The organism is Vibrio sp. Y20_XG_PY13, from assembly GCF_024181925.1.
Lineage (GTDB): Bacteria > Pseudomonadota > Gammaproteobacteria > Enterobacterales > Vibrionaceae > Vibrio > Vibrio parahaemolyticus.
In genome coordinates this window covers 287316-344155 of sequence record NZ_JAMZAL010000003.1, presented here as the reverse complement: position 1 = coordinate 344155, position 56840 = coordinate 287316, and the positions used below count along the sequence as shown (strand labels likewise).

General features: G+C 45.8%; 57 protein-coding genes, 1 pseudogene and 1 riboswitch (1 of these 59 only partly in view). Of the genes and pseudogenes, 39 read left to right on the top strand and 19 right to left on the bottom strand.

What is annotated here, in order from left to right; all coding sequences use genetic code 11:
• Positions 1-158: 158 nt before the first annotated feature.
• The 9 genes from fliD to NL646_RS10475 all read left to right on the top strand — a co-directional run bounded on the left by fliD (position 159) and on the right by NL646_RS10475 (position 6794).
• A complete protein-coding gene (gene fliD, locus NL646_RS10515) occupies positions 159-1496 on the top strand; it encodes a flagellar filament capping protein FliD (protein ID WP_029831020.1) in 1338 nt (445 codons plus the stop codon).
• Positions 1497-1515: 19 nt separating this feature from the next.
• Complete coding sequence (fliS, locus tag NL646_RS10510) at positions 1516-1902, top strand: flagellar export chaperone FliS (RefSeq protein WP_005462778.1); 387 nt, start codon at positions 1516-1518, stop codon at positions 1900-1902.
• Entirely contained in the window at positions 1886-2206 is a 321-nt protein-coding gene (locus tag NL646_RS10505; RefSeq protein WP_005478392.1) for a hypothetical protein, read from the top strand. The genes fliS and NL646_RS10505 overlap by 17 nt, the downstream gene beginning before the upstream one ends.
• Positions 2203-3285: a flagellar hook-length control protein FliK gene (locus tag NL646_RS10500; protein ID WP_025632141.1), complete on the top strand. Its 1083-nt coding sequence runs from the start codon at positions 2203-2205 to the stop codon at positions 3283-3285. The genes NL646_RS10505 and NL646_RS10500 overlap by 4 nt, the downstream gene beginning before the upstream one ends.
• Before the next feature lie 23 nt (positions 3286-3308).
• Complete coding sequence (gene fliL, locus NL646_RS10495) at positions 3309-3809, top strand: flagellar basal body-associated protein FliL (RefSeq protein ID WP_005462773.1); 501 nt, start codon at positions 3309-3311, stop codon at positions 3807-3809.
• 12 nt (positions 3810-3821) lie between these two features.
• Positions 3822-4550, top strand: a complete 729-nt coding sequence (lafS, locus tag NL646_RS10490; protein ID WP_005462772.1) for a lateral flagellar system RNA polymerase sigma factor LafS — start codon at positions 3822-3824, stop codon at positions 4548-4550.
• A gap of 10 nt (positions 4551-4560) precedes the next feature.
• Positions 4561-5418, top strand: coding sequence for a flagellar motor stator protein MotA (gene motA / locus NL646_RS10485; protein WP_005462768.1), 858 nt, complete (start codon positions 4561-4563; stop codon positions 5416-5418).
• Entirely contained in the window at positions 5418-6410 is a 993-nt protein-coding gene (locus NL646_RS10480; protein ID WP_005478256.1) for a flagellar motor protein MotB, read from the top strand. The genes motA and NL646_RS10480 overlap by 1 nt, the downstream gene beginning before the upstream one ends.
• Positions 6411-6506: 96 nt before the next feature.
• Positions 6507-6794, top strand: coding sequence for a hypothetical protein (locus NL646_RS10475; protein WP_005499880.1), 288 nt, complete (start codon positions 6507-6509; stop codon positions 6792-6794).
• Between the two features lie 28 nt (positions 6795-6822).
• Here NL646_RS10475 and NL646_RS10470 read toward each other — a convergent pair whose 3' ends face one another.
• The 3 genes from NL646_RS10470 to NL646_RS10460 all read right to left on the bottom strand — a co-directional run bounded on the left by NL646_RS10470 (position 6823) and on the right by NL646_RS10460 (position 8126).
• Positions 6823-7185 carry a PH domain-containing protein gene (locus NL646_RS10470; protein ID WP_253664197.1) on the bottom strand — a complete coding sequence of 121 codons (363 nt, stop codon included), beginning with the start codon at positions 7183-7185 and terminating at the stop codon, positions 6823-6825.
• Between the two features lie 112 nt (positions 7186-7297).
• On the bottom strand, positions 7298-7513 hold the full coding sequence (locus NL646_RS10465; protein ID WP_025621872.1) for a TIGR02450 family Trp-rich protein: 216 nt from the start codon (positions 7511-7513) through the stop codon (positions 7298-7300).
• A 139-nt stretch (positions 7514-7652) separates the two neighbouring features.
• Positions 7653-8126, bottom strand: coding sequence for an HPP family protein (locus tag NL646_RS10460; protein WP_005462762.1), 474 nt, complete (start codon positions 8124-8126; stop codon positions 7653-7655).
• 98 nt (positions 8127-8224) lie between these two features.
• Here NL646_RS10460 and NL646_RS10455 point away from each other — a divergent pair, with 98 nt between their 5' ends.
• The 4 genes and pseudogenes from NL646_RS10455 (at position 8225) to NL646_RS10435 (ending at position 11585) form a co-directional block, all read left to right on the top strand.
• The gene (locus tag NL646_RS10455) at positions 8225-8770 is read left to right on the top strand and encodes a TetR/AcrR family transcriptional regulator (protein WP_015313610.1); all 546 of its coding nucleotides are present in this window, start codon (positions 8225-8227) and stop codon (positions 8768-8770) included.
• Positions 8771-8868: 98 nt separating this feature from the next.
• Positions 8869-9333 carry a MerR family DNA-binding transcriptional regulator gene (locus tag NL646_RS10450; RefSeq protein WP_203494439.1) on the top strand — a complete coding sequence of 155 codons (465 nt, stop codon included), beginning with the start codon at positions 8869-8871 and terminating at the stop codon, positions 9331-9333.
• 223 nt (positions 9334-9556) lie between these two features.
• Positions 9557-10478: pseudogene (locus NL646_RS10445) on the top strand (SDR family oxidoreductase).
• A gap of 24 nt (positions 10479-10502) precedes the next feature.
• Positions 10503-11585 carry a trans-acting enoyl reductase family protein gene (locus tag NL646_RS10435; RefSeq protein WP_025508146.1) on the top strand — a complete coding sequence of 361 codons (1083 nt, stop codon included), beginning with the start codon at positions 10503-10505 and terminating at the stop codon, positions 11583-11585.
• Between the two features lie 49 nt (positions 11586-11634).
• Here the strand turns inward: NL646_RS10435 and NL646_RS10430 are convergent, their stop codons facing one another.
• Together NL646_RS10430 and NL646_RS10425 are read right to left on the bottom strand one after the other, a co-directional pair.
• Entirely contained in the window at positions 11635-14058 is a 2424-nt protein-coding gene (locus NL646_RS10430) for a formate C-acetyltransferase/glycerol dehydratase family glycyl radical enzyme (protein WP_253664194.1), read from the bottom strand.
• A gap of 2 nt (positions 14059-14060) precedes the next feature.
• Complete coding sequence (locus tag NL646_RS10425) at positions 14061-14990, bottom strand: glycyl-radical enzyme activating protein (RefSeq protein WP_029828658.1); 930 nt, start codon at positions 14988-14990, stop codon at positions 14061-14063.
• A gap of 214 nt (positions 14991-15204) precedes the next feature.
• Between NL646_RS10425 and NL646_RS10420 the strand changes: the two genes are divergently transcribed.
• Together NL646_RS10420 and NL646_RS10415 are read left to right on the top strand one after the other, a co-directional pair.
• Positions 15205-15879, top strand: coding sequence for a fructose-6-phosphate aldolase (locus NL646_RS10420; protein WP_253664193.1), 675 nt, complete (start codon positions 15205-15207; stop codon positions 15877-15879).
• A 343-nt stretch (positions 15880-16222) separates the two neighbouring features.
• Positions 16223-16735 carry a DUF2799 domain-containing protein gene (locus tag NL646_RS10415; protein WP_005484189.1) on the top strand — a complete coding sequence of 171 codons (513 nt, stop codon included), beginning with the start codon at positions 16223-16225 and terminating at the stop codon, positions 16733-16735.
• A 10-nt stretch (positions 16736-16745) separates the two neighbouring features.
• Here NL646_RS10415 and NL646_RS10410 read toward each other — a convergent pair whose 3' ends face one another.
• The 3 genes from NL646_RS10410 to NL646_RS10400 all read right to left on the bottom strand — a co-directional run bounded on the left by NL646_RS10410 (position 16746) and on the right by NL646_RS10400 (position 19058).
• Complete coding sequence (locus NL646_RS10410; protein ID WP_021450545.1) at positions 16746-17201, bottom strand: GNAT family N-acetyltransferase; 456 nt, start codon at positions 17199-17201, stop codon at positions 16746-16748.
• 185 nt (positions 17202-17386) lie between these two features.
• Complete coding sequence (locus NL646_RS10405) at positions 17387-18469, bottom strand: type I restriction endonuclease (protein ID WP_253664192.1); 1083 nt, start codon at positions 18467-18469, stop codon at positions 17387-17389.
• A gap of 118 nt (positions 18470-18587) precedes the next feature.
• Positions 18588-19058, bottom strand: a complete 471-nt coding sequence (locus NL646_RS10400; RefSeq protein WP_025515284.1) for a GNAT family N-acetyltransferase — start codon at positions 19056-19058, stop codon at positions 18588-18590.
• Between the two features lie 132 nt (positions 19059-19190).
• Between NL646_RS10400 and NL646_RS10395 the strand changes: the two genes are divergently transcribed.
• From NL646_RS10395 to NL646_RS10350, 10 genes are all read left to right on the top strand, one after another.
• Positions 19191-20381, top strand: a complete 1191-nt coding sequence (locus tag NL646_RS10395; RefSeq protein ID WP_005484197.1) for an MFS transporter — start codon at positions 19191-19193, stop codon at positions 20379-20381.
• Positions 20356-21324, top strand: a complete 969-nt coding sequence (gene yidZ / locus NL646_RS10390) for an HTH-type transcriptional regulator YidZ (protein WP_253664191.1) — start codon at positions 20356-20358, stop codon at positions 21322-21324. Before NL646_RS10395 ends, yidZ begins: the two co-directional genes overlap by 26 nt.
• A 141-nt stretch (positions 21325-21465) precedes the next feature.
• Positions 21466-22335, top strand: a complete 870-nt coding sequence (locus tag NL646_RS10385) for a DMT family transporter (RefSeq protein WP_253664190.1) — start codon at positions 21466-21468, stop codon at positions 22333-22335.
• Between the two features lie 388 nt (positions 22336-22723).
• Entirely contained in the window at positions 22724-24898 is a 2175-nt protein-coding gene (locus NL646_RS10380; protein ID WP_253664189.1) for an FUSC family protein, read from the top strand.
• Between the two features lie 10 nt (positions 24899-24908).
• Positions 24909-26552 carry a TolC family protein gene (locus tag NL646_RS10375; protein ID WP_253664188.1) on the top strand — a complete coding sequence of 548 codons (1644 nt, stop codon included), beginning with the start codon at positions 24909-24911 and terminating at the stop codon, positions 26550-26552.
• The gene (locus tag NL646_RS10370) at positions 26552-26755 is read left to right on the top strand and encodes a DUF1656 domain-containing protein (protein WP_005462724.1); all 204 of its coding nucleotides are present in this window, start codon (positions 26552-26554) and stop codon (positions 26753-26755) included. Before NL646_RS10375 ends, NL646_RS10370 begins: the two co-directional genes overlap by 1 nt.
• Before the next feature lie 12 nt (positions 26756-26767).
• A complete protein-coding gene (locus NL646_RS10365; protein WP_005480130.1) occupies positions 26768-27658 on the top strand; it encodes an HlyD family secretion protein in 891 nt (296 codons plus the stop codon).
• Between the two features lie 16 nt (positions 27659-27674).
• On the top strand, positions 27675-28361 hold the full coding sequence (locus NL646_RS10360; RefSeq protein WP_005462716.1) for a potassium channel family protein: 687 nt from the start codon (positions 27675-27677) through the stop codon (positions 28359-28361).
• The gene (locus NL646_RS10355) at positions 28354-29499 is read left to right on the top strand and encodes an AI-2E family transporter (RefSeq protein ID WP_005484213.1); all 1146 of its coding nucleotides are present in this window, start codon (positions 28354-28356) and stop codon (positions 29497-29499) included. Before NL646_RS10360 ends, NL646_RS10355 begins: the two co-directional genes overlap by 8 nt.
• Before the next feature lie 278 nt (positions 29500-29777).
• Entirely contained in the window at positions 29778-30449 is a 672-nt protein-coding gene (locus NL646_RS10350) for a DUF2057 domain-containing protein (RefSeq protein ID WP_029841644.1), read from the top strand.
• Between the two features lie 33 nt (positions 30450-30482).
• On the opposite strand, the gene NL646_RS10345 is transcribed toward NL646_RS10350, so the two are convergent.
• Both NL646_RS10345 and NL646_RS10340 read right to left on the bottom strand, forming a co-directional pair.
• Positions 30483-30971, bottom strand: coding sequence for an RDD family protein (locus tag NL646_RS10345; RefSeq protein WP_005462711.1), 489 nt, complete (start codon positions 30969-30971; stop codon positions 30483-30485).
• 151 nt (positions 30972-31122) lie between these two features.
• Positions 31123-31887, bottom strand: a complete 765-nt coding sequence (locus tag NL646_RS10340; RefSeq protein WP_029841643.1) for a ferredoxin--NADP reductase — start codon at positions 31885-31887, stop codon at positions 31123-31125.
• 210 nt (positions 31888-32097) lie between these two features.
• Here NL646_RS10340 and NL646_RS10335 point away from each other — a divergent pair, with 210 nt between their 5' ends.
• Entirely contained in the window at positions 32098-32550 is a 453-nt protein-coding gene (locus NL646_RS10335; protein ID WP_021452932.1) for a thioesterase family protein, read from the top strand.
• Positions 32551-32663: 113 nt separating this feature from the next.
• Here the strand turns inward: NL646_RS10335 and NL646_RS10330 are convergent, their stop codons facing one another.
• On the bottom strand, positions 32664-32882 hold the full coding sequence (locus tag NL646_RS10330; protein WP_005396617.1) for a VF530 family DNA-binding protein: 219 nt from the start codon (positions 32880-32882) through the stop codon (positions 32664-32666).
• Positions 32883-33032: 150 nt separating this feature from the next.
• Between NL646_RS10330 and NL646_RS10325 the strand changes: the two genes are divergently transcribed.
• Positions 33033-33956, top strand: a complete 924-nt coding sequence (locus NL646_RS10325; protein ID WP_020838235.1) for a LysR family transcriptional regulator — start codon at positions 33033-33035, stop codon at positions 33954-33956.
• On the opposite strand, the gene NL646_RS10320 is transcribed toward NL646_RS10325, so the two are convergent.
• Positions 33953-34243, bottom strand: coding sequence for a putative quinol monooxygenase (locus NL646_RS10320; RefSeq protein ID WP_005484222.1), 291 nt, complete (start codon positions 34241-34243; stop codon positions 33953-33955). The genes NL646_RS10325 and NL646_RS10320 overlap by 4 nt on opposite strands.
• Positions 34244-34312: 69 nt before the next feature.
• On the bottom strand, positions 34313-34966 hold the full coding sequence (locus NL646_RS10315; protein WP_005374924.1) for an oxygen-insensitive NAD(P)H-dependent nitroreductase NfsB: 654 nt from the start codon (positions 34964-34966) through the stop codon (positions 34313-34315).
• Between the two features lie 167 nt (positions 34967-35133).
• On the opposite strand from NL646_RS10315, the gene NL646_RS10310 reads away from it, so the two are divergent.
• Both NL646_RS10310 and NL646_RS10305 read left to right on the top strand, forming a co-directional pair.
• Entirely contained in the window at positions 35134-36597 is a 1464-nt protein-coding gene (locus tag NL646_RS10310) for an AraC family transcriptional regulator (RefSeq protein WP_253664187.1), read from the top strand.
• A 129-nt stretch (positions 36598-36726) separates the two neighbouring features.
• The gene (locus tag NL646_RS10305) at positions 36727-39384 is read left to right on the top strand and encodes an alpha-amylase family glycosyl hydrolase (protein ID WP_253664186.1); all 2658 of its coding nucleotides are present in this window, start codon (positions 36727-36729) and stop codon (positions 39382-39384) included.
• Positions 39385-39468: 84 nt separating this feature from the next.
• Here NL646_RS10305 and NL646_RS10300 read toward each other — a convergent pair whose 3' ends face one another.
• A complete protein-coding gene (locus NL646_RS10300) occupies positions 39469-40626 on the bottom strand; it encodes a D-alanyl-D-alanine carboxypeptidase family protein (protein WP_253664185.1) in 1158 nt (385 codons plus the stop codon).
• 210 nt (positions 40627-40836) lie between these two features.
• Here NL646_RS10300 and NL646_RS10295 point away from each other — a divergent pair, with 210 nt between their 5' ends.
• A complete protein-coding gene (locus tag NL646_RS10295) occupies positions 40837-42132 on the top strand; it encodes an alpha/beta fold hydrolase (protein ID WP_253664184.1) in 1296 nt (431 codons plus the stop codon).
• A 76-nt stretch (positions 42133-42208) separates the two neighbouring features.
• Here NL646_RS10295 and NL646_RS10290 read toward each other — a convergent pair whose 3' ends face one another.
• A complete protein-coding gene (locus tag NL646_RS10290) occupies positions 42209-42697 on the bottom strand; it encodes a GNAT family N-acetyltransferase (RefSeq protein WP_005462686.1) in 489 nt (162 codons plus the stop codon).
• A 325-nt stretch (positions 42698-43022) separates the two neighbouring features.
• Here NL646_RS10290 and NL646_RS10285 point away from each other — a divergent pair, with 325 nt between their 5' ends.
• Both NL646_RS10285 and gbpA read left to right on the top strand, forming a co-directional pair.
• The gene (locus tag NL646_RS10285; protein WP_005484186.1) at positions 43023-44003 is read left to right on the top strand and encodes a rhodanese-related sulfurtransferase; all 981 of its coding nucleotides are present in this window, start codon (positions 43023-43025) and stop codon (positions 44001-44003) included.
• 427 nt (positions 44004-44430) lie between these two features.
• Positions 44431-44535, top strand: a riboswitch (cyclic di-GMP riboswitch).
• Between the two features lie 100 nt (positions 44536-44635).
• The gene (gene gbpA / locus NL646_RS10280; RefSeq protein WP_253664183.1) at positions 44636-46099 is read left to right on the top strand and encodes an N-acetylglucosamine-binding protein GbpA; all 1464 of its coding nucleotides are present in this window, start codon (positions 44636-44638) and stop codon (positions 46097-46099) included.
• 70 nt (positions 46100-46169) lie between these two features.
• On the opposite strand, the gene NL646_RS10275 is transcribed toward gbpA, so the two are convergent.
• Both NL646_RS10275 and NL646_RS10270 read right to left on the bottom strand, forming a co-directional pair.
• Entirely contained in the window at positions 46170-47042 is an 873-nt protein-coding gene (locus NL646_RS10275) for a patatin family protein (RefSeq protein WP_065779255.1), read from the bottom strand.
• Between the two features lie 181 nt (positions 47043-47223).
• A complete protein-coding gene (locus NL646_RS10270; protein WP_017447202.1) occupies positions 47224-47865 on the bottom strand; it encodes a MarC family protein in 642 nt (213 codons plus the stop codon).
• 195 nt (positions 47866-48060) lie between these two features.
• On the opposite strand from NL646_RS10270, the gene nfsA reads away from it, so the two are divergent.
• The 4 genes from nfsA (at position 48061) to NL646_RS10250 (ending at position 53022) form a co-directional block, all read left to right on the top strand.
• Entirely contained in the window at positions 48061-48783 is a 723-nt protein-coding gene (gene nfsA / locus NL646_RS10265) for an oxygen-insensitive NADPH nitroreductase (protein WP_253664182.1), read from the top strand.
• 418 nt (positions 48784-49201) lie between these two features.
• Complete coding sequence (locus tag NL646_RS10260) at positions 49202-50323, top strand: polysaccharide export protein (RefSeq protein WP_005458384.1); 1122 nt, start codon at positions 49202-49204, stop codon at positions 50321-50323.
• A 69-nt stretch (positions 50324-50392) separates the two neighbouring features.
• The gene (locus tag NL646_RS10255) at positions 50393-50833 is read left to right on the top strand and encodes a low molecular weight protein-tyrosine-phosphatase (RefSeq protein WP_218768047.1); all 441 of its coding nucleotides are present in this window, start codon (positions 50393-50395) and stop codon (positions 50831-50833) included.
• 29 nt (positions 50834-50862) lie between these two features.
• Complete coding sequence (locus tag NL646_RS10250) at positions 50863-53022, top strand: polysaccharide biosynthesis tyrosine autokinase (protein ID WP_253664181.1); 2160 nt, start codon at positions 50863-50865, stop codon at positions 53020-53022.
• A gap of 64 nt (positions 53023-53086) precedes the next feature.
• On the opposite strand, the gene NL646_RS10245 is transcribed toward NL646_RS10250, so the two are convergent.
• Together NL646_RS10245 and NL646_RS10240 are read right to left on the bottom strand one after the other, a co-directional pair.
• Positions 53087-53458 carry a hypothetical protein gene (locus tag NL646_RS10245; protein WP_015313637.1) on the bottom strand — a complete coding sequence of 124 codons (372 nt, stop codon included), beginning with the start codon at positions 53456-53458 and terminating at the stop codon, positions 53087-53089.
• A 7-nt stretch (positions 53459-53465) separates the two neighbouring features.
• Positions 53466-53774, bottom strand: a complete 309-nt coding sequence (locus NL646_RS10240) for a monooxygenase (protein ID WP_140323836.1) — start codon at positions 53772-53774, stop codon at positions 53466-53468.
• 110 nt (positions 53775-53884) lie between these two features.
• Here NL646_RS10240 and NL646_RS10235 point away from each other — a divergent pair, with 110 nt between their 5' ends.
• The 3 genes from NL646_RS10235 to NL646_RS10225 form a co-directional block, all read left to right on the top strand.
• Positions 53885-54775 (top strand): LysR family transcriptional regulator, encoded by an 891-nt coding sequence (locus NL646_RS10235; RefSeq protein ID WP_053316133.1) that lies wholly within the window; start codon positions 53885-53887, stop codon positions 54773-54775.
• A 280-nt stretch (positions 54776-55055) separates the two neighbouring features.
• Positions 55056-56327 (top strand): DUF1835 domain-containing protein, encoded by a 1272-nt coding sequence (locus NL646_RS10230; RefSeq protein ID WP_140096188.1) that lies wholly within the window; start codon positions 55056-55058, stop codon positions 56325-56327.
• 401 nt (positions 56328-56728) lie between these two features.
• Positions 56729-56840, top strand: partial view of a dicarboxylate/amino acid:cation symporter gene (locus tag NL646_RS10225; RefSeq protein WP_005458380.1) — the 5' end (the start) only. 1193 nt of this gene lie beyond the right edge of the window; the window shows 112 of its 1305 coding nt (coding positions 1-112); it begins with the start codon at positions 56729-56731; its stop codon lies beyond the right edge, outside the window.

Here is a 56840-nt window from a genome sequence, read left to right as displayed (position 1 = left end):
GGAACACATAAGGTGGAAAATCTACTTCCTCTCAAATTTAAATAGTATCGCAAGTTAATGTTTTAAAAGCATATTTAAGTTAGGCACGTATCTTGCGATAAGACATACTTTCAAGGCATAGAGTTACGCCAATTACCAATGAGAGAGGGAGTAAGCTCGTGAGTTCAATAGATCCAGCAACCTTTGCAGCCCAGTTCGCGCAGATCGAAATTCAACCTTTTAAACAACGCTACCAACTGCAAACCAATACGTATCAATCTCAGCTATCTGCTCTGGGTAAAGTTGAGAGTGCCATGCGTGAGTTCCGCACTGCGCTCAACGAAATGAACAGCAGCACAAACAGCATCATTAAAAACTCCACCTCCATCTCTCAAGAAGGCTACTTTACTGCAAATGCAGACGCTAAGGCTCTATCGGGTAGTTATCAGATATTCGTCGAGCAAGTAGCAACGTCACACCAAGTTTCTACTGGAATGCCAGCAGATCTAGACGCAACCACTGAAATCCCAAAAACAGGAAATCTTGAGTTCACCGTCAACGGTAAAACAATGACGATTGATCTATCAACGGTCGATACCGACGGTGATGGTGTAACGACGGTGAGTGACCTAACAAAAGCGATCAATAACAACAGTGATAACCCAGGTGTAAACGCAACCTTGGTACGCTCAAATGGTCAGACTCACTTCATGCTTTCAAGCACTGAAACCGGCGTCGCTAACCAAATCAACGTGTCCGCAACGGGTACAGGCCAAGCGTGGTTTGAAGATGCATTCACAAACCTTAGTCAAATCAGTACCCCCCAAGATGCCGTGATCTGGTTGGGTGCAGAGAAAACTGGTCTAAAACTCACTAACTCGAGCAATACGTTTGAAGGTGTTATCGATGGCGTAGACATTACTGTAACCAAGGCTCAGACCTCTGGAGAAACCGCGATTGGTTTAGGTATCGGCGCTGATGACGAAGCAACCAAAGAGCAGCTTAACAAGTTCGTAGACGCCTACAACACATTGATATCTACAATTGATGAACACACACAAATCGGCAGTGAAGATAAAAAACGCGGTGTGCTAGCTAGCGACCCAACCATGCGCTCAATTGAAAGCCAACTATCAAGCCTTGTCCGAGGCGAGCACGGCGGCATGCGCTTAAGCGAAATAGGCGTAACGTTGGATCGCCATGGCAAATTGAAAGTGGACCAAGAAAAATTTGCAGAGGCACAAAAAAACAATAGCGCAGGCTTAGAAGCAATGTTCAATGGCGACGGTGCATTACTTGACTCAATGGATGCCATGGCCGAACCATTCCTTAAATTTTCTTCTGGTGCGTTCAAATCTCGTAAAGAAGCGCTGCAAGCAAACTTAGATCGCCTCTCAGACAAACAAACCACTTTAGAACGTAAGTACGACATGTCGTACAAGCGTTACCTAAAACAATTCACTCAAATGAATACATTAATGACCCAAATGAACCAAACCATGTCAATGTTTGGCTAAGGCTTTAGGAGAAGATCTCATGCTTATGGACTCCGGTTACGACTCATACCAACAAGTCGACCTCGATGCTCAAGCGGCAGCAGCAAACCCTCATCAACTTGTCATCATGCTTATTGATGGCTTACTCGATGAAATTGAACGCATTCGCGGCCATCTTGCTGCGAAGCGTTTGGCAGAGAAAGGCGCTGGCATCAATAAATGTATGAACATTTTAATTGGATTAACCAGTGCCCTTGATGACGAAAATGGTGGCGAAATTGCAGAGAACTTGCGCCAACTGTACGACTTCTGTCAAGTCGAACTGTACTACGCAAGCGTACAAAATGACGCTGACCGTTTAATGAACGTCGAACGTGTAATGGGTAATATTCGTGAAGGTTGGATGAATTTTGGACAACAAGCATAAAGTGTCGCCAGAGCGATTCCGTCACTTATCTCAGCTAATCCAATTCGCCACTAAGACGGCGGATTGGCACGCGCTAAAACGCCATGATTTGCAGCTTCGAGAGCTGCTTATCAGTCATAAGCCGTTTTTGAAAGATCCCAAATTAGCACCTGAGATTCAGCGTGCTAAATCCGTGCACGCGGATGCTTTTGCTGCATTAGAGAAAGCCACTGGTGAGCTCAAAAAAGAGATGAACATGGCGAACGATCAACAAGAGCGTGCCATGGCATATCAACTAGCGATGACAATGGAGATGACACAATGATGATTTCTTCTTCACTGCCATCGTCAAATGCCACTTCATCTTCAGAAGGCCGAATCACGCAAGCAAAAGACGTTCAAGGCTTTTCGCAGCGCAGTGCTTCAGGGCAAACACCTCTGAATCAATCCGCAGCATTATCAGAGCAAGCAGTACCAAGCTTTCGCCTTGCTGCACAAACTTTCTCAAGTGAAGAGCGCGAAGAGGCGACAACTGCAACAACGGAAGAAAATGCTACGGTTGATACCACAGGAATGAATGTTCTTCTGAGTGCAACAACACCAACTGAAACACCAGACCTTGCAGCGCAAGCGCAAACCTTGACGCAAGGCATGCTAAACATGGCTGAGAAATCGGTTGCGTCGTTCAACAAAGTCAATCCGTTGGAAGTAAAAGGTGAAGCAAAAACAACAAGCCCAGCGCAAGCTAATGCCTTGTTAAACACATCACCGCAACAACAAGATATTCAAACTAGCCAAACGACTTCTGCGAATGCACGCGTGAACACCTCTGCCGTAGACTTTCAAGCATTGTTGAACCAAACAGCACAAGGGCAAGCAACGACTGCACCACTGAACGTTCAAACTTCTGCTCCGTCCGCTCAAGCAGTGAGCACTGCGACAGTGGCTCATGCTCATACGCAAGGCTCAGAGTGGGCAGCAGTGAAAGTGGACACAAGTGCAGGCAAATGGGGCGAGCAGATGATGCAGGTGCTGCATGACCGAGTCACCTTGCAAGCACAGCAAAGTGTTCAGGAAGCGAAAATCCGTCTCGATCCGCCCGATCTAGGCAAACTGGATTTACTCGTTCGTGTTGAGGGCGATCGATTGAGCGTACAGATCAACGCAAACACGGCGGCAACACGTGAAGCCTTGATGCAAGTATCGGAACGCTTACGCACTGAACTACAAGAACAAAACTTCGTCCATGTTGATGTCAATGTAGGTGCCGACCAAGGTCAAGAGCGCCATCAGCAACAGATGAATGACGAAGACACCACAATTTTCGCTGCACGTGAGTCCAGCGCATTTCAATCCAATACAACAACAAACTATTCAGAACACTGGCTGAACACTCAAGCCTAAGTAAGTCATCGAGGAAAAAGGTTATGACCAAACAACAAATGATCGCCATGTTTATCGCCATGATCATCACCAGCGCCCTCGTTTCGGCCGCCACCATCATGGGTGGTATTTGGTATCTCAATAAACAGGCACAAGATTCAGGTGAAACCAGCTCACTGCTTGAGAACTCTCCTTTGTCTTTTCTTGTGACTGAACAACCAACCAGCAAAGGCCCAAGCTTTCACCCTCTAGACAAAGTGGTACTGAGCATTAAAGGCAAGAAACAGACGCACTTTGTCATGCTAGAGCTGGCTATTGAGACCCGTCGACCAGAACGTATTAAAGACATCGATAACTACATGCCAATGGTTCAAAACTCGCTTTTGAAGCTGTTTAGCGACAAAACTTTCGATGAACTGCAACAGACAGGCGCGATCGATATTCTGCAAAACGAAGTGAAGCAAACGCTGTTGGTAGCCTTTGCGAAGACTGACATCGTGCGTGATATCGATGATGTACTGCTGACGAAATACGTTGTGCAATAACGGAGCACAACCATGTTAGACATGAACCCTCAAGAAACGTACACCGCACCAGAGGAAGTGAACACACCATCACGCCCGATTGATGAAAACGCACTTTTGCAACGTCATCAAGTGATGGTGAAACGCGTAGTTAACCAGCTTCGCGTTCATGCCACTTCCCATTGCAGTATCGAAGATATGCAGCAAATTGGTCTTATCGCGCTGGTTGAAGCAGGACGTCGTTATGGAGACATTGACGATACTCACTTCCCGGCGTTTGCGGTTTGCCGTGTACGCGGCGCGATCTTAGATGAACTGCGCCGTTTAGACTGGCGCTCACGTAAGACACGTCAGCAAGCCCATGAGCTTAATGACGTCACACGTGACCTCACCCGCTCGTTAGGTCGCATGCCAACGGACTCAGAAATCATCAAAGCTCTCGGCACCGACGAGCAAGATTATTACAACCGTCAAAACGCGGCGCTTGCAGGTGAAATGCAAAGTCTCGATCAACTGATGGAAAACAGCACCGACAGCCACTTTGGTGGGCAATACGACGGCATGGAGCACGAGCACATTCGTCGTAGCTTAGACAGCGCACTAGGCCGACTGTCAAAACGAGATCAATTGCTACTGACGCTGTTTTATCAACACGAACTCAATTTACACGAAATAGCCCTCGTCTTGGATCTGACGCCACCTCGAATTTGTCAGCTTCATAAACAAGCGCTGAAACAACTCAACCAATTAATGTCCTCTTAGGAGTCACAAGATGCAAAAGTTTTTAGGAGTCCTCACTATCCTTGTGTGTGTCTTCGGCGGATACATGTGGGCTGGCGGTAAGCTAGGTGCAATTTGGCAACCAGCAGAATTTCTGATCATCATCGGCGCGGCAGCGGGTTCTCTCATTATTGGTAACCCACCACACGTTCTGAAAGAGATGCGCCAACAAGTGCCAGCAACCATCAAAGGTCCAACTGAAGAGTACGAGTACTACATGGAGCTGATGGCGCTATTAAACAACCTGCTAGAAACAGCGCGTAGCCGTGGTTTCAAGTTTTTGGATTCTCACATCGAAGCACCAGAACAAAGCTCTATCTTCCTGATGTACCCGCTAGTTTCTGAGGATCATCGTCTAATTTCGTTCATTACTGATAATTTACGTTTAATGGCGATGGGACAAATGTCGCCTCATGAATTAGAGGGACTGTTAGAACAAGAAATCGAAGCTATCCAGAACGAACTGCTGCTGCCTTCACGCTCATTACAGCGTACCGCAGAAGCACTACCTGGTTTCGGTATTCTTGCCGCAGTTGGTGGCATCATCATCACTATGCAAGCCATAGATGGTTCTATTGCGCTCATTGGCTATCACGTAGCCGCTGCCCTTGTAGGTACATTCATTGGTATTTTTGGTTGTTACTGTGGTCTAGATCCACTAAGTAACGCCATGGCTCAGCGAGTGAAACGTAATATGACCGCTTTTGAATGCGTACGCGCAACGCTCGTTGCTTACGTCGCTAAAAAGCCAACATTGCTCGCCATCGACGCTGGCCGTAAACACATTCAGCTAGACATCAAACCAACATTCAACCAAATGGAGAAGTGGTTAGCTGAACAGGAGGGATAATGCAAAAACAAGAGCATGTAGTGTTCAAACGTGCCAAAGCTCACGGCCATGACGAACCTCATGGCGGCGCGTGGAAAGTCGCGTTTGCTGACTTCATGATCGCCCTAATGGCGCTGTTTCTTGTGCTTTGGGTCATGCAAGTGGTGGATAAAGAAGAGCGTAAAGCGATTGTTGCCCACTTGCATAGCTCAAGCGTGTTCGACAAGAGTTACGGCAATCCATTTGATACCTCACAAAGTATCTCTCCTATCGACTTGGCACAGGACTCTTCTGTGCCAAGTAAACACAATTCCAATCACGTTGTGAGCTCTTATTTTCAAGGTGACGGTGATGGTCCAGAAATTAACTCTCTAGTTCCTGGCACCTTCGACACCCAAGAGCAACTTGCTGCTCTGGCAAAAGTTATCGAAGAGATGACCGCGCAGATCAACGCGCAAGGAAACGTCAACGTTACTGTGACACCACAAGGCTTGCGTATCGTGTTGCAAGACGATTACAAACAGCACATGTTCAGTCGTGGTGGAGCCGAGCTTACGCCATTTTTTGAAGATTTACTGTTGGCACTTGCCCCTCTTTTCGAGCAAGTAACCAACCCATTGATCATCAGTGGTCATACCGATGCGATTCCGTTTAAGAAACGTTTTGGTCGTCAGTCGAACTGGGCGCTGTCGGCATCGCGTGCTGATGTGGCGAGAAAAACGCTGGTTGAAGGCGGAATGCCTGATGATCGCGTCATGCAAGTTACTGGCATGTCAGATCGAGCGTTGCTGAACCCAGATGAGCCAGATTCAAGCGAAAACCGTCGAATCGAACTGTTTATTCTGACAACACCAGCAGCAAAAGTGCTTGAGACCTTATTTGGCAATCAAGATGACAGCGAGCTGCAAAAAGCGAAACAAAAAGCGGAATTTAACCAACCCGTTATTCGACAAGAAGTGATCCGTTACTCGGCGGACGCAGAAAAACAAGAAGCGAAAATCCAAGCACTATAACGCTTGTCAACGCCATAAACCACAAAGGTCACCTCGCCCAGCTGGTGACCTTTTTAATCCCTAATCCAATTGCCGTGACTTTTAGTAGAGTTCAATATGCACGAGCCAATGCCCGACACAAAAAGACGTGATATGTTGAAGAAAGCCTTTTTATGGCTAATCATCTTCGACTATTTATTATTGGCGTTTTTTCTTACCCAACTCTCTAGCCTCAACCTAAACAGTGGCACCATGATCAGCCTGCTGCTCGTGGTTTACAATGTTCTGCTTGTGTCGTTGTGTTTTCAACGAACCAACAAGCAAGACTCATACATCATCTACCCAGTGTTATCAGCAACGTTGCTCGCTTTTGTCTGCTTCCTTTACTTTTTTTTTCTGGTTTAAGAGCCCCATAACCTAATCAAGCACGCGTTCACTGACTCATACGATTGAACGCAACGAGGTCAAATGAGCCTTTAATTTCAAACCGAACTCGTCCCACTTCACTTAAGAAAAACTCAATTTCGCAATCGAGATCAAACGTGCCGGAAGTCTCAATAGAGAATGCATTGATCTTACTGTAAGGCAGCGACGTGTAATCCACTTTTGAGCCCGTAATCCCTTGCACATTCGCCGCAATCACTCGTTTGTTGGTAAACACCACTTGGTCACGAACGGTTTTAAAAGCGGCGAAAATGGTCTCACCATCAATCAAAAATTTGTGGAAATCATCTCTGACTTTGGAAACGTCAATAGGCTTAAGCTTGAACACAGAGGAGTTATCGAAGTCGATCATGAGTCGTCCTTTAAATAGGCTGAAAAACGAATTTCTCAACGTATCAGACCACACCGGTTTTGCCTATCTACCTCAACCGTTTTTGCTTGATTCATCTACTGCAAAACCCAAATTACTTCCAACCCTGCTGCCATAACTCTGGGTCTTTCAGATCTTGCCAGTTCATCTCTTGCTCACGTTTACTCATAACGGCTTCAATGACACATTTCACAACATTGCCGTCTTCATCCAGTTCCATTTCAGTTACGACAAAGTGCTTCTCTTTATTTTTAGGTGACGTCGCCGTCCATTTGCTGTGCAATAGTTTCTTTGGGTGAATTTTATTCATCGCGGTATACCAATTTAACTTTCATCTCTATGTATACGACTGAATACCAAGAGAGAATCAGATTTTATTTTTAAGCATCCACGAAAGAGAAAAGCCGCAAAAGAGGTCATCCCCCAATGCGGCCTTACTTACAACCCACTTAGGTCTTTTGACCGTTCAAACGAGGGTTTAAGTACTGACTCTGTAGCAACTGCAAAGCCTTACCAACCAGCACAATCACCACCGCGCCGATCAGTACTGGCGTGAACAGAAAGCTCCACCCCTGCCCAGATGCCATGATCAAGATAGGATTTGCGCCCGCAGGTGGATGCGTTGTCTTCGTAATCAGCATCGCTGACACACCTAACCCAGTCGCAATCGCGAGGGTGATTGGCGTGATCTCAACGTATTGGCTAAACGCAATACCGATAGATGCCGTAATGAAGTGACCAATGATCACGTTTTTTGGTTGAGCTAGAGGGCTGCTAGGCACCCCAAACACCAACACCGCCGTAGCACCAAAGGGCGCCATGAGAAGTACAACCTCAGTAAGAGATACCTCGGCGTAAGACAACACACCAATAGCCAATGTCGCACCAAGCCCCGCGACCAAAGATAAAATTAAATTATTCATAAACACCTCAAAGTAGACCGAATTGTCTACAAATTAAAATAGACAAATCTGTCTACCTTTGTCAATATGTGTTTGTAGAACTTTTTGAGGACGTAGTTATGAACAAAAAGAAACAGTTATTGATCGACACCGCGTTGTCACTGTTTTACAAACAGGGCATCAACTCTATTGGCATCAATGAAGTCCTTAAAGTTTCTGGCGTGGCTAAACGCACGCTGTACAGCCATTTTGAGAGCAAAGAAGCGCTCATCCTCGCCGCACTAGAACAACGCCACCAAATCTTCATGGCGTGGCTAGAGGAAAAACTGTCATCAGCACAATCGAGTACAGACGTGATCGACCAGTTGTTTACCGCGCTTAACGGGTGGTTTCATGGTTCTGAAGAAAAATTGGGCGAGTTTCGCGGCTGTTTCTTCATCAACACGTCCGCCGAATTCAGTGACGACAGCGGCGAGATTGCAACGTATTGCCGCCACCATAAACAGCAAGTTCGTGAGCTAATTCAACGCTATCTCAAATCAGACAACACATCATTACTCGATGCCATCTGCATCATGAAAGAAGGTGCCATCACTACCGCTTACATGACAAAAGAGTACGACGACGTCACAAAGAAATGCGTGGAAATTTTGCACAAGCTGTAGCGGTAAGAAAGCAAGAAACGAAACGACCGAACACCAAACTGGCGAGAATGTTCAGAAATGGTAAGGTTATTTTATCAACCTAATGAGACACGCTTGATATGAAAATTGGCGAACTGGCACAAAAAACGGGCCTTGCTCCCTCGCGTATTCGATTTTACGAGCGCATCGGACTGCTAAAAACCGTGCCCCGTAAAGCCAATGGGTACCGCGAGTATCCGCAAGAAGCGTTAATGATTCTGGACATGATCACAACGGGTCAGCAAGCTGGATTCAGTTTGGATGAACTAAGTGCGTTACTGCCATCCGACCTTTCTAACTGGGATCATCATCAGTTGTTGACAACCTTGCAGCAAAAAGTCCAAGAGCTAGACGAACTTGAGCGAAAAATTGCGCAGAGTAAAAGCAAGTTAAAAGAAGTACTTAAAGAGATTGAAGCTAAGCCAGATGACATGGACTGTGCAATGAATGCAAAACGCGTCATGTCTCAGCTTGGTCAAACGATTCTGACCAAAGAAAACCCTTCAAATAAAAATAAAGCCGTCACCAAAGCAAAGCAACGTTAACAAGCGGAGCTTTACTCTTGATGTTGAGTTAAAGATTCGCAAGTTCCCTACCTGCCACTAAATTGAGTTTGTTAAAACCATTCGCCCTTAGCTCAGGTCTGCCATCTCCTTATTTCTATATTCAATAAAAATTAATCTGATTTATCTTCAAAATGCGGGTTGACCTTAAACCTAACTTTAATCTTAGGATGAATATCAAAGCAACACAGCAGGAGATTGGTGAATGCAAACGATATTGGGTGCAAGTGGGCAAATTGGCCGTGCGCTAGCATTAAGCCTAAAACGAGACTTTACGAGCGACATCCGTTTAGTGAGCCGCAATCCGCATCGAGTCAACGAGACGGATCAACTGGTAAAAGCGGACTTGCTCGACGCGAAACAAACATCAGATGCCGTAAAAGGTTCTAGTATCGTTTACCTTACTGCAGGGCTACCAATGGATACCCAACTGTGGGTGGAACAGTGGCCAACAATGATGCGTAATGTCATCGCCGCATGTAAAACTCATCAAGCAAAGCTTGTTTACTTTGATAATACCTACATGTACCCGCAAACGGATACGCCTCAACAAGAAGATGCACCATTTCAGCCCAATGGAGAAAAAGGTCGAATTCGTGCGGTCATTACTGACATGCTGCTAGAATCGATGAATAAAGGAGAAATCGAAGCCGTTATCTGTCGCGCTCTGGAATTTTACGGCCCGGGAAAAACGCAAAGCATCACTAATTCCGCCATTATCGATAATCTACTTAACCAAAAAAGCGCAAAAGTGTTTTTACGTGATGACGCCAGACGCAAGCCGAGCCATGGCGCTAATTGGGAATACGCCCGATGCTTACGGACAAACTTGGCATTTGCCTTGCGATGATCGTCGACTGACGTATCGGGAGTTTATCGCTGTTGCGGCAAAGGTTTTTAACGTTCAGCCGAAATACAAAGTCATCAAGCGCTGGCAATTGTGGCTAGCTGGGCGATTTAATCAAACCATTCGAGATGCAGCCGAGCTTTTGCCTCGCTACGAATCTGACAACCTTTTTGTTTCAGATAAGTTTCAGACTCGTTTTCCAGATTTTCAAATCACCACATTCGAACAAGGCTTGACCACAATTCAACAAGAAAAAGCCAATGACCAGAAACCTCTTTAAGCAGGCATTGATAGGAGCTTTTTGATGAAAGATAACACACCGGCATCATCCCCAGAGCGTTGGATCATATACGGAGCCAATGGTTATACAGGCGAGCTGATTGCGAGAGAGGCCGTAAAACGGGGTCACCACCCAATCCTTGCAGGTAGAAGTTTAGAGAAAGTACAAAGCCTAGCGGCTGAACTAGGGCTGCAAAGTCTTGCTTTTTCTCTTGAGGATAAAAGCAGCGCGGTCCAACATATTTCGGGTTCCTCACTGGTATTAAACTGCGCAGGGCCCTTTTCTTCGACGGCAAAACCGATGATGAAAGCGTGCCTAGAAGCAGGCGCGCATTATCTCGATATTACAGGTGAGATCTCTGTATTTGAGTTTGCACAAACGCTGCAATCACAAGCAAAGGAAGCTAGTGTCGTATTGTGCTCTGGTGTTGGTTTTGATGTTATTCCAACGGATTGCATTGCAGCCACATTGAAAGCTGCGCTACCAGATGCAACCCACTTGTCTCTCGGTTTTGACTCTCGCTCTGGTTTTTCTCCGGGCACAGCGAAAACGTCTGTCGAAGGTTTGGCTCAAGGCGGAAAAGTGCGACTTAACGGAAAAATCACCACCGTTCCGCTAGCGTATAAAGTTCGCAACATTGATTTTGGTGACGGCGAAAAACTTGCGATGACCATTCCGTGGGGCGATGTTTCAACCGCCTATTACACCACGGGGATTGAGAATATTGATGTTTTTATTCCCGGATCGCCGAACATGATAAAAAACGCTAAACGAGCGAATTGGGTTCGCCCCCTTCTCGGCATAACCTGGGTACAAAACCTCATAAAAAGCCGTATTGAAAGAACCGTAAAAGGACCGAATGAGGAGCAAAGAAACCAATTACCCACATATGTGTGGGGTAAAGCAAGTAACAAACTCGGACAAAGCAAAACAGCACGAGTACAAACGGCCAATGGCTACAGCTTAACCGTAACGGGATCTCTGGCGATTGTAGAACACCTGCTACATACGAAGCCTGAAGCCGGTGTATACACACCCTCTAAACTCATGGGCTCCAATTTTGTGTCGCAGCTTCCCGGCTCTAGTGGCATAACCATTGAAGAGTAAACAAAAAGGCACCTATCGGTGCCTTCTACATTAACAAGGGTTGAGACCATCACAACTCGTGTTCGGTACGGGCGATGATGTCATCCTGCGCGTCTGGTGACAGCGCGGTAAAGAAGGCTGAATAGCCCGCAACTCGTACGACAAGGTCACGATATTGCTCAGGGTTCTTCTTCGCTGCCAGCAAGGTTTCACGAGAGACGATGTTGTACTGCACGTGCCAACCTTTGTGGTGATTAAAGAAGGTGCGAATCAGCATTGAAAGCTTGAGCTTATCCCCTTCTGAAGCGACAGCCGCTGGGCTTAACTTCTGGTTAAGCAGCACGCCACCTAGGATTTTATTGGCTTGAATTTTACCGACTGAGTTATACACCGCCGTTGGTCCCAAACGGTCAGAGCCCGATGCTGGACTTGCGCCTTCCGCCAGTGGCGTTTTCGCTTTTCGACCATCTGGTGTTGCCATCGTGGATGCGCCAAATGGCACGTTGGCAGAGATGCTCGATGTTCCCGCGTAGTAGCCACCACCAATTGGTCCGCGCCCATAACGTGTGTTGACAAATTGCGCCAACTCATCGATATAAACTTGGTAAGCATCAGCCAGCAGTTGGTCGACATTATCGTCGTCATTGCCGTATTTTGGCGCGAAGTTGATTAAGCGTTGGCGAAGTTGTTCGTTCTCAATACCATCGAAGTCTTCTTCTAATGCTTTTGCCAATTCCGTTTGGCTGATTTGTGCTTCTTCAAACACCAAATGTTTGATCGCCGCCAAACTGTTACCCAAATTGGCGATACCCACTTGCAGGCCAGATACCCAATCGTATTTCGCTCCGCCTTCTTTTACTGTTTTACCGCGCGCCAAACAGTCATCCACCAGCGATGAGCAGAAAATATCTTGCGCTTGCTGCTCAAGCACGCTGTCGACTACGGTATCGATCTCAATCGATTTACGTGTGTAGTAGCGAATTTGCTCCGCCCAAGAAGCGGTGACTTGATCAAAACTCTCGAAGTTGCCTTTTGCCAGCGACTTATCATGCGGCAAGAAGACTTTGCCCGTGGTTGCATCCACACCTTCGTTAAGCGCCGCCAGCAAAATACGCGCAAAGTTAATGAAGCTCATACCCGTGCAACGGTAACCCCATTTGCCTGGAACAGCGGTTTCAATACAGCCAATAGACGCATAGTTGTAAGCATCTTCTTTCTCGACACCTAGCTTGATGAACTCTGGAATGACGATTTCATCGTTGTTGAATGCAGGCATACCGAATCCGCATTTGATCACTTCAATACAGCCCATCAAGAACTCTTGATTCAGACCTTCATGATAGCGAACACTCAAGTTCGGTTGCGTGGAACGTAGCTGACCACAGGACTCTAAAATCGCCCAAGATAGCGGGTTTACGGCATCTTCAGGTTCTCCATTCTCATTCAGCTTTTGGCCACCGATACAGACATTTTGATACAGAGGAGAACCTGCCGATGCTTTTGAGTGCGCGCCAGAGCGAATCTTGTTTACTTCAAGCAATTTCAACCAACAGCTTTGCAATAACTCAAGGGCGAACGCTTTGTTCATCGCGCCACTTTCAAGATCACGCACGTAGTAGTCGTTTAGGAACTGGTCCATCCGACCGAATGAAACAGAGTGGCCATTCGATTCAATTTGCAACATCAACTGCACAAAATAGCTCAGTTGCAGAGCTTGCCAGAAGTTGGTTGGCGCATGGAAAGCCACATGACGACAGTTTTCTGCGATTGTCTCCAGCTCCGCTTTCCTCTCTGGTCGCGTTTCGTTTTGTGCCATTTCCAGAGCGAGATCGGCGTAACTCACCATGTGTTCCTGAATCGCAAGCAAGACAATTTCGACGGACTTATAAAACTGCTCTTTCTTCAATCCTTCATACGTCGACACGTCGTTATTAACGCGATGCTGACGAACCTCATCCAGCAGCCCGTTCATACCGATCTTCAGGATTTTTTCGTTATCCACTGCAAGGTGCGCGTCACCCGAAGTCATGTTGCCTTCGGCTTTAATGATGGTGCTGGCTAAGATCTCTTGCTGCTCGTCGGTAAAGAGTCCATAGCAGCGATCTTGAACCGTTTTACCGCGCCAGTATGGCGTAATGGCGTGAATGCTTTGTTTGTCTTCTTCACTTACCGCAAAACCAGCCCCTGGTCGGTCGGCCAGTTCGTCGATTTCCGCTTCAATCCAACGCACCGTGTATTCAGGGAAGATCGGCGCAGCGCGTACTTTGCTCGCTTGGTTGCCTACAATCAGCTCGTCGTGCTTAATCCAAATGGTACGAGTGCGTAAGTGCTCTTGTAGCGCCAGTGCTCGTTGCACAATCACAGGTTTGTCTTCATTTGCCTGATACGCCCAAGTGTAAGCCTCTGCGCGCTCGGTACAGATAGGCGGCGTTACGATGTTGACCAGTGCCGATTTGTGGGCTTTGATTCGCTCTGGAAGGGTATGTAGGTCCATGGTTAACCTCTAACAATCACGTTAAGTTGAGTATGTTCGCTTGCGTATTGCATTGCGTTTTCTAGCAGTTCTGGATTATTTAATGGTTTGTCAGAACACTCGTAAGGCATATCGAGCAAACGGTATTTATTGATGCCGAGCGTGTGGTACGGCAGCAAGTGAAGTTCTTGACAGCTTTCTAAAGAAGCAGCGAAATCAATGATCGATTTGAGCTCATCAATGGTGTCATTGAAGCCCGGCACAACCGGCACGCGAATAACAATGCGTTTGGCAATTGGTGCCAATTTTCTAAAATTGTCTTTGATGCGTTTTAACGATCCCTTCGCCCAGCAGAGAAACTTTTCTTCGTCGGTGTGTTTAAGATCCGCTAACCAGCAATCAATATACGGCGCGACTTTTTCTACGTTTTTCCACGGAACATGCATGCACGACTCCACCGCCGTAGACACATGGTTTTGATGCAAACGTTCGGCAAGTTCTGCTACAAGATTTGGCTGCATCAGAGGCTCGCCACCAGAAAATGTCACGCCACCTTGGCTTTGATCGTAGAAAGGCTTGTCTTTCATCAACACTTCAAACAGGTCGTCCGATTTCGCCGCTTCTCCACATATGCTGAGCGCTTGTGTTGGACATACGTTTCGCAGCGCAATGATCTGCGCTTCGCTCATGGCTTTTCGATTGATGATGATTTGATCGTCAATGCGTCGGATACCATCGCTCGCCATGTCGCCGTTTACGGTTTGTTTATAAGCCGACACACAAAGCTGGCAGTCCGCTATACAACTGCGCTCATCAAACAGCAGAGAGTGCTTTTCACTGCGGCTTTCTGGGTTTTGGCACCAAGGACAGGACAAACTGCATCCCTTCAGAAACAGAATGGTGCGAATACCATCACCATCGTGGGTCGAGAACCTCTGAATATTGAAATACATTGCTGTCCGCCTCTTGGTTTGCTCTTCTACTTTTCACGCTTTTCTTTTTCTGAAAGCTTCATTTGATAATGAAACATTGCCACTTAACTTTCGTTTTGTGAAATTATTATAGTTTCAATTGAAATTACAATTGATCAAAATCAAGATCTCAGCGGATTGTCAGATCTATAGTGATCCCATCATCAAAACGAAGATTTTGTATAAGGTAGAACCCATGATCGAACTCTATTTAGATACTGCTGACGTGGCAGAAGTAAAACGCTTTAGCCAATGCCTACCTCTGAAAGGGGTAACCACAAATCCAAGTATTTTGGCGAAATCAAAACAAGGCTTGAACCAAACCTTAGCTGGCATGCAAGAAGCGTTAGGGGGCGCACCCCGTTTCCATGCTCAAGTGGTGAGCACAACTGTAGAAGGCATGGTGGAAGAAGCGCGCCAAATCCATGAATTACCTTATGATATGGTCGTCAAAGTGCCAGCAACCGAAACAGGCTTATCGGCAATTAAGTTAATGAAAAAAGAGGGAATTCAAGTGCTCGCCACTGCTATTTACTCTGCCCAGCAAGGTTTCCTTGCGGCATTGTGCGGCGCTGACTATCTTGCGCCTTATGTGAACCGTATTGATGCGATGAACGGAAACGGTGTAGAAGTGGTCGCAGACCTGCAATTGCTACTGGATCAAAACCAACTGCCTACAAAAATTTTGGCCGCGAGTTTTAAGAATACCCAACAAGCGATGGAAGTGATGAAGTTAGGCATTGAAGCGATTACCTTGCCTGTCGATGTGGCCGCGCAGATGTTTTCTCACCCAGCAGTTCAGTCGGCTGTCGATCAATTTGATAAAGACTGGAAGTCCGCGTTTGGCAACAAACTTTCATTTGAAAGTTAAGCATAAAATTATCGAAAGTCCCGTTCCTCCTCGAACGAGGGGCTTTTGATATGGGAATCTCTGAGAAAAAGTAACATTCGCGCAGGCAACTGTTTATAGATGCGGCTTACGAAGAGATTCCCACCTCACTAATCTCGCCTCTACCTTCACGCAAAGTACTCTATTCGTAACATCACTACTGACGAACAACGCTCGTTCCACAAGCAAAAAATTTTTGCTTCAAGCCGACAAACTCACAATCTCAACGCATCAATAAGTCGGTAATTATTAATTTTATCTATTGGAAATGAACACTGTTCATTTATAATCAGCGAACCTAACGCAGTAACAAGGAATCCACTTCATGAAACGCATTGCGCTTCTCTTTGCCATGTTTGCATTACTTTCTGGTTGTAGCAGCATGTCGCCAGAACAATGCCAAACCGCAGATTGGTATCGCGTCGGCTACCAAGATGGCCGCTCAGGCAACAACCCAAACATTTTGTACGAATATATTAAAGACTGTCGCGAAGCAGGCGTAACGCCAAATCACGTTGAGTGGCAAGACGGTTTTGATAAAGGCACTATTCTTTACTGTTCGCCAGACAATGGTTACACGGTGGGTGTAGAAGGAAAAACCTACTATGGCGTTTGCTCTAACGATCTTTTCCTTAAAAACTATCAGTTAGGCCATCAAGAATATCAGCGTCAACAGCGCATTAACGCGTTAGATGCGGAGATATCACGCCTTGATCATCAATTGGATGCAAACTTAGATAAAGACAACGCGAAGCGTATTAGAGAGAGAAGAAAACAACTGGCGCGTGAGCGTGCATCACTCATCTCGCCAGGAGCTAATTACTACTTTAACTTTTAGTCGCGACGGGCTACAACGCTAGGGTCATAAAGCGGCTATTTGGATCAGGTTGATAGTCGCCAAACGGCTCGCAGTACGCGAAGCCATGTTTTTCATATAGGCGATGCGCGGGTTCAAAAAATGCCATCGACCCAGTTTCCAAACTTAAACGTTGTATCCCCTGATGTTTCGCTTGCTCAATCACGTGATTGAGTAAGCGGGATGCCACGCCCTGTTTTCTCGCCGACGGCGTCGTACGCATCGATTTCAACTCTGCGTGACCATCTTCTAGTTGGCTCATTGCCACACATCCCAATAGCTGCTCACCATCCCAGCCTGTCCAAAACGTGATTGAAGGCAGCTTCAACTTGCTTACATCTAACGCATGCACGCTCTCTGGTGGCGATGTAGCGTACATGTCCTGTAAATGCTCTTCCAACAACGCAAGCACCTGCGGCCGTTCTAAATTGTCAGTTTCAATTCTCATATTTCCATCCTTGGTGTTTTTACTATCCAAGTCACCTTAACTATATGTTTTAAAGTTAAATGTCCATCCAAACCTCAAAGATACCTAGGTTTGCACGAAACTAAGATGATTGAATAATAAAAAAGCCCCAACACAAACATCAGAAAAATCATGTGTTGGAGCTTCATTTGCATTTCTATGTAAGTCTATTCGTAAAGTGCTGGCGTACTTTGCAATTGCTCGCTAAATTTGAAAATATCATCAATCGAGTCGATTGGATGACGGGTTTCTGTTTTAGCTTCATCAAAGATGCCAATGTACTTTTGTTTGGTATTGAACCAAAGGCGACATAATGGCTTCCTATTGTTGTCATCAAGCAGGATACCAAAATAACTTTGCGTATCACGGGCACACACTCGCTGTACATCAACTTGTTGTCGCAATATCGCTTTAACGACATTAAAACCCTCGATCTCTTCATCTGTCGTTTGAACTTTGGGTTTATCTTGAACGGGTTCAACAGATTCTTCAAAGGTGTTAACGCCATCGTCTACCTTGATCGGTGCTTTATCATCTCCACCAATTGCAGATTTCAATCGAGCATTAATGCTGTCGTTCAAGAATTGTTTTAGAGCCTTAGTTGTAATATCCATGAACTGTGCTTTGACTTTTGCGGTTTGGACGCCATCGTACACTTTTGAAGTAAAGAATTTTACAAACTCCTCTTCAGGGTTCTGAAACTGTTCATGAAGTGCTTTTTTAATTTGATTGAGGTACTTGAGCTCACCGGCAGCATCAACTACGGACTCAACATCAAAAGAAGACTTGGTAAGCTTTTTCACTTCGGGAATTACGTGCTCATCAAGATTGGCAAGATCCAAAGTCAAAAACGGCTTTTCATCCATTTTATTTGGAGCGTCTAAGTCCGTAAAAAACTGATATTCAGATCCATTAGTTAAAATCGCAATACGTGCATTGGTTACTGAAAAATACCGAAACAATTGATTAGCATGTTTAGTGGCCAATGGCTCACCAAATTTTTTACACTCGATAAGAATTTGTACAACCCCATCTTTAATGAGCGCGTAATCTACTTTTTCTCCCTTCTTCGTAGCAATGTCAGCAGTAAACTCAGGGATAACCTCATTTGGATTAAAGACATCATAACCTAATACAGAGTGCAAAAATGGCATTACTAATGCGTTTTTTGTTGCTTCTTCTGTAGCTAAACTCGCTGATACTTGGGGAATTTTTTTGGAAAGAGCTTGAACTCGTTCTATAAAATCCATAAGACACTCCATCATATTGTTCATTTAAACACTTAAAGTATATATGACACTGGTATCTTAAAATGTTGTGTAGTTAAAAGTTTGAATGCCATATGCAAACACTCACCTAACAGCGAACTTAAATCGGTTGTCTCATAATGTGCTGCGGTCCAACGGGGCCGCCGTGGTAAAGCTCATTGGTATCTTCAAACCCTGATTTTAAATAGCACTGATAAGCAGGTATGTTGCGGCAATTCACGGTGAGATAAAGCGCCTCAAACTCGGGATAATGGCGCTTGGCGAAATCGGCAAACTGTTGAATGGCTTGCTTGGCGATGCCTTTGCCTTGATGACGGTGATCCACCAGCAAAGCACGTACGCCTAAACTGTTTTTAGGGCAAAAATCGTATTTCTCGCTGTAAGCTGCATCAAATAGAAAAAAGCCAACCACGTCATCGTCTGCCAGAATCAGATGCGGAAGCTCTGTGGGTTCAAGACGTGTAAGCATTTCACCCACATCCGCGACCGTAAACTGCGATTGCTCTTCTAGCACGCTAAGTTCGCAAGTTTGTTCATGTCGCTCAGGCGAATACTTTTCAATGGTAATCATAATCTTCCTTGTTGTTTTTATGCTCAATTCATACAGGGTATGTCGTAAATAGAAATACCTAGTGTCGTATTTCCCACTCGCAGGCAAACGTTTAGCACTCTATTATCCTCGCCATTCGATAGAGAGGTTTCCATGTCCCGTTTTTTACTTTGTAGTTTTGCACTCGTTTTACTCTACCCTACTGCCATTGATTTGTATCTTGTTGGTTTGCCTCAAATTGCGTCAGATCTCAACGCCAGTGAATCACAGTTGCATATTGCGTTTTCGATCTATTTAGCTGGCATGGCTACCACCATGTTATTCGCGGGAAAAATTGCAGACTCTGTGGGACGAAAGCCTGTTGCCGTCGTCGGCGCGATGATCTTCGTGCTCGCGTCTTTTCTCGGCGGGATGGCTGAGCAACCAAACGCTTTCTTGATTGCTCGCTTTTGCCAAGGCATCGGGGCTGGATCTTGCTATGTCGTCGCGTTCGCGATTTTACGCGACACGTTAGACGATGAACGCCGCGCGAAAGTATTGTCGATGCTCAATGGCATCACCTGTATCATTCCAGTAATCGCACCCGTGATTGGTCACTTGATTATGCTGAAATTTCCTTGGCCGAGTTTGTTTACCACAATGGCAGGAATGGGCATTCTCGTCAGTGTATTGGCCATTTTTGTTCTTAAGGAATCACTACCCAGCCAACAAGGTGAAGAGCAGACAGCGCCAGAGAGCCATCAAGAGACTTTCTTCGAGCGATTTTTTATCAGTAGGCTGATCATTACTGCACTTGGAGTGACCACCATTCTGACCTTTGTTAACGCTTCACCAATTGTCGTGATGAGCATGCTTGGTTTTGATCGCGGTGGCTATTCTTCCATCATGGCAGGGACTGCGACGATCAGTATGTTGATTTCGTTCTCGGCGCCATTGGCATTGGGGATTTTTAAGCAGCGAACCTTAATGATGACCTCTCAAGTATTACTCGCTTGTGCAGCCATCGTGCTCAGTGCTGCCCATTTCCATGATGGACAATCTCATTACTATGTGTTCGGACTTGGGCTGATTTGCGCTGGCTTCGCTTGTGGCTTTGGCGTGGCCATGAGCCAAGCGCTCAGCCCATTCTCTCAACAAGCTGGCGTGGCGAGCTCACTACTGGGCATTGCTCAAGTTTGTAGTTCAGCGTTCTATATTTGGTTTATGGGTTTCATCGGCGTTAGTGCACTGAATATGTTGGTGTTTATCTTAGTGTTAGGTAGCGTAATCAGCCTTGCTCTAATACTATTGATTCCAAAGCCTGTTCACGATACCCATTATGAAGAAATCCCTAGCGCGACTTGATTTAAACTTACTGTTCACTCTGCAATTGTTGCTGCAAGAGCAAAGCGTCTCGAAAGCCTCGAAAAAGCTGAACATTACGCCCTCTACCGTAAGTAAGTCGCTCAACAAACTTCGTCATTGGTTCGATGATCCTTTGTTTGTCAAAACACCTAAAGGTCTTGCGCCAACGCCTTTGGCGCAAAGCATGGAGCAAGATCTAGCAGAATGGCTGCAAATTGGCAGCCAGATTGCAGAAAAACGCAGCGATATTACGCCTAAAGGAGTGCGTTTTGATATCACGATTGAGTCGCCATTAGTGCTCACGGTGCTGGACAGACTCATCGTCGCTATCCACCAGCGATACCCTGAAGCGAAAGTAAAAACCAGTAACTGGGATTACGATTCACTCGACGCCATCATTCGAGGCGAGGCGGATATCGGTTTTACCGGCCGAGAAAGTCACCCGAGATCGAAAGAATCGTTGGATCTTCTGCCGTATTTCTTAGATTTTGAGATTCTATTTTATGACCTGCCGATGGTGTATTTACATAAAGATCATCCGGCATTACAGCAAGAGTGGAATCTCGAGACCTTTCTGAGCTACCAACACATCAATATTGTTTGGGAAAAAAGTGAAACTTGGGCGTTGGATGAAGTGTTAACGGAGCTAGGGCGACAACGCTCTATCGGGCTGACGATGTCCAACTTTGAGCAATCCCTTTTTATGGCTGCGCAGCCGACGCATGGCATGATCACCACCGCGCCGCACTATTGCAAAAGCTACACAGAAAAGCTGCATCTCGATTTGGTGGGCTTGCCAATTCCGTTAGACCAAACTCAACAAGACAAGTTACTGATTCCATTTACCATGATTTGGCATAAACGCAATGCGTACAATCCCAAATTGCTGTGGTTGAAAAACACCATCAAGTCATTGTACGAACAACCATCCCTACCACAGTAACACTCAGGCTAAGTTCAGGTTTTCTCTGGTGATTTTTGCTGATTTTCTCGCTCTGACAGCTATAACTAATCACTTTATCAACTAATGAAAAAGGTCGTTTGACGCTACACTCTATCCATATTTCTGCGTTAAGGGCCAAGGATGTCGACCTTTTTACTCACTGCTATTACGATGCTGGCGTTCGCCGCCAATTCATTATTGTGCCGACTTGCATTGGCCGAAGGGTTGATTGATGCAGGAAGCTTCACTCTCGTCCGATTGATATCTGGCGCGATTACCTTAATCGCATTGCTTGTCGTGAGAGGTCAGTGGAAAACCGATCGGCCAACTTCTCGCTTTCGCTTTTTTGCTGGCGTGGCGTTATTTGGTTACGCTGCCCTTTTCTCTTTCGCGTACTTACAACTGGCGACAGGAACCGGTGCTTTGCTTTTGTTTGGTGCCGTGCAACTGACGTTACTGGTCATCTATTGGTGGCAAGGTGAGCGCTTTCAGTTTCTCGAAATCATCGGTATCGGCCTTTCGATTGTTGGCTTTGTTTGGTTAATGTTGCCATCTGCCACGCGCCCCGATATCAGTTCTGCACTTCTCATGTTGATTTCTGGCGTTTGTTGGGCTGCGTTTACTGCGCTCGGCAAACAAGCGCCTTCTCCAAGTAGTGGCATCACATGGGGGTTTATCGCTGCATCTATAATTGGCACACTCCTATCACCGTTGATGCTGTCCTCAATCCATCTCTCTCTAGGCGGAATCTTGCTCGCTATCACGTCTGGCGCCATTGCATCTGGCCTTGGTTATACGCTTTGGTATCAAGTAATGCGTAAGCTCTCTTTACTTCAAGCCGCCGTCAGCCAACTTTCCGTGCCAGCCATTGCTTTACTGTTAGGTACCGTCGTACTCCACGAGTCTCTTTCACTGCATACACTTTTAACCAGTGGCATCATTCTTGGTGGTATCGCTTTGGTTTTTTTATCTCGATCCAAAAAAACAAGCGAACAATCGGCAAGCCGATAAAAAATAATAACTTTCCCTCTCAAATACCCATTCATCATCTATGCTTTTTAAAGCAGCAAAGCTCATTGCAGATGGTACGAGCGGCCTGCTTTAGTATCAGGCGAAGGATATAAGGTGAGAATTGGCTCACACAACACGACGATTTTGTTTCAAAAGTGAGAATTGTCACAGATCGCGATTTTGCTCGTTTTAGGCGTTTCGTCAATAACGCCAAGGGCTAGCACGAGATCGAGCCAAATACGCACTTTGTGTTTTGACAAAGGGTTTACAAAGCACACTTTTTCACCCGCTATATTCCGCCCCCCGAATTTATTCAGAACAAGATTCTGATTATTCACATAAGAAATTCATCAACTTATAACGATAAGCCTGAGCAAACTTTGACACTATGAACGACAAAATAAAATTCGCTATTAAAGTATCGCTTAGCCTGACTCTGGCTTATCTGATCCCGTTTGCCATGGGTTGGCCGCAAGCATCGACGGCCGCAACCACAGTGATGCTGATTGCATCCACAGGCAGTCGTCGTGAATCCCTCGCCAAAGGTACCTTACGCGTGTTCGGTACATTGGTTGGCGCCGTCGTTGGCTTGTTACTGGTGGGATTGTTTGCTCAAGACCGCTTGCTGTACATGCTGAGCGTGTCGGTTGTGGTCTCTTTCATTTTTTACTTCCGTAATGCCTATCAAAAAGATCCAACGCTACTCATGCTGACCGGTGTGATGACGCTGATGATGTCCAATGGCGGTGACGCAGAAGGTGCGTTTCTTTATGGCGTTGACCGCGCTTATATGACGGTGTTTGGGGTGGTGGTTTACACACTCGTGGGGACTTTCTTATTCCCGACCAAAACAGAACAAAACCTAAGACAGCTCATCGAACAACTCAACCAAGCACAACGCGCGTTGTTCACCGCTATCTTGCAAAATTTCGAGCAAAAATCGGCAGGGCAAGTCTCTCTTCAAGAAGAGGGAGAAGAAAATCCAGAAGCTGAAGAGCCACAACCTAACGTGGATTCTCTTATCGAACAGATGTTTGCCGCCCAAAACGCGCTCGAACAGCGTTTTGCCACAGTCAGTGTGGAATGCAGCGACGTGTCGGCCTACATGAAAGAGTGGCGCTTGGCGGTTCATTTGAACAAGCAAGTAACGCAACAATTGACCGTCGCGGCACACAGCCACTTTAGCCACCAGCAAGACCGTGAAAGCATCAGCAACTTTGATCAAGCCGTTGCGGAAATTGACGCGCTATTTGATACCTGCCAACAAGTCTGGGACGAAAAAGAGCCCGCTTTTCGTGCTCAAGAGTTCAAAGTCGAATACAACCAGGCGTTGCTTGAAGACGCAGCGCACCTAGAGAAAGGCTCTGCGCTTATGCTGGGGCACCTCTTGGGGCTCATGCATCAAAACTTGTCGCGTTTAGCGGAGAGCATTAGCTGCATTGACTCTGTGACGAACAATGTCTCCTTTGACGTGCCGCTGCCGAAACCGAAAGGCAAGTTTTTATGGTGGGACGCAGAAAACTTTAAAACCGCGGTCAAAACCTTTGTCACTTATTGGGTTGCTGGACTGATTTGGATTTATTTCAATCCGCCAGGCGGCTATTCGTTCGTGGTCTTCTCGACCATGTTTATGTCTTTGCTGTCGTTCGTGCCTGTGCACCCGATTTTGTTGCTTGTGCTGTTCACTTTCGGCTTCTTGTTCGCGGTGCCTTCTTACGTCTTCATTCTTCCGCAATTGGATCTCGGGTTAGAACTTGGCCTGTTCATCTTTATCTACACCTTTATCGGCTTTTATCTGTTTAACGGGCCAGTGACGATTTTCTACATGGTGGGCTTGTTTGTGCTCGGTTTAGATAACAACATGTTCTATCACTTCGGGATCCTCATGACGATCATGCTGCTGTTCTACATGGTGGTGTTCATGATCATTTTCGCGCACTACTTCCCGTTTAGCTCACGACCAGAACACCTCTTTTTGACCATAAAAGAGCGCTACTTTAGGCACACTCGGGATCTGTTTGACTCCTATCAGAAGCAGTCCAGCTCGATTATCACGCAGCTCAAACGGGCCTTGCACTTGGTGACGCTCAACGTTTCATCGAAAAAGCTCAAGGTGTGGGGTTCGAAAATCAACCACAAACACTTTGACAAAACCACACCAGAAGCGATTGGCGCGTTTAGCAAAGCGTGTGATGTACTCAGTAATCACATCAACATCTTAATGGCCGCCGAGAAAAAGTTGATGACCAATCCGCTGATTACTCAGCTTCGCCAACAACACCGCGATTCCATCATTCCTTTGATGGCGGGCGCTTTAGCCAGCCACCAAGCAACACAAGAACTCGACTCCGTATTCGACCAATACAGTCAGGATTACCAAACATTCGAAGATAAACTGGAAGATTTTTTTAGTGAGTTGGATTTATCTGACTACGCTTATTCCGAGATAGCCGGTTTTTATATCTTGCTGAATTTAAAACGGAACGTGTTCGAAGCAATCAAGCATTGCAAGCAAACCTACGAGGATATCGATTGGGTGAACTTACAACAGAAGCGGTTTTAAAGGTGGGGATATGATGCTTCCAAAACTAACCAAACCAAGCCTCGCCATACTTTCCCTGCTCGGGCTCAGTGCGTGTACCACTGTGGGGCCAGACTATTTCCACCCACCGCAATCGCCATTGCCAAGCGATTGGTCGGTGGAAAAAGCAGCCAAAGATACCCAGCAATCCGAGCAACAATTACAACAGTGGTGGCAGCAGTTTAACGACCCGACGCTCAATCGATTAGTCGAGTTGGCGAATGAGCAAAACCTAGACATAGAAGCCGCGGGGCTGCGCATTGTTCAAGCGCGTTCATTACTTGGCATTTCGACCGGCTTGCAATACCCGCAAGTTCAAACCGTGTCAGGAAATCTAGCGCGTGCCTACGTGAATGATCAGGGTGTAAACAACGCCGCTCTGTCGTTTGATGCTGCGTGGGAAATGGATATTTGGGGCAAATACGCTCGAGGAATCGAATCTGCAGAAGCTGGTTATTACGCATCCATCGCGTCGTATCACGACATCATGGTCACCATCACCGCCGAAGTAGCGCGCAATTACATCAACTATCGCACATTCCAAGAACGTATTTTGCTGTCTCGCCGCAATATCGAAATTCAAGAACGCGTTGTGCACATCACCCAAGTTCAGTTTGATTCCGGCAACGTAACAGAGCTAGACGTACAGCAAGCGAAAAACCAGCTTTACACCACAAAAGCCGCGCAACCAAGCCTAGAAGTCGCGATGAAGCAATCGCGCACGGCACTGGCTTTGTTACTGGGCGTATTGCCTGAAGAAGTAGAGAAATTGCTGCAATCGGACGGTTTGACGCAGCAAATTGCTGACTATGAAGCGCAGTTCAAATCGACAGGCAGAAAATCGGCTCTATCGGGCACCGACGAGCACTCCATTGTACCTCGTCCACCGCTTTTAGATACGCAAGTGGACGCGAACTTAGTGATGCGACGTCCGGACTTGCAAGTCTCTGAGATGCAAGCTCGCGCGCAAAGTGCGCAGATTGGCGTGGCGGAAACGGCTCTGTACCCAAGCTTTTCGTTGTTCGGTTCCATCGGTATCGACAGTACGGTTCCCGATGGCAGCAGTTTCAGTTTTAGCGATTCGCTCACCATGGTGGTTGGCCCAACGTTCAGTTGGAACATTTTCCAATACGGACGCGTGAAAAATAACATTCGTTTCGAAGATGCTCGTTTCCAAGAAACGCTGACCAACTACAACAAAAAAGTGCTGCAAGCCGTGAACGAAGTGACCAATGCGATCGAAGCGTATGACCTGTATTTGCAGCAAAAAGATTTACGTTTGCAATCGGTCAACTCTTCCATTCGTGCGTTCAACATCTCCATGACGCAGTACGAAAATGGCCAAATTTCTTTCGAGCGACTGCTCAACTCAGTCGAAAAAATGACGCGCGCGGAAGACAGTTACGCGCAAATTAAAGGCAATGTCGCGAACCAAGTGATCGCGCTGTACAAAGCGTTGGGCGGCGGCTGGCAGGCACAAACGGGGAAACCATTCCTTGAAGAATCCATCGCCAAGCAGATGCAAGATCGTACCGATTGGGACGGTTATCTGGATGAAGAAAACCGTACGTTGCCACCTTTGCCTATCGAAACACCGACGGAAAACAGCGATAAGAACAAAACGGAGGATCTCTAATGCCTCATGAACTCTCTTGGGGAGACATTTACTTTTCTCCCACGCTACTGGTGCTCTTTCTCGCCGTCACGGCAACGTGGATAACGGTGATGATATTGAACAAGACACGTTTGTCTCGCTTCATCGCTTTTCCGTCTCTGACGTTTATTGCCATCATGGTTGGTTATGTGGTGGCCATCGACAGCTTTTATATTCAATTTTAGGTGCCAAACAAGATGAAAAAACTATTCGTAATCGCACTCAATCTTGTCATTCTTGGTGGCGCAGCTTGGCTCGGCTATCAAAAATTTGAAGAGTATTTTAATAACCCATGGACACGCGATGGCCAAGTACGCGCGAACGTCATCAAGGTCGCACCGCGAGTGTCTGGCCCAATTGTGAATGTTTCGGTGCAAGACAACCAAGAAGTGAAAACGGGCGATTTACTGTTTGAAATCGACCCAACTACTTACGAAGTCGCACTATCTCAAGCCGAAGTGGCGTTGGAAAAATCCATCGTGAGCTCTCGCGGTAAAAAAATCGAATACGATCGCCTTAAAGACATTCGCGCGAAAGACCGCGGCGCTGTTTCTCACAAGGATCTGATTCGTCGTGAAATCGCTTACGAGGAATCGCTACTGCAAATCAAATCTGCAGAAGAGCAATTAAAGTCAGCGCGCCTTAACCTCAGTTTCACCAAAGTTTATGCGACCGTCGATGGTTTTGTGTCTAACCTCGATATTCGAAACGGTACACAAGCGGTCGCAAACCAACCGCTGCTCGCACTGATCGACAAAAACAGTTTCTGGGTATTTGGCTTCTTCCGCGAAAACCAACTCGCGCAAATCGAACCGGGTAGCCGAGCTCGTGTCACCTTGATGTCTCACCCAGACACGCCTATCGACGCGACCGTTGACTCTATCGGTTGGGGTATTGCGCCGAAAGACGGCACGGTCGGTTACAACCTTCTGCCAAACGTGAACCCTGTTTTTCAGTGGATTCGCTTAGCACAACGTATTCCGGTACGAATCTCCATCCAAGAGCTTCCTGAAGATGTTGATCTTCGATTCGGGCTTTCTGCGTCCATTATGGTGATGAAAGATTCATCAGCAGAAAATGAACAGTAACTAAGTGAGAAGAACCATGGTCATTGGTAAAAAACTCAAAAACATTAATGAAGAAAACAACTTCTTCTATCTAACCTTAGCGCTGGTGATTTTGTTGCTAGGGAGTGCGATGGCACAAGTGGTGGGCGAAGGGACGATTGAACACATACTGCAGGCGTTCACAGTTCTCACGTTCATTGTCTGTTTTGCCAGCCTTCGCTTTGACAAAACGTGGTCTCGATTCCTCTATACCCTGTTTGGTGTTTGGGTACTAGTGATTGTGATCAAGACCGTTTTTAACATCCGCGAGATGAATGTGGTGATGCTTGCCCTCACCTTCGCGTTCTTTTTCGGCACTTTTAAATCCATCGCAAGACAGATTCTTTTCACTGGCCACGTCAACAGCAACAAAGTGATTGGCTCGGTCGCGCTTTTCTTGCTGCTTGGTCTGATGTGGGCGATTGCCTACCTCATTCTGCTTGAGTTCTCGCCTGAAGCCTTTACCGGTATGGAAGCGATTTCTTGGGGGCAGAACTTCTCCAATGCGGCGTATTTCAGTTTCGTCACCTTAACCACGCTCGGTTATGGCGACATCAGCCCTCTAACGCCACTGGCTCAAGTCGTGGTGTATTTAGAGGCCATTACAGGTGTGTTTTATATGGCGATTGTTGTTTCAAGTCTCGTCAGTTCCAACATTGATCATCAGGTAAACAAAAATGGATAAACAATCGGAAAGAAATGAAAGTAAGCTTTTCATCAGTAACATGGTGGAATCAGCGATACGTATTGGCTTGATCTTCGTATTGCTGATGTTTACGTACGACATCATCAGGCCTTTCATCCTTCCAGTGATTTGGGGTGCCATCATCGCGGTAGCGCTACTACCACTGACCAAAAAACTGCAACGCGCTTACGGCGGTAGACGCGGCTTGGCTGCCACGACAATCGCACTGCTGGGTATCGCCCTGCTGGTAACGCCACTAGTGATGGTGTCGGGCTCTATCGTGGATGGTGCAACACACGCGTTGGACGTACTGCAAAATGGTCAGGTGAAAATCCCTGGACCTAAAGCTTCAGTTGCTGATTGGCCTCTTGTGGGTGACAAACTTTATGAAGTATGGACGCTCTTTGCGACTAACTTAGAGCAAGCAATACAAACCTTTATGCCACAAATCAAGTCAGCATTAACCTCTTTGCTTGGCATGGTTGGCGGCGTGTTAGGTAGCTTGTTGCTGTCTATCTTGTCACTGGCTATCGCTGCTGGCTTTATGACGTATTCAGAATCGTTGGCATCGGGCCTGCAAACTATCGCGATCCGTACCGCTGGCGAAAACGCGAAAAGCTGGACAACGCTTATCGCCGCGACCATTAAAAGCGTGCTGCTGGGCGTAGTTGGTGTGGCTGCGATTCAAGCGCTATTGATCGGTGCTGGCTTCTTTGTGTTTGGCGTTCCTGCTGCTGGTTTGCTCACTCTGATTCTGATGATTTTATGTATCGCTCAGCTTCCTGCGCTGCTTGCCGTATTGCCAGTGATTGGCTACATGTACATGACGCAAGACAGCACAACCGCGACCATGTTTACCGTGTGGGCGGTTGTCGGTGCGCTGTCTGAGAACTTACTAAAACCAATGTTTATGGGCCGTGGTGTAGACGTACCAATGCCAGTGATTCTGCTTGGGGCCATCGGCGGTATGCTTTTCTACGGTATCGTTGGCCTGTTCTTAGGTGCGGTTATTCTGGCGATTTGGTATGAGTTGTTCGTTTGGTGGTTGAGCATCGAGAAAGCACAACAGCAAGAAGAAATGGCTGAACTCAAAGAAGAAGAGGAACAAACAGAATCTGGACATGGTGCCGGCATTTAAATTACCAAGGTAATGCCTTCTCTTTGACCGAATAAAACAAACCGTTGCCCTGCAGCGGTTTGTTTCTATTTAACCTTAGCTCACAGTTTCATCGCAACGGATGAGATAAAAATGACGTTCTTGTTAAATTTTCATACTTCTTACACTTGAGAGTTGCAATCAAGCACCTAACGATGCAATCTCGTTGATCGCTATACCCAAAGAATTCCAAGATCCCCCTACATTTGAGCGACCGATCTTGACGAATTGGGACAATTACAAAGCTTAGGATAAAAACAATGAAATTGATCAAGCCTTTAACTTGCGCGCTCGCTCTAGCAATGAGTGGCATGGCATTCGCAGACGTTACGGTTAGCGTTCCTGACGACGTTTCAGTATTGGCAGCAAACGGTGAAAAAGCGAAACTTTCTGGCGGCTTTTTTGCTTCTGAAAAAACATTGACGCTACCGGATGGCGTAAACCAAGTCGTTTTCCGCTACGCACCTTACTTCAACCAAGGTAATGACCGTCTAAGCGTAGAAAGTGACGCTATCGTGGCACGCTTCGATACTTCAAATGCAGAGTTGACGATTGAAGTTCCAAAATACCGCAACATGCGTGACGCGGAAGAAAACATCAAAGCTCTCGATTGGAAACTGGTTGATGGTTCAGGCAAAGCAGTCGCAGTTGACCAAGACAAACTGATCAAACCGGGTATGCAAATCGGCCGTGATTACGTGCGTGAAATCGAAGATTACAACCGCGCTGGCGGTACAGCAGCCGTCGCTTTTGCTGGCGCAGCGACCATGCAACCAGTCACGCTTCCTGCAAAGATTCCTGAAGACATGAAACAAGCGCGTGCAACCGCAGTGAAAGCAGATTCTACAGCAGAAGAAATGCTGCACTTCTGGTACCAAAAAGCAGATGCAGAAACAAAAGCACGCTTTAAAGCGTACATCAATCAGCAATAATCATTGATTGACTGACCTGATTTAAAAAGCCACTTAATGTGGCTTTTTTTGATCATGCAAAATAGACAGCAGCAAGTCAGGTGCTTGCACGACTTTGGTCTTGGTAAGGAAATCATGCAACAAACGTCGCTCTGGATGAAAAACAAGCAGCACAAGGTTCACCAACGGAACGCCAGGAATAAACATTTCGAGTAGATAGCTGATGCCAAGCCGGATGGAAACTGTCACTTTGGTCGCGGCACGACCATTTTTCATCACCACTTTGATACCAACAAAACGCATGCCGATGGTTTGCCCTTCCTTCAACCAATACCAGTTAATCACGAGAAGAATGGGAACAGTAAGGAGGTACACCGCGTGGGTGTCGTAAACAAGCGTAAAGTTTTCTTGCAGGGATAAACGGAAGTCATAGAGCCAAAAATTGATACCCAACGCGATAACAACGACAACGCTAATGACGACGAACAGATCAACGAAACCGCCTATAAGCCGCTGCATTTTGCTCGCAATTGAAGAGTACATATAACCACCTACAACAACAGTGAACGCAGTCTAGGCATTGTTGTATATGTGCTCAATTGATAAGTCTATAAATTCGTATCATGTCTCAAAAGTGATTTTTAATTTACACCGATATAACTTAGTTATCTCGGTTTCAGCGATGGGTGGATACTTACCAATAACGCTCATAGATAACGTGACCGCCTGTTCGAGTTCGATACTTTTCTAACCCTAGCCCTTGCAGCACAGGCAAGGTATCTTTAATCATCTCTGGGTTACCACACAACATCACAAAGCTGCTTTGCGGAGAGAAAGGCACATCCACTTTATTGGCAAGCTCACCAGAAGCAATCAATTCTGGGATTCGACCTTGCAGTTTTCCGAGTAACGATTCACGACTCACGATTGGCACGTACTTTAAGCGTCCTTCATATCGGAATTGAAGATGCTCAATCAGGTATTTGTAGACCAAATCTTTTTCGTAGCGAACACCATGCACCAGCACGATACGATCATTGTGAGGAAGCAGGTTAATGTCATCCAGCAAAGATAAAAACGGGCCAATACCAGTCCCCGTCGAAAGCAACCATAGATCACTCGCTTGCTTAGGAATGGTGTCGTGAATGAGATCGCCATGCGCGGTTTCACCCACATAAATCGGGTCACCCGCTTTTAGCTTTTGCAACCTTGGAGAAAGTTGCCCTTGAGGATCTGCCACAATGAGGAATTCGAGCCACTCGTGTTGCTCGCTTGGCGCATTAACCACAGAGTAAGCACGGCTGATAGGCTTGCCCTCATCATCGAGTAAAGCAAGCTTGGTGAACTGACCGGCTTTAAAGGTCAGAGGCGCGCCTGAGACCCTTAAACTGAACAGCTCGCCAGTCCAGTCAATGCGTTTTTCCACCTTGGCTAGATTGAAACCTTTCAGCTCAGTCATAAGACACCTCCTATTTGGTTACTCTTAGTTAAACTTACGCCTTCAACTCGATTATGTAAAGTTTCTAGTTTACATAATAAGATTGCCATTTCATTTCACATTTTAAAAACAATTTTATTACATATTAAATGATTACATCTAGAATAAATGCTCAAAGTGATAAGTCGCGTCGCAATTTGTGGCAATGCAGATGAAAAAGGAGCACTAAAAATGGACACACTGTTAAAGGACTTTCCCGTTATCACAGAGATCAAAGTCGCATGGGGTGAAATGGATGCTCTGCAACACGTCAATAACGTGGTCTATTTCCGCTACTTTGAGACGGCGCGTTTAGATTACTTCAACAAAATTAATCTGCTGGTCGACCTGCAAACCTCGCAAATTGGGCCAGTACTCAGCGAGACGCAATGTCGCTACAAACTGCCTGTCACTTACCCAGACACGTTGCTGGTCGGCTCGCGCGTGATCGACATGCAAGAAGACCGCATCACTATGGAATATCAAGTATTGAGTAAAAAATGGGGCAAGATTACGACGGTCTCAACCGCGACAGGCGTGATGTTCAATTTTAAAAATAACGAGAAAGCGGCCATTCCTGACCATGTGCGCCAATCCATTCTTGAGTTAGAAAGCACGGTTGGCAGTACGCATCATTTGGAATAAATCGGCAGCGGACAGTAAAAAGTCAGCGAAGAAACAAGTAAGTAAGAAACAAACAAAAAGGTGGCTCATGGCCACCTTTTTTGATTCGGATTTTTTAGCTGAAAGCGTAACGCTTAGCAAAACGTCTCGATATACAGCGCTTCGACTTTGTCTCGTGCCCATTGCGTTTTACGCAAAAACTTCAGAGAAGATTTGATCGACGGATCTTTCTTAAAACAGTTCACTCGAACGCGCTCATACAGGCCATTCCAACCAAAGTGTTCAACTAGTCGGGTGACGATTTTTTCTAAACTCAACCCATGCAGAGGGTTATTCGGCTGTTCGTTGCTCATGTTGTTGATCCAGTAACGATGTAAGTGGCGGGCTAATCTAACTCAAAGTGACCACTTAACCTAATGTTTTCACCTTCAAAGGCGTTTAGCTTGAATTACTTTGCTCATCTCCCCTATAGTAGCTCAAACTTCACAAACATCCTTTTCACGATGAAAGCCCTCAACGACCTCAATATTTTTGTCGAAACCGCGCGCCAAGGCAGCTTTTCAAAAGCCGCTAACAGCATGGACATGACACCTGCCGCCATTAGCGCATCGATTAAGCGTCTTGAAGGGCAAATCGGTTTCCCGCTGTTTGTGCGTTCTACCCGAAGCCTGCGTTTAACCTCAGAGGGCGAACTGTTTTTAGACAAAACCACGCAAGCGTTGGCAACATTGCAAGAGGGGTTGGATCAGATCTCAAGTGCGCGTGGCGAGTTATCTGGTCAACTGCACATTACTGCGCCCTCCGATTTTGGTCGCAATATGTTGCTCGATTGGGTGGATGAGTTCATCGATCTCTACCCAAATGTTTCCATAAAACTAGAGCTGTCCGATAGCTTGACGGATATGTACACCAAGCCTGTCGATATTGCGATTCGCTACGGCGAGCCGGCCGACTCCAATCTGGTCGTGTTGGCTTTGTGTGGGGCAAACGAGCGGATCTTATGTGCATCGCCAGAGTACGTAGCTACACATCCAGAACTCACCTCTCCTGCCGATTTAACGCAACACAACTGTTTGTGCTATATGGTCGCGGATTCGGTCTACAACAAATGGACGCTCACGCGTGACGGTGAGAAAGAACAAGTCGTGGTCAGCGGTAACTTGATGAGCAACGATAGTGACTTGCCACATCGGTTAGCGATCAAAGGCAAAGGCATTGCGAATAAATCGTTGATGGACATCAGCCGAGACTTAATCGAGGGAAGATTGGTGCGAGTGCTACCAGAGTGGGATTGCGGCCCAGTGCCACTCTATATGGTGTGTGCCGATCGTCGCTTACTGACGCCAACGATTCGGACTTTCCGCGACTTTATCCAACAAAAATGCTGCCAACAACGCGCCAACGTGCTGGCAACCTTCTGTCATTAGGCGATAAATCGAAGAGGACGAATCTGGGTATATTCAACCCAATCGTTCTCTTCTAATGTTTCAAGAAACGTCGACATGTGCGGGCTTTGCAAATGCTTATCCAAGGCCTCTTGCGATGCCCAAATCTCTTGGAACATAAATAGGCCATCAACTTTTTCGTCGAGATACAACTCGTATTGGCAACAGCCTTCTTCTTGACGAGTTGGCTCTAGTAAACCAGCAAGCAAATTCACCACCTGATCCTTACTATCTGGATAGGCTTTCACTTCTGCAACTAAGTGGATCATCGTTTTATCACTCTTTTGCGATTTATATATTGATTACAGGGTTCTACGTCACCTGTAAGTAAGCTCGAATTAGATCTCGGTGAATACGGTTTCTGCGTCCCAGCGAGACTTTGGCGTTTTCGCGTTGAAGTCATCTTCCGCGTGGTAGCCCAGCGGCACGATCACAACGCTGGTGTAACCTTTTTCACGCAAGCCAAATTCTTCATCCAGCACTTTGGGATCAAACCCTTCAATTGGCACTGCATCAATTTCTAGCGTCGAAGCTCCCAGCAGCAACGTACCCACGTTGAGGTAAACTTGTTTCTCCATCCAATGGTTCGCATCTTTCAGATCAAAACGGTGCATGTTTACAAAGTAGCTACGACCACCGCGCACAGCCGCTTTCGCTTCTTCAGTTGGGAATCGACCATCTTTTTCTTCTTGCACCATTAGCGCTTCAATGTAGTCGTTATCGATGCCTGTTTTTGCACAAAACACCAATACGTGAGAAGCATTGAGAATCTTCGCCGCGTTAAACGCGTAGTTCTCTTGCGCCGCTTTAGCGATGCGCTGTTTGCCTTCTTCTGTACTTGCCAGAATGAAATGCCAAGGCTGGGAGTTCACACTCGATGGACTAAAACGAATCAGCTCTTTAACTGCGTCGATTTTTTCTTGAGGTAGCTTGCGCGTTGGGTCAAACACTTTCGTTGAGTAACGAGATTTTGCAGCTTGTACGATATCCATGAGGTTCTCCAATTAATGAACTTAAGCTGTGTAACAGCATAACCTCATGAGATAAAGGGAAAAACCGATTTCGATTAAAAACATTTTCAAAATAAATTTGAAAATAAAACGATAAGAAAGGCTTTGAGCGTTCTCACTGAACTTCTTCATCTTTTCAGCAATAATGCATGTTTGCTCGCAACCAAACTCAACTCATGCTGCCTCAAGATAACGTTATTACATCCTTTCTGTGCAAAAAGCTCGGTCACAATCACCTTCGAATTGCCGGCGAATATTGGCACATTGAGAAGTTGGTGGCCTTGCAATGCATGATGTTGAAAGAAGCGCCTAACCTCCAAGAAGGGCTGCTTTGGTGGAGTAAAAGTGTCTCATTATTCGACCGCCGTTTGTACGTCACATTGCAACATGGTGATGCCCAAATCCATCTGCAAGTCGAATGTAGAACGGCCGATATGCCAAATTGGGCGGAGTCGGTGTTTGGCTTGCTCAAAATGCAGTTGGAAATGCTTGAGCTAAGCGAATCAATACAGGTACAAGTTCACGCCAACAATCCACTCGCGGCCGATATTTTTCTAGAGGAAACGCGAGATTCTAAAACGAGTTCAAGCGTGTTTGAACTGGTGAAACATGTTTATTTGCTGCTTTCTCACCAGCCCATTGAGCAACCAGAATTGCTGAGTGTTTTGAACGCATTGTTCATCAAAAACAGCAATTACGCGCTCAAGTTAGAGCAAGCGGCAAGGCAACTGGGCGTCTCAAAACGCACCTTGCAACGTCGACTGCAAGAAAAGCAAATGAGCTACTCTCAATGCGTTGATTTCGCGAAAAGAAAGCAAGCACTCACTTTGCTTGCCGACACCCAACTCACGACGCAGCAAATCGCCTATCAACTTGGTTACGAAGAACCATCGAACTTTCACCGCACTTTTCGTCGTTGGTATCCGTTTTCACCCATGCAGTATCGCCAACAATGTTTGGATAACCGAACTCAACTAAATCAGCAACCGATCCGCTTGTACTACGCCAAAGCCAATACCTTCGACGATAACCACATCGACCAACCTGTCGGCAAAATCTGGATGGAAGTGGACAATATTGCGTTTGAAAAAGTGGTCTCGGTAGAATGCCGTGACCGTGATGGCGCATGGCGGCGCTACCCCGCCTTCTTCGAGCGTTTTTTAAGTCATGGCACCGAACTCTGGGCAACGACCGAACTTCCGGTGGCGCATCCCCTGACCTTTCGCCTGTGTTACGAAGTCGATGGGGAGCGTTACATTGAAAATAACCACCAGCGTGATTATGTAGTTTCTAAGGGGCTTTTAATTGGCGCAACAGAATATATTGTCCCGACTCGGCAACTTATTAACATTGGGGCGCAATATACGCTCTTTGTCGAACTGGCATGCCGACTTGAAAACGTTGCGAGGATAGACTGTTACGTCGATGATGACCCCACACCTCACGCAATGCGCTTGACCCAACACTCGCAATATTATGCTTGTTGGGTGCTGCAATTATCGCTCACTCAAACTGCAAAGCAGTGCCGTTTCCGCCTTTATGATGAATCCGACAACGAGCTCGCGAAAGAGCATTACCCGATACAATATCCTATTGTGCAACCGCTCAATTAAAACTGTCGGTCAGATCAAAACCATCACTTCGTGACATCATTTCACGTCTTTTTTGGCGTGAAATGACACTCTCAATTTCAAACCTTTGCTTTATCGTTTCTGCATTGCTGCATAACGGAGGCAAAAACTGTGTTTGAAACTCTACCTAACCCAATGAATAAAATAAAAATACTTCCTTTAGCGATCGCTCTTGCTCTTTCTGGCTGTGGAAGCGACGAAACCACACCAGTCGATACAGGCAGCCACGTGGCATCTCCTGATTGGCAAGATCAAATCATTTACTTCCTGATGATCGACCGTTTTAACGACGGCGACAGCGCTCTTAATGATCAAGGGCAAAACGAATTCGATCCGACTTCGGATAAAAAATTCAGCGGCGGCGACCTCGTTGGCGTGAGTGATAAGTTAAGCTACATCGAAGATCTCGGTGCCACATCGATCTGGATTACTCCGCCAGTTGCTAACCAATGGTGGGATGCAGAGCAAAACTACGGCGGCTACCACGGGTACTGGGCGCGCGATTTCCAAAAAGTGGATGAACACTTTGGTGACATGGAAAGCTACCAAGCGTTAGCACGCGAAGTGCATGCGCGTAACATGTTCTTAATTCAGGACATCGTGACCAACCATGTAGGCAACTTCTTCACCTACGATGATCCTTACAGTTATGATCCAAGCCTACCTTGCCAAGGCTTCCGTTTGATTGAAAATGCGCTACCCGCCGGGCAAGAACTGCCATACCCGCTCAACATGAACGAGTGTAAAACAGACGGCACAGGTAGTTACCACTGGACGCCAACCATCACCGACCACAACGATCCGGTACAAGAAAAAACCTGGCAGCTCTCTGATTTGGATGACCTTAATACGTCCGATCCTGAAGTACGCGCTTATCTAAAAGAGAGCTACCGAAAATGGATTCGCGAAGTCGGCGTCGACGGATTCCGTATCGATACGGTGAAGTTTGTTGAACACGATTTCTGGAACGACTTCCTACACGCCAACGATGGTGTGATGACGCAAGCGGTTGATACCGGTCGTGACAACTTCCTCACTTTTGGTGAAGTATTCGAAACATCGACGCCCTACCACACCGAAGGCGAAGAGAAGATGCTGACTTACATCGGTGAAAGTGGCTCACCGAAACAGCTAACCTCGGTACTGAACTTCCCATTGCAAGCGACCATGACGCGCGTATTTGCATCAGGGCAACCGACCGACTATTTGCGTTTCCGTCTTGAGAAAATGATGGAGATGTTCCCGAATCCATACATCATGCCGAACTTCATTGATAATCACGACATGCCGCGCTTTCTGTCGCAAGGTAGCGTGAATGACATGAAACAAGCACTGATCACCATGATGAGCGTACCGGGTATTCCTGTGATTTACCAAGGTACTGAACAGGCGATGTCAGCAGCGCGCGATGCGATGTTCGCCGGAGGGTATCGTGAAGATGGCAACTACGTAGACTCATTCGACCAAAACAGTGAGATATACTTGTTTATTCAAGAACTTGCCAAGCTACGCACTGAAAACAAAGTCATGACACGCGGCGAAATGAAAGTGATTGGCAGCGATAAAGCGGGCGCGGGCGTCTTCGCCTTTACCCGAACGTTGGATAACGACGAAGTCTTGGTTGTGATGAACACATCCAACTCGCCAATGTTGATGAACCAACTCGATGTAGAACAAGTTGGCGGCACCGTCTTCAAACAACAAATCATGTCGAACTGGGCAGAAGCTCCAGAACAGTTAGTCGCAGATGAAAATGGCCATGTGACGTTGGAGCTACCAGCCAAGTCTGCAGTGATTTACTCAAAAACAAGCAACAACCAATCTGTAGAGACCCCAGATCTCAACATCCAACTAGCGCAGGATTGGGAAGGACAAACCATCACTGGTGATATTGTTATCGCGGGTAGTGCGAACGCCAACGAGAAGTTGAACCTCGTCGTCGATGGTAACTTGGAAACAGCGCAAACCATTACTGTAGGTGCTGATGGTCAGTTTAGTGTCACGCTGTCGACTCGTCATTTTGCGATTGGCGAGCAACAGCACCGCTTCGCGATTTATTCCACCGAGAAAAAAGCAGGCATCGAGGACGTGAATTTTGTCTCGAACCTAAGCTGGTCAAACACGCCGGATGACACCATTGATGATGCAGGCGATGCACAAGACGGCATGGGCGGTCCTAACGGTAACTACTCGCTACCAACCGATCCAACATTCGACAAAGACAGCAGCCAACTCGCAATCAACAAAGCAGAAGTGTTTACCGTTGGCAGTAACGTACGCTTGACCTTCACCATGAACAAAATCACCGACACTTGGTTGCCACCAAACGGCTTCGACCACGTGGGTTTCACCATCTTTATTGATTTACCGGAAGAAGCCGCAACCAACTTGTCTGAGCTACCGAAGATCAACGCTTCTATGCCAAGCGGAACCTGGAGTCGCAATGCGGTTGTTTTTGGCTGGCAAAGCTCGATTTACAACACCAAAGGAGCAAATGCGACGACATGGGGAGAAGCCGTAACGCCAGCACCAACAGTGACAGTAGACAAAGCCAACAACACCATTTCAATGGACTTTGCTAGCGATGCACTAGGCCGCCCAGATTCGCTCGATGGTATCCGCTTCTATGTCACGACTTGGGACTTAGACGGCCTTTCGGCAACTTACCGTCCGCTAGAACAAGACAAAGGCCCTTGGAACTTCTCCGGTGGCGCATCGGATGAAAGTAAGATTTGGGACGATTTACCAATCATCACCTTGTCGGAATAAACCGTTAAATAAAACACCGCCCAGCGTTTAGCTGGGCGGCCATCAACAAAAAAATGCAGAAAGACACTTCTGCTCGTTTTTATTCTAGTTAAAGAACGATTTCACCCACAGCACCAGACTGTCCCAAAGCTGACCGAACCACGAGCCCTCTTCTACCGCTTGGCTGCTGACCAAGGGATAACTCGCCACGGTACTGTCATCGCTTTTCCAAACGACCTTACCAATCTCATCTCCTTGCGCGATCGGCGCAATCAACGGTTCATTTAGCACCACACTCTTATCAAGCCCAGCCGTCATTGAACGAGGCAGAGTGAGATAGGCATCTTTAGCGAAGATCGCTTCGACTTGATTGGCATTTCCCTTCCAAACGCGAACTTTAGACTCAACTTGGCCCTGCTTAGCAACTTGCTTGGTGTCATAAAAACGAAAACCATAGCTGAGTAGATTCTTCGATTGGCTGATCCGAGCCTGTTTACTTGGCGTGCCCATCACCACCGAAATAAGGCGCATTCTTCCTTCTTTGGCCGAGCTCACCAAGCTGTATCCGGCATTGCTGGTGTAGCCGGTTTTGCCCCCGTCGACATCAATGGAATTGTCCCACAACAACTTATTGCGGTTGTACTGCGTAATGTCGTTCCACTTGAAGACTTTCTCACTGTATAGCGCGTACACATTAGGAACATCGCTGATGATCGACTGCATGAGTTTTGCCATATCGGTTGGTGAGGTTTGGATGCCATCACTATCAAGACCATGGGAGTTCACAAAATAGGTATCTTGCAGTCCTAATTTCTCCGCCCAACCATTCATCAAGGCGACAAAGCCGCGTTCACTGCCTGCAACATGCTCAGCCAGTGCAACGCACGCATCATTTCCTGATTGGATGATCACGCCGCGCATTAAGTTCGCAACACTAATTTCATCTTTCGGTTTGATGAACATTTTAGAAGAACCGGGAAACTTGGTCGACCACGCGTTTTCGCTCACGGTGACAACATCATCCCATTTCAAACGCCCCGCTTTGATTTCTTGTCCAACTACATAAGCGGTCATCAACTTGGTTAAACTCGCCGGAGCAAGGCCTGCTCGCCCGTTATGCTCGGCAATAATGGCACCGGATTGAAAGTCCATTAATACGTAGCCTTTTGCCTGTAACTGAGGTGGGTTGGGCGTAACAACGGCAAAAGTAGGTACGCTTATTAAACAAGTCACAATTGTCCATCGAGCCAGTGACACTTTCATCCGACTTCCTCCATGCTCTTACTTTGTCGCAACTCTATTGAGCATAGCTCACTCAACCAGTTGCACCAGTCGCTAATCGTTTCATTTTCTTGAACTTACATTGATTTGACCCAGGTATAGAACTGAAGAGACGATTGGGAAATAGCATTGGTTCTTCATGCCATTCGCAGTAAAGTAGCGCTACCCCTCAATAAGGAAATAAAGATAACAATGAACGCTCAATCATTTATCGACGCAGGATTGCATTACACTCCCCACAGCTTTACCGTTCCTCTGGATTACCAAGACGCGAGTAAAGGCACCATTGAAGTCTTCGCCCGTGCGGTTTGCCTAGTCGGCGATGAAGAATCGACCAAACCTTGGTTGGTTTACTTTCAGGGCGGGCCGGGCTTTCCCTCTCCGCGTCAAAACGGCAATAGCGGCTGGGTAAAGCGCGCGCTGCAAGAGTACCGAGTTTTGCTTCTCGACCAGCGCGGTACGGGCAACAGCAGCGTAATTAATCATCAGACGCTTGCTCACCTCACGCCAGAGCAACAAGCAGACTACTTGAGCCACTTCCGAGCGGATAACATCGTGCGCGACGCGGAATACATTCGTGAGCAATTTGGCGTCGAAAAATGGGCGATCTTAGGTCAAAGCTTTGGTGGTTTTTGTTCCCTCACCTATTTGTCTTTGTTCCCAGACAGCTTGCTGCAAAGCTACATCACGGGTGGCGTGCCATCAGTCTCGCGTCATGCCGACGATGTGTATGAAGCCACCTTCAAACGCACCATGGAGAAAAACCAAGCGTTCTTCCAACAATTTCCAAGTGCGCAACAACTTTGCCAAAACATTGCGAATCACTTGCTGGAAAATGAAGAGTGCCTACCAAATGGTCAACGCTTCACGGTGGAGCAATTTCAACAAATCGGCATCAACTTTGGTGTGAGTGATACTTTCTTGCCGACTTACTATTGGCTAGAAAGCGCGTTGATTGAAGTGGACGGCAAACCACAACTTCGCTATGAGTTCTTGAACGATATGTTGGCGCAGCAAAACTTCCAAACCAACCCGATCTACGCCATTTTGCATGAATCGATTTACTGCCAAGGCTTTGCGTCGAGTTGGAGTGCGCACCGTGTTCGCCAAACCCGACCAGAGTTTAATTATGAACCTGGCCAGCCGTTTTACTTTACGGGGGAAATGGTCTTCCCGTGGATGTTCGACCAATACGTCAACCTTAAACCACTAAAAGACGCCGCAGAAATATTGGCCGCGAAAGAAGATTGGGCTGCGCTGTACGATCAAACTCAACTGGCTCAAAATAAAGTGCCTGTCAGTTGCGCCGTTTACGCCGATGATATGTTTGTTGAAATGGATATCAGCCGAGAGACGCTCGCGTTAATCCCAAATTCAAAAGCGTGGATCACCAACGAGTACGAGCACAACGGTTTACGTGCGGACGGTGAACGCATTCTCGACAGACTCATTGCCATGGGTAAACAGACCGCAGCTACGTTGAAGTAAGCACGGCAGACGTTAGAAATGCGCCTTTTCAGTATTTGGTGAAAAGGCGTTTATAGCGGCTTATGAACTATGGCGATCAGTCTTTCACTCTTTTGCTCATCATTTTGGTCATCACGCGATAACCCATCTTATGATAGAAATCTTCACCTTCATGATTAAACGATGCGACGGTTAAACCAATTTCTTCAATACCTTGATTGCACAAATCGCTTTCGATTTTATCCATGAGCGACAAGCCTATTCCTAAGTTACGATGACTTTCCGAGACCACCAACTCGTTAACGAAGCCAACGCGCTTTGCAACAGAAACCATCGAGTCAATATCTCGAACGGTACCAGAGATAAATCCAACGACTTGTCGATGTGAGCAAGCGATAAAGGCGATCATGCTGTCATCGAAATACTTGTCAAAGACGCCACGTTCTTCCCTTAGCTGCGCCATTTCCTCGGGTGATCGGTAGAAGTTAGGCTCGGCTTCATAGTGAGAGGTATCGAGCTCTACCAACAATCCTTTGAGTAAAGGGATATCTTCTTCTCTCAGCCTTCTGATGTGAAACTGCTGCATGTCCTTTTCCTGCTAACTGATGGTTTTATTGTCATTTTGGCTTTCGCTCATCACCTATTTAGGTAGAAATATAAAGCCTAGCCACAGTACAAATTTCAACCAACCATGTCGAGTTTGATTTCCCTTTCCTCCTTTTGTTTTTGCCAAGAGTTTGAACACATACCGGATTTGTCTCGCTGCCGAGCGCTTTGCCATCCAGCATCGCCTCTCTTCTGACAAGAATATCCGTAAATTTTGTCCGTATTTCCGACTAATTTACTCAGGTATACTCCGAGCCGCTAAAATTTAAAGGTCATCGACCACCTGTTTTTATAAAGGAAATCTCATGAGTCAGTATGTAGTCTGTGCGCTGTACAAGTTTGTGGAGCTGAATAACTATCAAGAGCTACGCGAGCCATTACTTGCGTTGATGGAAAAACACCATATTCGCGGCACGTTACTGCTGGCTGGGGAAGGTATTAATGGTACGGTCGCCTCTGACCGCGCGGGTATTGATACGCTGCTTGAGTGGCTAAATACTGAGCCTCGTTTAACGGGCACGGTCTACAAAGAATCTTACTCTGAAACGCAACCATTCAACCGCACCAAAGTGAAGCTGAAAAAAGAGATCGTGACATTGGGTGTTGAAGGCATCGACCCTCGCCATGTGGTGGGTACGTATGTGAAACCTCAAGATTGGAACGATTTGATCGCCGATCCAGAAGTGTTTGTGGTGGATACTCGCAACGATTACGAAATCGAAATCGGCACCTTCAAAGGGGCTGTAAACCCAAATACTGAAACGTTCCGAGAGTTCCCAGACTATGTGAAAGAAAACATGGATCCGGCAAAGCACAAGAAAGTTGCGATGTTCTGTACAGGTGGTATCCGCTGCGAAAAATCAACCGCTTACATGAAAGAGCAAGGCTTTGAGGAAGTTTACCACCTAGAAGGCGGCATTCTTAAATACCTCGAAGAAGTACCACAAGAAGAGAGCATGTGGGAAGGCGATTGTTACGTGTTTGACGGTCGTGTGGCTGTCAACCACCAGCTTGAGAAAGCCGATTACGATTTGTGTAACGCTTGTCGATTACCGATCACAGAAGAAGACAAGCAGTCTGAATTGTTTGAGCAAGGCGTGAGCTGCCCGAAATGTCACGGCAAACATTCAGAAGAGCAAGTTGCGCGATTCCGCGAGCGCGAAAAGCAAGTTTCATTAGCCGATCAACGAGGCGAGCAGCACGTTGGTGGTGAAAGTGCTAAGCAACGTGCGCAGCGACGCGAAGCAAAGCTAGCGAAAAAAGCAGCTCAACGTAAACAAGCTTAAGTGACTCAATAGGCTTTCGGCGGGTCGTAACCCATACGACTCGCCCTCTTTTTTTACAATCACTATTTATTCACTCTCCCACTAACATTCAAGCAAAACATTTACGTTTCAAATCGAACTCGACAACAGTAAACACACCTAAAAAACCTCACCAAGAGCACAGTCGCACTTAGCCCTGAGCACTCCCCCCTCATCAGTGTTAGCAGCAAAACAAACTCAAAAACCATACCAATAGAATGCCCAGAGTTTCATTCATAAAATCAATCAAAAATACCTAAAAACAAATATTTTCAGATAGTTAAATTGCATACAATTACAAAGGTCATTCGTTTATTTAGCAAATAGATATTAAATTGCGAGAACGATTCCACAAGGGGATGAATTATTTTTATTTGCGCAGATTCATACGCTACATTCCGAGTGCTCAATCACATTTCGGCAAACCATTCGAAAGGATGGGACGCAAAGCTTCCGGTCTCCCAGCACTGCTTAACTAGTCAACACTAGTGCTTAAGATAGCGGGGTTGCCACTTTCTATCTGTATCTAATGAGTTCCAATCAGATGCGGACGAGAGTGCTCTGCATGCGCCGAGTTGTGGCATTCATTTGTCAGCCAAACAAGAGGACGTGTAATGAAATCATTCCCTAATAAATCGCTCGTTGCCCTTGCTATCGCAAGCATGAGCTCTGGTGTCTTAGCACACGGTTACGTATCGGAATCCAACGATGGCGTCGCAGCAAGTCGTGCAGCGCTGTGTAAGTACCCAACACCCGATACCAATGAAAGAAACACTAACTGTGGCGCAATTCAATATGAACCACAAAGCGTGGAAGGCCCAGATGGCTTCCCAGAGACAGGCCCTCGCGACGGGAAAATTGCCAGCGCAGAAACGGCTCTAGCAGCTGCACTAGACGAACAAACCGCCGACCGCTGGGTAAAACGTCCGATAAAATCTGGTACACAAACGTTTGAATGGACTTTTACAGCAAACCACGTGACTCGTGATTGGAAATACTACATCACAAAACCGAATTGGAACCCGAACGCTTCATTGTCACGCGACTCGTTCGATCTCAACCCTTTCTGTGTAGTTGACGGCAATATGGTTCAACCACCAAAACAGATGAGCCACCAATGTAACGTGCCTGAACGCGAAGGGTACCATGTCATCCTTGCGGTATGGGATGTGGGTGATACCGCAGCATCATTCTACAACGTTATAGATGTCAAATTTGATGGTGACGACCCTGTGATTCCTGAGTGGACTCAAGGTGGCCAAATCATCCCTACTATGAATCTAAAGGTTGGCGATTCGGTTTACACCCGCGTGTTTGATCAATCTGGAGAGAACGTTGCATACCGCACTGAACTAGCAATTAGTAACGACGCACTCACTCAAGCGAAAAACTGGTCTTACGCCTTGGCGAGTAAAGTCAACCAAGAGCAAACTAAGCTTCAAGCTGGTCAATATTCGGAAGACAAGTTCACGCCAGTGTACGGCACGAACCCAATTTACCTGCAATCAAACAGTGGCCTTGAGCGTGTTGAAATTGGCTACAATATTGAAACGCCAGTACCTGACTATTCACTCACGGTTGATGGTCTTGCCAGTGAGTACATAATTGCTACAGAACCAACCGCTTTAGACCTCACTCTTACCGCAGAGGGCGACTTAACCGCCGAGTTAACGGTTTACAATCATCATCGCGAACCACTAGCAAGTTGGACGGGTTCAGTTCAAGATGGTGCAAGCGAACAAGTAGAACTCACGCTGAGCAAATCAGAACCGGGGCACCACATGTTAGTGACCCGCATTAAAGATACCGATGGCAACCTTGTCGATCAGCAAACTCTGGATTTCCATCTAAAAAGTGAGGAAGTCACCCCACCACCATCAGGCGAATACGACTTTGTATTCCCAGAGGGGCTTTCTAGCTACACAGCAGGTACAAAAGTGTTAGCAAGCGACGGCGCGATTTATCAATGTAAACCATTCCCTTACTCTGGCTACTGCGTACAGTGGAGTGAGAGTGCAACACAATTTGAGCCAGCGACAGGCTCACACTGGGAAATGGCTTGGGATAAACTGAACTAATCTCGCAGACGATATACGTAAAGAACCCCGCCAATCGCGGGGTTCTTTTTACTTTATCAATCACAGCGAGTTAAAGACAAAAGTGGCAGTTTTCTCGACTTAAACCATAACCACCAGACAGATTGGTGATATGAGTTCTGCCTTCTTGAAGCCCCATTTCATACCCTTCGAGTAGAACGGATTGGCGCATCGACAAGCGTTGCACATGAAATTCATCCGGCGGCGCAATCACTCTCACGCGGGTTCCTTGTGGTGGATTGCGGATAAATTCCAAGGACTCATTGTAGTTCTCTGAACGATGCAACATCGCTTCTGCCATTTTAGGATGTTCAGCAAACAACTTGTTCATTAACCAAGTATTTTTTACTGGTTTTTTGGCGTAATTCAGCGGGTGCGATAGCACAACCGTGATGTCTCGCGCTCCTCTTCGGTAAGCTTCTCGAACCGGAATAGAATCCGCCACACCACCATCGGTATAACAACCACCAGAAAAACACGGAGTATGTTTGTAAGCAATCGGCAATGCTGTTGTCGCTTCTATCGCATGATGGAAATTTTCTCGCGTCACTCGATAGTAGTCCGCTTTACCTGTGTCCACATTCGTGGTGGCCGCAAAAAAAGGAATGCCTTCAAAAAGCTTTTTCTCATCGACGGGATACAAACGGTTAGACTCTTCAAACAGCCATTTTACATCAATCAAATCGCCACCTTTGAGGAAACGGGTCGGGTCGAAAAAGCGCTTGCTGGTCGCGAGCTTTGTAATCACATTTATACTGCGGTGCGGGTAATCGGTCAGATAACCAATCAAATTAGATGCGCCTGCCGACACACCAATCGCGAAATCAAATGGCTTATAATCTCGCTCTAGAAATGCGTCTAACACGCCACTGGCAAAGACGCCGCGCATCGCTCCACCTTCCACTACAATTGCTTTCGTTGCCATGTTTCCCCCATTAATTTCTCGGAAAAGAGTAATGAAATTCGTGCATTAGCAACAATTGGTTATTCTTATTATTGAGATAGGTGAAGTCTATGTATTTCTGCCTTAGAAAGTGAAAACTAAAGATCAAAAAATCCACACTTATGACGCAACACAAGTGTGGATTTGGGAAATATAGGAAGAGTTAGGCAAATACGGTTTTGTAGGCTTCGCCAGCACCATCGATGAACATTTGGGTGCCGATAACTGCCAAAATCAGGCCCATCATTTTTGTCACCACATTCAAAGCACTAGGCCCTACCGCTTTGACCAGTTTGTCCCCGAACAGGAACAATATGTAGGTGATGATACAAAGAACCGCAAATGAAACGATGGTAATAATGGTTTGGTCAAAACCACCTGTGGTCGCAAAGTTCATCGCTGTCGCAATCGTACCCGGCCCCGCGAGTATTGGCATCGCCAACGGTGATACGGCAATACTCAAGGCTGCCTGTTGCTGCGCAGGCGAATACGCTTTTTCCTTGGTTTTTTGATGCGTGGAATCTCCTTGCAACATATTAAAACCAATCATAAAGACTAAGATTCCCCCAGTAATGCGCAGCGCATAAAGGGTGATACCAAAGAGGTCGAAAATCACTTTTCCTGCGATGGCAAAGACAGCCACGATGACAAAAGCAATAAACACCGAGCGAAGTGCTATTGATCGAACGGTCTCTTTATCTTCATCCGCCGTGAGGCTCAAAAAGATAGGAATATTGGCAATGGGGTTCATGATCGCAAAGAAACCCATGAACACTGTGACGGTATGAAGTATCAGCTCTTTCATCTTTCCAACGCAGATAAACTATTGATTCTAAAAATAGTATATACCTTCACAAACAGAATGCGCGCCGTTTCCCCAGTCTTAACTCAAACTTATGCTCTAAGGCACAGTTTTTCTTTCGCGATAGTTTACCCATTCATTAAATACCGCTAAGGTGAACGCTCAGCCTAAAAATAGAACAAAGGATGTTAAGTCATCATGAACAGTACGATCCAAACCATTCTTGGCCACCGTTCCATTCGTAAATTTACCTCACAGCCTATCGATAAAGAGCAACTGGAAACCATCCTTCAAGCGGGTCTTGCCGCATCCTCATCCAGTATGTTGCAGGTAGTATCAATTGTTAGAGTCACGGACACAGAGAAGAGATCGCAACTAGCGAAATTTGCAGGGAATCAAGCATACGTTGAAAGCGCGGCTGAGTTCTTGGTGTTCTGTATCGACTACCAGCGTCACGCCAGTATTAATCCTGATGTTCAGGCCGATTTCACAGAGTTAACGCTCATAGGTGCCGTAGACTCTGGAATCATGGCTCAAAACTGCTTATTGGCAGCAGAATCGATGGGCTTGGGAGGCGTATACATTGGCGGTTTAAGAAATAATGCTCAGCAAGTGGATGAGCTACTGGGGCTACCCCAGAATACCGCCATCCTATTTGGTATGTGTTTGGGCCACCCAGATCAAAGCCCAGAAGTTAAGCCTCGCCTACCTGCGCACGTGGTGGTGCACGAGAACCAGTACCAAGATCTCAACTTAGATGACATTCAAGCATACGACCAAACGATGCAGAACTACTATGCAAACCGCTCAAGCAATAAAAAACAAAGTACGTGGTCACAAGAAGTTACGAGCAAGTTAGCAGGTGAGTCTCGTCCGCATATTCTTCCGTATTTGAATGGGAAGGGGTTAGCAAAGAAGTGACCATGCTGAAAGACAACGAAACAAAAACGAGACATGAGTCACATTATTGATAATCCTATTTAATACAACGAGATAATTAGTCGGTAGATTTTCTTGGTTGTATTTTAGAAAGAAAACACTACATATAGAGCTAATAAACAAAATTTGAGCTAATTGAACAAGTTTTTTATCCACAATATGAAATCTTGTAAATAAAAACATAAAAATACGATATTTATCTGGACACCTGCTGAATTTCTGTCTATTGCTCTAGTCATTGAAATTCATTAGAGTTCGCGTCTCCAGATGCAACCAATTCCTTATTGAGCACTTTATAAATAAAAAGAAGTGGTGCCTATAAGATTATGTTGTGAAGTTTTTTCTGGAGAAGAATGTTGCTACCAGCAACTCGCTCTTTACGTCAGATGAATGAAAAAACATGAATTTCAAACATAAAAAGCTAGCTAGTTTAGTGCTTTCCTCAGTACTTCTTTCTGGATGTACTGTACCCGGTAGTCACCTTTCCACAGATGGAAAAAACTTCGTCGAAGACAGCAATGTTAGTCGCACTTCTGATTTCAATGTTTTTCCACTTACACTTGATAAAGTATCTCAACTTAAAAGTTTGGGAATAGAAGCCAAATCCAACCCTGAGCTAGATCGCCAACTTAGCGCTTATGAGTATGAGGTTGGCCCTGGAGATATACTAAACATTACTATTTGGGATCACCCAGAACTAACTATTCCAGCTGGTTCTTATCGCAGCTCTGCTGAAGCGGGTAACTGGGTACATGCTGATGGTACTATCTTCTATCCATATATAGGTATTGTTGAAGTTGCGGGTAAAAACGTTCGTCAAATTCGTGCAGATATTTCTCGTCGATTAGCAAAGTACATAGAAAGTCCTCAAGTGGATGTCAGCGTCGCCGCTTTTCGTTCGAAAAAATCCTACATAACTGGTGAGGTAAATAATCCGGGACAACAACCAATCACCAATATCCCACTGACCTTGTTAGATGCAATTAACCGTGCAGGTGGATTAGCCGAAAACGCCGACTGGAAAAATGTAACACTGACAAGAAACGGCATTGTTGAAAACATATCTCTTTATGCGCTGATGCAAGAAGGCGACCTCACTGAAAATAGGCTACTTCAACCAGGTGATATCATCCATGTGCCAAGAAATGATTCGCAAAAGGTTTTCGTTATGGGTGAAGTTAACGACCCTAAACTACTGAAAATAGATCGCGCTGGCATGAGCCTTACGGAAGCTCTGAGTAACGTTGGCGGTATTAATCAGATATCAGCGGATGCGACAGGTGTATTCGTAATTAGGAGGTCACAAGACGCAGGTTCACTGGGCGACATATATCAACTTGATGTCTCCGATGCAGCAGCGCTCGTTATTGGTACTGAATTTGCTCTCAAGCCGTATGACATCGTTTATGTCACTGCGGCGCCTATCAGTCGTTGGAATCGCGTTATTGCACAGCTAGTACCTACCATCTCTGGCTTCAATGAACTTACAGAAGGCGTCCTTCGAGTCAGGACTTGGCCATAGAAAAAGCATTCTGAAGGGCTTGTTTGAACACAAACAAGTCATTCAAACGTTGTCTATAAGGAGCAAAACATGTTTTCGAACATTCTTGTCGTGTGTGTAGGTAATATTTGTCGTTCCCCCACAGGAGAGCGGTTACTACAGCAACTACTCCCAGATAAACAGATTTCTTCGGCGGGTATTGCCGTAGAAAAAAGTCGCCTAACCGGAAAGCCAGCAGATGAAACCGCCAGGCTTGTCGCGTCAGAACGTGGTATCTACCTGCTAGACCACAAAGCACAGCAGCTAACCGCTCAGTTGTGCGCAAAGCAAGACCTAATATTGGTGATGGAACAAGGTCATATCGATGCTTTGACGGAGCTGGTACCGGAGGCTAGAGGTAAAGCAATGTTATTTGGTCACTGGATAGGTTCCGTGGATATTCCAGATCCATACAGACAGAGTAGAGAAGCCTTTGAACATTCATTATCTCTGATTGAAAATGCTGCTCATGCATGGGCAAAAAAAATATAAATTCAGATCACTTGGCGAAATATAAAATAATGGCTAACCAAACAATACAATCATCTGCTCTTGCTGATGATGAGATCGACCTAGGCAAGCTCTTCGGCATATTGATAGACGCGAAATGGTTTATCATCAGCATTACACTCTTTTTTGCAACATTAGGTATCGCGGTCGCGTTGCTATCAACTCCGATTTACAAAGCCGACGCGTTAATACAAATCGAAAAGAAGAGTTCAGGTGGTATCTCTGCGATGGTCGGTGACATGGGAGAACTCTTTTCTGCCGAATCATCAGCAACTACAGAAATTGAAATAATTAAATCGAGAATGATTCTCGGCGATACCGTTGATAAGTTTAACTTAACAACCATTGCCACTCCTGATTACTTACCTTTTGTTGGTAAAGGTCTAGCACGAATCAACGGTACTCAAAACTACATTTCTTTGACCACGTTTGAAGTACCTCGAACGGCTAGAGGGTTATCTCATCAACTGATTGCTACAGACGTTGAGAAAGGTCAATTCAGCCTAATGCTTGAAGACCAAATGGTACTTTCTGGTTCAGTTGGTCAACTGATTGAGATGAATGGCTATCGTGTAAAAGTGAACCAGCTCAATGCTCAAAATGAAGATACTTTTACAATAAGTAAAATAAGCAAGTTAGATGCTATCAACAAATTAGCCTCACAACTTGCTATTTCAGAGAGAGGTAGCCAAACAGGTATTGTATCTCTAAGCATTGAAGGTGAATACCCAGACCACAATCAGCTTGTTTTAAATGATGTTGTTCAAAACTATTTTTTGCAGAATGTTAGAAGAAACTCAGCTGAAGCTGAGCAGAGCCTCAACTTCCTTAAAGGTCATTTACCCGAGATTAAGGACAAGCTAACTATTTCAGAAGATACATTGAACAGTTTTAGACAAGAAAACGAATCTATCGATTTAAATCTCGAAGCACAATCTACTCTAAAAGTGATGGTGGCACTTGAAGCCCAACTTAATGAGTTAACATTTAAAGAAAGTGAAATCAGTCAAAAATTCACCCAAGACCACCCAGCTTATAAATCGCTGTTAGACAAACGTCAGACATTACTGCAAGAGAAAGAGCGTCTTAACAAACAAGTTCAAAAACTGCCAAAAACACAGCGCGAAGTCTTGCGTATGACTCGTGATGTCGAAGTAAACCAGCAAATCTACATCCAACTTTTGAATAAAGTTCAAGAGCTAAATATCATAAAAGCTGGCACCGTAGGTAATGTGCGTATTATTGACAACGCACAATCTTACGCAATTCCTATTAAACCGAAAAAACCTTTGATTGTAGTTTTGGCTACTCTTCTAGGAGGCATGGTAGCTGTCGCATTTGTTCTGGTAAAAACCGCGTTTCATCGTGGACTGACTTCTCCTGATGAAATTGAGCAAACTGGAATATCTGTATATGCAAGTGTTCCAAAATCGGCACAACAATTGGAAGTCGCGAACAAGCTAAAACGTAAAAACAACAAAGATTTACTTCTTTTAGCAAATGCCAATCCAGCAGATCTTTCAATTGAAGCACTACGTGGACTTCGAACCAGCTTACACTTCGCAATGTTGGAAGCCAAAAACAATGTCTTAATGATTTCAGGCCCAGCTCCTTCCATTGGTAAGACGTTCGTATCAACCAACTTTGCTGCCGTTGCGGCTAAAACGGGTCAAAAAGTCCTTTTGGTGGATGCTGACATGCGAAAAGGTTATTTACAGCAATGTTTTGGCCTCACAGCAGAGCAAGGGTTATCTGACTTACTAAGTGGAAAAATTGATCGAGCAACCGCAATCAAGCTAAGTCAAGTTGAAAACTTGGATGTGGTTACTCGTGGTCAAGTACCACCAAATCCATCAGAGCTTTTGATGCATCCACGATTTGTTGAATTTGTAGAACAAGTATCAAAAGAATACGATCTAGTCATCATCGATACACCGCCTGTACTTGCAGTAACGGATCCAAGCATCGTTGGTGCACTTGCTGGCACCACATTGATGGTAGCTCGCTTCGACCAAACGACATTGAAAGAAATTGAGGTAGCCCGTGGTCGCTTCGAGCAATCAGGTGTAGAAGTTAAAGGTGTGATTCTCAATGCGGTTGAGAAAAAAGCATCTAACTCATACGGCTATGGATACGGCTACTACAACTACGCGTACAAAAGCGAATCATGAATTAATCTAGATCGCTAATTTGACCAAATATGACAAAGCCCTGCTAGAAACAGCAGGGCTTTTTCTATTGCACTCTTAATTGCTTGTACGTCAACAAACTGAGCGAGACAAAGAATATTGGGTCACTCCAACCAAAACCGACAAATACTCCTGTAATGCCGGCATAGGTAGTAATCACTGCCCCTAACCCATTAGTAATAAATAATGCTTTAAACAGTTGTTTCGCAGTCTTACCAGATTCCACATCTCGTAGCATCAAACTCACCGCAGCGATTCCACCTAAAAAGATCGACGTATGTTGCGATAAAAACAGCGCGTATTGGTCGTTAATTTGTACGCCATACATCGGCCACATCATGGTTGGTACAAAAAACAACGCAAAAGCGAATACCGTATATATGACACCATGAACGGTTAGAAAAGTGCGGTTGGTCATCATCTCCTTATCCTCCAATCGGCCCTTGATTGATCGTCGTTAACGGCACATTGATATCGAAGATTTGACCTCGTACTTCGACTACGCCCATTTTTCGTAAGCGTGCGGCATGCATTTCGAGATAAGCTTGCGCCGTGGCTTCATCTTCAAAAAGATAGATACCACCACCGAGTTTGTCTTTTTCGTTTTCCGTCCAAATTTTCCAAATCATGCCCGGCTCTTGGTTAATCGACTTAGCTAAGTCGACCAAAGCATTCGACATCTCTTCACCAAACGGACCATGAAATTCAAAATCAACTTGCAATAATTTCGCCATCTTGAGTCTCCTCTTCTTAATTGACTCGCTTTCGATGACAAGATTATTACCTTTATAAAACTGACAAAAAAGTTCATAATTTTGCCATTAACTGTTTAAAAAATTGACTCATGAGACTAAAAACGACCTTAGAACAATGGCAAACGCTACAAGCGATTGATCAAGAAGGCAGCATTCAATCTGCAGCTTTGCTGCTCAACAAGAGCCATACCACATTGATCTACTCGGTGAGGAAGTTAGAAGACCAACTTGGTATTCAACTTATCGAAGTACGAGGGCGCAAAGCAGGTTTGACTGAGCACGGCAAAACCATACTGCGTCGTGCACAATCCATGCTTGAACAAGCGCGGGAACTGGAAGTCATCAGCGAGCAGTTAAAAAGTGGCGTGGAATCTCAAATCACTGTCGCAATAGATCATCTTTGTGACCCTTGTTGGCTTTATGCACCACTCAGTCAATTTTTGGAGGACAACAACACGACCTCCGTTCAAGTGGTTGAAACGTCACTGAGCAAAACAACCGAAATGGTCGTAAATGAGCTCGCTGACATCGCAATCATCAACTTACCGATAACCAACTACCCTGCCGAAGCATTTGGCGTAACAACTATGCTGCCTGTAATCGCAGCACACCATCCACTCGCTAAAAAGCCGCATATTTCCATCGACGATTTTGCAACCACCAGCCAAATTGTCATCCGTGACTTAGGCGATTCAGACAAAACAAAAAGAGATGTGGGTTGGTTACGCGCACGTCAGCGTATTACCGTCGATAACTTCGACCACGCTTTTCACGCCGTAGAGCTAGGCGCTGGATTTTGTCGGCTACCAGCGCACTTAGTTGCAGCCCGCAAGAGCGATAAAATTAAAGTATTGGAGATCGAACACTCCCATCAATATCAAGTTGCGCTGCACCTCACTTTGCCCAAAGGAGCCAAAAGCGGTCCTGCGACTCAAGCGCTTTATCGTACTTTACTCAAAAGTGTAGAAACTCGAGCCTAGCTACAGTGGTATTGAGTTGAATCGCTAGTGTTATCGCCTATTGATTCTACCTAAATATAGAGAAACGGCCATTTTGTGAAGCTACACTCTCACAAAAGGTTGCACGGAGGATAGCGACCACCTACTATCACTCTGCTCATGCCTAAAGCACCCAACACTCGCGGAAAGAACTCGGTTCACGGCAATATCCTCACCTGCTTGGTTTAGCAGGCACAATCTGTTTTTACCTTCTTTTTAGCTTCTATTTAGGCGAGTGTGGAAGAAATAAGAAAGGTGAAATATGAACTCTACAAATAGCTTCTCGATAAATATCAATCAGCAAAAATCCATTGCTAAAAAAAGGCTCAAAGCTATCCGCCTATACGATGACGCTACGTTGGAGTTAGTTAAGCGATGTCACTCCAAACCAGAGTCATTGACTCCCAATACAATTCAATTGGCTGACGTTCAACATGCACTCGCAAGAGAACTGGGCTTATCCAGTTGGAGTAAACTAAAAGCTCATGTCGAAGAGCTAGAAGCGCACAAACGAGCCATCAAAGAACAAAAACCGCCCCTAGATGCGAAAGTAAAAACGCTACACGTTCGTTGTGGCCACGACATTCAACAACAACTTAAAGCCAGCGGATTTGAAGGGACATTTTTAGCCCTGATCGATCCGCTTTGTATTGGCCCCATACCAGCAACACCACAGAACTTCCTTGCCATTCGTGCCCAATATGTCGTAGAGACTCTGCTGCCTGTGATGAAGCGTGAAGACTCGGTTCAAGATATAGTCACATTGGAACAATCAAACATCGATCTGTTGCAAAGTGATGTATTTGAACGAATCGTCTTTTGGGTCGAACATGACAGCTATGATCAATTGATGCTAATTCGTGCTCTAACACAGTTAGAGAATGTAGAGAATAAAGTGATAGAGATCATTGAGTTGAACCAGTTCCCGGGCACTGAGCGATTCATCGGCTTTGGGCAGTTGCCTGAAGAAGCTATTCGTTCTTGTTGGCGATACCGTAAACCCGTATCTGCTAAGTTATTGAGCCAAGCAAAGCAGTGTTGGCAAGCAGTGTCATGTTCCTCACCAAAAGCTATCGTCAGTTTGATAGAGCAACATCAACTGGATTGCTTACCGAACATGTCCGATGTGCTTAGGCGTCTCTTGCAAGAACTGCCTCATACCAATAGCGGTTTGAGCATGACTCAACAGCTTGCTTTAAATGTATTGAGTTCACAGCGTTCACCCATCTCTGTAACAGAGTGGTTCAAGCGGTATCAGCAAATTGAACCGCTACCTTTTTTAGGTGATGTCATGTTTTACGCCCTACTGTTTCCACTTACTCAATCCGAAGTGCCGCTTTTCGCTATCGACTCAGTAGAGAAAAATTGGTGGGAACAAAAAGTTACTTTGACCGAATTTGGCAAAGCGTGTTTAACAGGCCAAAAGCGAGCAAAGCAATGTTACTGGGTGGGCGGAGTGCGAATAAGCGAACATAATCATTGGCGTTGGGATCACCAACGCACCTCCACACTATCTCACTACAAAAAATCGTAATTACGCAACCTTGAGCTGTGATGCTATTGACTGTAGTGAGCATTAGCATCGCCGTCTGGATCCAAATCCTATTACGACCTATCACCCTATTTCACACTGCATAAACCGTAACTATTTATGCAAAAATCAGTTTCCGCCTCGAAGATATGCACATCATTCCTTATTTAACCGAAATGTAAGAATTCATTTCTATCGGTTGTATGTTCGATAAAAGTGTTAAAACTTGAAGTTTTCAACCAGCCATTTCGTTACAATTTAGTTAAAGTTCTATTTTTTATAGTGACAAAGTTCACATCTATTAATCAATCAGAGGATTATTCTTTCGTATTTTCCCACTCCACTGCTACTCTGCTCGCCGCTTTGAAGTGAACTCAAGGTGCATAACTATAAGGAGTGTTCTCATGAATACCAAGAAACCGATGTCGCTCACCAGCCGAGTAATTTTAGGTATGGTAGCGGGTATCTTGACAGGATTTGCAATTCGCACACTTTTTGCCGACAACGGATTTGTCG

What these genes read in the sequence shown, in the direction of transcription:
- fliS (WP_005462778.1), top strand. Translation starts at nt 1,516, where the DNA reads ATGCTTATGGACTCCGGTTACGACTCATACCAACAAGTCGACCTCGAT.
- NL646_RS10500 (WP_025632141.1), top strand. Translation starts at nt 2,203, where the DNA reads ATGATGATTTCTTCTTCACTGCCATCGTCAAATGCCACTTCATCTTCA.
- fliL (WP_005462773.1), top strand. Translation starts at nt 3,309, where the DNA reads ATGACCAAACAACAAATGATCGCCATGTTTATCGCCATGATCATCACC.
- lafS (WP_005462772.1), top strand. Translation starts at nt 3,822, where the DNA reads ATGTTAGACATGAACCCTCAAGAAACGTACACCGCACCAGAGGAAGTG.
- motA (WP_005462768.1), top strand. Translation starts at nt 4,561, where the DNA reads ATGCAAAAGTTTTTAGGAGTCCTCACTATCCTTGTGTGTGTCTTCGGC.
- NL646_RS10480 (WP_005478256.1), top strand. Translation starts at nt 5,418, where the DNA reads ATGCAAAAACAAGAGCATGTAGTGTTCAAACGTGCCAAAGCTCACGGC.
- NL646_RS10475 (WP_005499880.1), top strand. Translation starts at nt 6,507, where the DNA reads ATGCACGAGCCAATGCCCGACACAAAAAGACGTGATATGTTGAAGAAA.
- NL646_RS10470 (WP_253664197.1), bottom strand. Translation starts at nt 7,185, where the DNA reads ATGATCGACTTCGATAACTCCTCTGTGTTCAAGCTTAAGCCTATTGAC.
- NL646_RS10465 (WP_025621872.1), bottom strand. Translation starts at nt 7,513, where the DNA reads ATGAATAAAATTCACCCAAAGAAACTATTGCACAGCAAATGGACGGCG.
- NL646_RS10460 (WP_005462762.1), bottom strand. Translation starts at nt 8,126, where the DNA reads ATGAATAATTTAATTTTATCTTTGGTCGCGGGGCTTGGTGCGACATTG.
- NL646_RS10455 (WP_015313610.1), top strand. Translation starts at nt 8,225, where the DNA reads ATGAACAAAAAGAAACAGTTATTGATCGACACCGCGTTGTCACTGTTT.
- NL646_RS10450 (WP_203494439.1), top strand. Translation starts at nt 8,869, where the DNA reads ATGAAAATTGGCGAACTGGCACAAAAAACGGGCCTTGCTCCCTCGCGT.
- NL646_RS10435 (WP_025508146.1), top strand. Translation starts at nt 10,503, where the DNA reads ATGAAAGATAACACACCGGCATCATCCCCAGAGCGTTGGATCATATAC.
- NL646_RS10430 (WP_253664194.1), bottom strand. Translation starts at nt 14,058, where the DNA reads ATGGACCTACATACCCTTCCAGAGCGAATCAAAGCCCACAAATCGGCA.
- NL646_RS10425 (WP_029828658.1), bottom strand. Translation starts at nt 14,990, where the DNA reads ATGTATTTCAATATTCAGAGGTTCTCGACCCACGATGGTGATGGTATT.
- NL646_RS10420 (WP_253664193.1), top strand. Translation starts at nt 15,205, where the DNA reads ATGATCGAACTCTATTTAGATACTGCTGACGTGGCAGAAGTAAAACGC.
- NL646_RS10415 (WP_005484189.1), top strand. Translation starts at nt 16,223, where the DNA reads ATGAAACGCATTGCGCTTCTCTTTGCCATGTTTGCATTACTTTCTGGT.
- NL646_RS10410 (WP_021450545.1), bottom strand. Translation starts at nt 17,201, where the DNA reads ATGAGAATTGAAACTGACAATTTAGAACGGCCGCAGGTGCTTGCGTTG.
- NL646_RS10405 (WP_253664192.1), bottom strand. Translation starts at nt 18,469, where the DNA reads ATGGATTTTATAGAACGAGTTCAAGCTCTTTCCAAAAAAATTCCCCAA.
- NL646_RS10400 (WP_025515284.1), bottom strand. Translation starts at nt 19,058, where the DNA reads ATGATTACCATTGAAAAGTATTCGCCTGAGCGACATGAACAAACTTGC.
- NL646_RS10395 (WP_005484197.1), top strand. Translation starts at nt 19,191, where the DNA reads ATGTCCCGTTTTTTACTTTGTAGTTTTGCACTCGTTTTACTCTACCCT.
- yidZ (WP_253664191.1), top strand. Translation starts at nt 20,356, where the DNA reads ATGAAGAAATCCCTAGCGCGACTTGATTTAAACTTACTGTTCACTCTG.
- NL646_RS10385 (WP_253664190.1), top strand. Translation starts at nt 21,466, where the DNA reads ATGTCGACCTTTTTACTCACTGCTATTACGATGCTGGCGTTCGCCGCC.
- NL646_RS10380 (WP_253664189.1), top strand. Translation starts at nt 22,724, where the DNA reads ATGAACGACAAAATAAAATTCGCTATTAAAGTATCGCTTAGCCTGACT.
- NL646_RS10375 (WP_253664188.1), top strand. Translation starts at nt 24,909, where the DNA reads ATGATGCTTCCAAAACTAACCAAACCAAGCCTCGCCATACTTTCCCTG.
- NL646_RS10370 (WP_005462724.1), top strand. Translation starts at nt 26,552, where the DNA reads ATGCCTCATGAACTCTCTTGGGGAGACATTTACTTTTCTCCCACGCTA.
- NL646_RS10365 (WP_005480130.1), top strand. Translation starts at nt 26,768, where the DNA reads ATGAAAAAACTATTCGTAATCGCACTCAATCTTGTCATTCTTGGTGGC.
- NL646_RS10360 (WP_005462716.1), top strand. Translation starts at nt 27,675, where the DNA reads ATGGTCATTGGTAAAAAACTCAAAAACATTAATGAAGAAAACAACTTC.
- NL646_RS10355 (WP_005484213.1), top strand. Translation starts at nt 28,354, where the DNA reads ATGGATAAACAATCGGAAAGAAATGAAAGTAAGCTTTTCATCAGTAAC.
- NL646_RS10350 (WP_029841644.1), top strand. Translation starts at nt 29,778, where the DNA reads ATGAAATTGATCAAGCCTTTAACTTGCGCGCTCGCTCTAGCAATGAGT.
- NL646_RS10345 (WP_005462711.1), bottom strand. Translation starts at nt 30,971, where the DNA reads ATGTACTCTTCAATTGCGAGCAAAATGCAGCGGCTTATAGGCGGTTTC.
- NL646_RS10340 (WP_029841643.1), bottom strand. Translation starts at nt 31,887, where the DNA reads ATGACTGAGCTGAAAGGTTTCAATCTAGCCAAGGTGGAAAAACGCATT.
- NL646_RS10335 (WP_021452932.1), top strand. Translation starts at nt 32,098, where the DNA reads ATGGACACACTGTTAAAGGACTTTCCCGTTATCACAGAGATCAAAGTC.
- NL646_RS10330 (WP_005396617.1), bottom strand. Translation starts at nt 32,882, where the DNA reads ATGAGCAACGAACAGCCGAATAACCCTCTGCATGGGTTGAGTTTAGAA.
- NL646_RS10325 (WP_020838235.1), top strand. Translation starts at nt 33,033, where the DNA reads ATGAAAGCCCTCAACGACCTCAATATTTTTGTCGAAACCGCGCGCCAA.
- NL646_RS10320 (WP_005484222.1), bottom strand. Translation starts at nt 34,243, where the DNA reads ATGATCCACTTAGTTGCAGAAGTGAAAGCCTATCCAGATAGTAAGGAT.
- NL646_RS10315 (WP_005374924.1), bottom strand. Translation starts at nt 34,966, where the DNA reads ATGGATATCGTACAAGCTGCAAAATCTCGTTACTCAACGAAAGTGTTT.
- NL646_RS10310 (WP_253664187.1), top strand. Translation starts at nt 35,134, where the DNA reads ATGTTTGCTCGCAACCAAACTCAACTCATGCTGCCTCAAGATAACGTT.
- NL646_RS10300 (WP_253664185.1), bottom strand. Translation starts at nt 40,626, where the DNA reads ATGAAAGTGTCACTGGCTCGATGGACAATTGTGACTTGTTTAATAAGC.
- NL646_RS10295 (WP_253664184.1), top strand. Translation starts at nt 40,837, where the DNA reads ATGAACGCTCAATCATTTATCGACGCAGGATTGCATTACACTCCCCAC.
- NL646_RS10290 (WP_005462686.1), bottom strand. Translation starts at nt 42,697, where the DNA reads ATGCAGCAGTTTCACATCAGAAGGCTGAGAGAAGAAGATATCCCTTTA.
- NL646_RS10285 (WP_005484186.1), top strand. Translation starts at nt 43,023, where the DNA reads ATGAGTCAGTATGTAGTCTGTGCGCTGTACAAGTTTGTGGAGCTGAAT.
- gbpA (WP_253664183.1), top strand. Translation starts at nt 44,636, where the DNA reads ATGAAATCATTCCCTAATAAATCGCTCGTTGCCCTTGCTATCGCAAGC.
- NL646_RS10275 (WP_065779255.1), bottom strand. Translation starts at nt 47,042, where the DNA reads ATGGCAACGAAAGCAATTGTAGTGGAAGGTGGAGCGATGCGCGGCGTC.
- NL646_RS10270 (WP_017447202.1), bottom strand. Translation starts at nt 47,865, where the DNA reads ATGAAAGAGCTGATACTTCATACCGTCACAGTGTTCATGGGTTTCTTT.
- nfsA (WP_253664182.1), top strand. Translation starts at nt 48,061, where the DNA reads ATGAACAGTACGATCCAAACCATTCTTGGCCACCGTTCCATTCGTAAA.
- NL646_RS10260 (WP_005458384.1), top strand. Translation starts at nt 49,202, where the DNA reads ATGAATTTCAAACATAAAAAGCTAGCTAGTTTAGTGCTTTCCTCAGTA.
- NL646_RS10255 (WP_218768047.1), top strand. Translation starts at nt 50,393, where the DNA reads ATGTTTTCGAACATTCTTGTCGTGTGTGTAGGTAATATTTGTCGTTCC.
- NL646_RS10250 (WP_253664181.1), top strand. Translation starts at nt 50,863, where the DNA reads ATGGCTAACCAAACAATACAATCATCTGCTCTTGCTGATGATGAGATC.
- NL646_RS10245 (WP_015313637.1), bottom strand. Translation starts at nt 53,458, where the DNA reads ATGACCAACCGCACTTTTCTAACCGTTCATGGTGTCATATATACGGTA.
- NL646_RS10240 (WP_140323836.1), bottom strand. Translation starts at nt 53,774, where the DNA reads ATGGCGAAATTATTGCAAGTTGATTTTGAATTTCATGGTCCGTTTGGT.
- NL646_RS10235 (WP_053316133.1), top strand. Translation starts at nt 53,885, where the DNA reads ATGAGACTAAAAACGACCTTAGAACAATGGCAAACGCTACAAGCGATT.
- NL646_RS10230 (WP_140096188.1), top strand. Translation starts at nt 55,056, where the DNA reads ATGAACTCTACAAATAGCTTCTCGATAAATATCAATCAGCAAAAATCC.